Annotated in this window: 47 protein-coding genes and 2 pseudogenes; 29 read left to right on the top strand and 20 right to left on the bottom strand. The window is 72.8% G+C overall.

From position 1 onward, the window contains the following. Nucleotides 1-20: 20 nt before the first annotated feature. Nucleotides 21-272, bottom strand: coding sequence for a hypothetical protein (locus tag ABZZ20_RS18410; protein WP_356870658.1), 252 nt, complete (start codon nucleotides 270-272; stop codon nucleotides 21-23). A gap of 188 nt (nucleotides 273-460) precedes the next feature. Between ABZZ20_RS18410 and ABZZ20_RS18405 the strand changes: the two genes are divergently transcribed. Then, on the top strand, nucleotides 461-844 hold the full coding sequence (locus ABZZ20_RS18405) for a cold-shock protein (RefSeq protein WP_125548056.1): 384 nt from the start codon (nucleotides 461-463) through the stop codon (nucleotides 842-844). Nucleotides 845-914: 70 nt separating this feature from the next. Here the strand turns inward: ABZZ20_RS18405 and ABZZ20_RS18400 are convergent, their stop codons facing one another. The 4 genes from ABZZ20_RS18400 to ABZZ20_RS18385 form a co-directional block, all read right to left on the bottom strand. Beyond that, nucleotides 915-1,772 carry a 1,4-dihydroxy-6-naphthoate synthase gene (locus ABZZ20_RS18400; RefSeq protein WP_356870655.1) on the bottom strand — a complete coding sequence of 286 codons (858 nt, stop codon included), beginning with the start codon at nucleotides 1,770-1,772 and terminating at the stop codon, nucleotides 915-917. Next, nucleotides 1,762-2,514, bottom strand: coding sequence for a futalosine hydrolase (locus ABZZ20_RS18395; RefSeq protein WP_356870653.1), 753 nt, complete (start codon nucleotides 2,512-2,514; stop codon nucleotides 1,762-1,764). The genes ABZZ20_RS18400 and ABZZ20_RS18395 overlap by 11 nt, the downstream gene beginning before the upstream one ends. A gap of 13 nt (nucleotides 2,515-2,527) precedes the next feature. Next, nucleotides 2,528-3,013, bottom strand: a complete 486-nt coding sequence (locus ABZZ20_RS18390; protein WP_356870651.1) for a DUF2771 domain-containing protein — start codon at nucleotides 3,011-3,013, stop codon at nucleotides 2,528-2,530. A 188-nt stretch (nucleotides 3,014-3,201) separates the two neighbouring features. Continuing rightward, nucleotides 3,202-4,575 carry an MFS transporter gene (locus tag ABZZ20_RS18385; protein ID WP_356870649.1) on the bottom strand — a complete coding sequence of 458 codons (1,374 nt, stop codon included), beginning with the start codon at nucleotides 4,573-4,575 and terminating at the stop codon, nucleotides 3,202-3,204. Between the two features lie 379 nt (nucleotides 4,576-4,954). On the opposite strand from ABZZ20_RS18385, the gene ABZZ20_RS18380 reads away from it, so the two are divergent. The 4 genes from ABZZ20_RS18380 to thpR all read left to right on the top strand — a co-directional run bounded on the left by ABZZ20_RS18380 (nucleotide 4,955) and on the right by thpR (nucleotide 8,453). Beyond that, nucleotides 4,955-5,863 carry a DUF3027 domain-containing protein gene (locus ABZZ20_RS18380; protein WP_356870647.1) on the top strand — a complete coding sequence of 303 codons (909 nt, stop codon included), beginning with the start codon at nucleotides 4,955-4,957 and terminating at the stop codon, nucleotides 5,861-5,863. Between the two features lie 116 nt (nucleotides 5,864-5,979). Beyond that, the gene (locus ABZZ20_RS18375) at nucleotides 5,980-6,204 is read left to right on the top strand and encodes a hypothetical protein (RefSeq protein ID WP_356870645.1); all 225 of its coding nucleotides are present in this window, start codon (nucleotides 5,980-5,982) and stop codon (nucleotides 6,202-6,204) included. A gap of 138 nt (nucleotides 6,205-6,342) precedes the next feature. Then, nucleotides 6,343-7,824 (top strand): SPFH domain-containing protein, encoded by a 1,482-nt coding sequence (locus ABZZ20_RS18370; protein ID WP_356870643.1) that lies wholly within the window; start codon nucleotides 6,343-6,345, stop codon nucleotides 7,822-7,824. A 77-nt stretch (nucleotides 7,825-7,901) separates the two neighbouring features. Further along, nucleotides 7,902-8,453, top strand: coding sequence for an RNA 2',3'-cyclic phosphodiesterase (gene thpR, locus ABZZ20_RS18365; RefSeq protein ID WP_356870641.1), 552 nt, complete (start codon nucleotides 7,902-7,904; stop codon nucleotides 8,451-8,453). A 169-nt stretch (nucleotides 8,454-8,622) separates the two neighbouring features. On the opposite strand, the pseudogene ABZZ20_RS18360 reads toward thpR, so the two are convergent. Continuing rightward, nucleotides 8,623-8,709, bottom strand: a pseudogene (locus tag ABZZ20_RS18360) (aldo/keto reductase); the annotation flags it as partial. Between the two features lie 98 nt (nucleotides 8,710-8,807). Here ABZZ20_RS18360 and ABZZ20_RS18355 point away from each other — a divergent pair. Beyond that, nucleotides 8,808-9,797 (top strand): aldo/keto reductase, encoded by a 990-nt coding sequence (locus tag ABZZ20_RS18355; protein WP_356870639.1) that lies wholly within the window; start codon nucleotides 8,808-8,810, stop codon nucleotides 9,795-9,797. A gap of 119 nt (nucleotides 9,798-9,916) precedes the next feature. Here ABZZ20_RS18355 and ABZZ20_RS18350 read toward each other — a convergent pair whose 3' ends face one another. Continuing rightward, nucleotides 9,917-10,609 carry a GDSL-type esterase/lipase family protein gene (locus ABZZ20_RS18350; RefSeq protein WP_356870637.1) on the bottom strand — a complete coding sequence of 231 codons (693 nt, stop codon included), beginning with the start codon at nucleotides 10,607-10,609 and terminating at the stop codon, nucleotides 9,917-9,919. A gap of 76 nt (nucleotides 10,610-10,685) precedes the next feature. Between ABZZ20_RS18350 and ABZZ20_RS18345 the strand changes: the two genes are divergently transcribed. Beyond that, nucleotides 10,686-11,720, top strand: coding sequence for a WD40 repeat domain-containing protein (locus ABZZ20_RS18345; RefSeq protein WP_356870635.1), 1,035 nt, complete (start codon nucleotides 10,686-10,688; stop codon nucleotides 11,718-11,720). A 51-nt stretch (nucleotides 11,721-11,771) separates the two neighbouring features. Here ABZZ20_RS18345 and ABZZ20_RS18340 read toward each other — a convergent pair whose 3' ends face one another. Further along, on the bottom strand, nucleotides 11,772-13,064 hold the full coding sequence (locus ABZZ20_RS18340) for an MFS transporter (protein WP_356870908.1): 1,293 nt from the start codon (nucleotides 13,062-13,064) through the stop codon (nucleotides 11,772-11,774). Between the two features lie 97 nt (nucleotides 13,065-13,161). Then, nucleotides 13,162-13,599: a MarR family transcriptional regulator gene (locus ABZZ20_RS18335; RefSeq protein ID WP_356870633.1), complete on the bottom strand. Its 438-nt coding sequence runs from the start codon at nucleotides 13,597-13,599 to the stop codon at nucleotides 13,162-13,164. 118 nt (nucleotides 13,600-13,717) lie between these two features. On the opposite strand from ABZZ20_RS18335, the gene ABZZ20_RS18330 reads away from it, so the two are divergent. Further along, nucleotides 13,718-13,900, top strand: a complete 183-nt coding sequence (locus ABZZ20_RS18330) for a BrnA antitoxin family protein (protein WP_229338494.1) — start codon at nucleotides 13,718-13,720, stop codon at nucleotides 13,898-13,900. A gap of 34 nt (nucleotides 13,901-13,934) precedes the next feature. Here ABZZ20_RS18330 and ABZZ20_RS18325 read toward each other — a convergent pair whose 3' ends face one another. Then, nucleotides 13,935-15,389: an NCS2 family permease gene (locus ABZZ20_RS18325; protein WP_356870630.1), complete on the bottom strand. Its 1,455-nt coding sequence runs from the start codon at nucleotides 15,387-15,389 to the stop codon at nucleotides 13,935-13,937. A 216-nt stretch (nucleotides 15,390-15,605) separates the two neighbouring features. On the opposite strand from ABZZ20_RS18325, the gene ABZZ20_RS18320 reads away from it, so the two are divergent. Both ABZZ20_RS18320 and ABZZ20_RS18315 read left to right on the top strand, forming a co-directional pair. After that, the gene (locus ABZZ20_RS18320) at nucleotides 15,606-15,902 is read left to right on the top strand and encodes a DUF2530 domain-containing protein (protein ID WP_356870628.1); all 297 of its coding nucleotides are present in this window, start codon (nucleotides 15,606-15,608) and stop codon (nucleotides 15,900-15,902) included. Nucleotides 15,903-16,092: 190 nt separating this feature from the next. Further along, on the top strand, nucleotides 16,093-18,588 hold the full coding sequence (locus ABZZ20_RS18315) for an HAD-IC family P-type ATPase (RefSeq protein ID WP_356870626.1): 2,496 nt from the start codon (nucleotides 16,093-16,095) through the stop codon (nucleotides 18,586-18,588). A gap of 74 nt (nucleotides 18,589-18,662) precedes the next feature. Here the strand turns inward: ABZZ20_RS18315 and ABZZ20_RS18310 are convergent, their stop codons facing one another. Further along, the gene (locus ABZZ20_RS18310; RefSeq protein ID WP_356870624.1) at nucleotides 18,663-19,316 is read right to left on the bottom strand and encodes a response regulator transcription factor; all 654 of its coding nucleotides are present in this window, start codon (nucleotides 19,314-19,316) and stop codon (nucleotides 18,663-18,665) included. Between the two features lie 509 nt (nucleotides 19,317-19,825). On the opposite strand from ABZZ20_RS18310, the gene ABZZ20_RS18305 reads away from it, so the two are divergent. The 4 genes from ABZZ20_RS18305 (at nucleotide 19,826) to ABZZ20_RS18290 (ending at nucleotide 23,727) form a co-directional block, all read left to right on the top strand. Beyond that, the gene (locus tag ABZZ20_RS18305; RefSeq protein ID WP_356870906.1) at nucleotides 19,826-20,758 is read left to right on the top strand and encodes a lytic polysaccharide monooxygenase; all 933 of its coding nucleotides are present in this window, start codon (nucleotides 19,826-19,828) and stop codon (nucleotides 20,756-20,758) included. A 105-nt stretch (nucleotides 20,759-20,863) separates the two neighbouring features. Beyond that, complete coding sequence (locus ABZZ20_RS18300; RefSeq protein ID WP_356870622.1) at nucleotides 20,864-21,982, top strand: hypothetical protein; 1,119 nt, start codon at nucleotides 20,864-20,866, stop codon at nucleotides 21,980-21,982. Between the two features lie 39 nt (nucleotides 21,983-22,021). Then, nucleotides 22,022-23,533 carry a ferredoxin reductase family protein gene (locus ABZZ20_RS18295; protein ID WP_356870620.1) on the top strand — a complete coding sequence of 504 codons (1,512 nt, stop codon included), beginning with the start codon at nucleotides 22,022-22,024 and terminating at the stop codon, nucleotides 23,531-23,533. Beyond that, on the top strand, nucleotides 23,533-23,727 hold the full coding sequence (locus ABZZ20_RS18290) for a hypothetical protein (RefSeq protein ID WP_356870618.1): 195 nt from the start codon (nucleotides 23,533-23,535) through the stop codon (nucleotides 23,725-23,727). The genes ABZZ20_RS18295 and ABZZ20_RS18290 overlap by 1 nt, the downstream gene beginning before the upstream one ends. Before the next feature lie 170 nt (nucleotides 23,728-23,897). On the opposite strand, the gene ABZZ20_RS18285 is transcribed toward ABZZ20_RS18290, so the two are convergent. After that, on the bottom strand, nucleotides 23,898-27,044 hold the full coding sequence (locus tag ABZZ20_RS18285; RefSeq protein ID WP_356870904.1) for a molecular chaperone Hsp90: 3,147 nt from the start codon (nucleotides 27,042-27,044) through the stop codon (nucleotides 23,898-23,900). A 230-nt stretch (nucleotides 27,045-27,274) separates the two neighbouring features. Continuing rightward, nucleotides 27,275-28,393, bottom strand: a complete 1,119-nt coding sequence (gene serC, locus ABZZ20_RS18280) for a phosphoserine transaminase (protein ID WP_356870616.1) — start codon at nucleotides 28,391-28,393, stop codon at nucleotides 27,275-27,277. A gap of 198 nt (nucleotides 28,394-28,591) precedes the next feature. On the opposite strand from serC, the gene ABZZ20_RS18275 reads away from it, so the two are divergent. Beyond that, on the top strand, nucleotides 28,592-31,468 hold the full coding sequence (locus ABZZ20_RS18275) for an FAD-binding and (Fe-S)-binding domain-containing protein (RefSeq protein ID WP_356870902.1): 2,877 nt from the start codon (nucleotides 28,592-28,594) through the stop codon (nucleotides 31,466-31,468). A gap of 46 nt (nucleotides 31,469-31,514) precedes the next feature. Continuing rightward, entirely contained in the window at nucleotides 31,515-32,447 is a 933-nt protein-coding gene (locus tag ABZZ20_RS18270; protein WP_356870614.1) for an EamA family transporter, read from the top strand. Between the two features lie 107 nt (nucleotides 32,448-32,554). Here the strand turns inward: ABZZ20_RS18270 and ABZZ20_RS18265 are convergent, their stop codons facing one another. Beyond that, nucleotides 32,555-34,168, bottom strand: a complete 1,614-nt coding sequence (locus ABZZ20_RS18265; RefSeq protein ID WP_356870612.1) for an alpha/beta fold hydrolase — start codon at nucleotides 34,166-34,168, stop codon at nucleotides 32,555-32,557. Nucleotides 34,169-34,494: 326 nt separating this feature from the next. Between ABZZ20_RS18265 and ABZZ20_RS18260 the strand changes: the two genes are divergently transcribed. From ABZZ20_RS18260 to ABZZ20_RS18230, 7 genes are all read left to right on the top strand, one after another. Next, nucleotides 34,495-35,295: a TIGR03084 family metal-binding protein gene (locus ABZZ20_RS18260; RefSeq protein WP_356870610.1), complete on the top strand. Its 801-nt coding sequence runs from the start codon at nucleotides 34,495-34,497 to the stop codon at nucleotides 35,293-35,295. Further along, nucleotides 35,292-37,052, top strand: a complete 1,761-nt coding sequence (locus ABZZ20_RS18255; RefSeq protein ID WP_356870608.1) for an acyclic terpene utilization AtuA family protein — start codon at nucleotides 35,292-35,294, stop codon at nucleotides 37,050-37,052. The genes ABZZ20_RS18260 and ABZZ20_RS18255 overlap by 4 nt, the downstream gene beginning before the upstream one ends. Next, nucleotides 37,049-38,647 (top strand): carboxyl transferase domain-containing protein, encoded by a 1,599-nt coding sequence (locus ABZZ20_RS18250; protein ID WP_356870606.1) that lies wholly within the window; start codon nucleotides 37,049-37,051, stop codon nucleotides 38,645-38,647. The genes ABZZ20_RS18255 and ABZZ20_RS18250 overlap by 4 nt, the downstream gene beginning before the upstream one ends. Nucleotides 38,648-38,655: 8 nt before the next feature. After that, complete coding sequence (locus ABZZ20_RS18245; RefSeq protein WP_356870604.1) at nucleotides 38,656-40,608, top strand: biotin carboxylase N-terminal domain-containing protein; 1,953 nt, start codon at nucleotides 38,656-38,658, stop codon at nucleotides 40,606-40,608. Further along, nucleotides 40,605-41,777 carry an acyl-CoA dehydrogenase family protein gene (locus ABZZ20_RS18240; protein WP_356870602.1) on the top strand — a complete coding sequence of 391 codons (1,173 nt, stop codon included), beginning with the start codon at nucleotides 40,605-40,607 and terminating at the stop codon, nucleotides 41,775-41,777. The genes ABZZ20_RS18245 and ABZZ20_RS18240 overlap by 4 nt, the downstream gene beginning before the upstream one ends. Before the next feature lie 144 nt (nucleotides 41,778-41,921). After that, nucleotides 41,922-42,659, top strand: coding sequence for an enoyl-CoA hydratase family protein (locus ABZZ20_RS18235; RefSeq protein ID WP_356870600.1), 738 nt, complete (start codon nucleotides 41,922-41,924; stop codon nucleotides 42,657-42,659). After that, nucleotides 42,647-43,270, top strand: coding sequence for a TetR/AcrR family transcriptional regulator (locus tag ABZZ20_RS18230; RefSeq protein WP_356870598.1), 624 nt, complete (start codon nucleotides 42,647-42,649; stop codon nucleotides 43,268-43,270). Before ABZZ20_RS18235 ends, ABZZ20_RS18230 begins: the two co-directional genes overlap by 13 nt. A 31-nt stretch (nucleotides 43,271-43,301) precedes the next feature. On the opposite strand, the gene ABZZ20_RS18225 is transcribed toward ABZZ20_RS18230, so the two are convergent. Beyond that, the gene (locus ABZZ20_RS18225) at nucleotides 43,302-43,688 is read right to left on the bottom strand and encodes a DUF3592 domain-containing protein (RefSeq protein ID WP_356870596.1); all 387 of its coding nucleotides are present in this window, start codon (nucleotides 43,686-43,688) and stop codon (nucleotides 43,302-43,304) included. Nucleotides 43,689-43,753: 65 nt separating this feature from the next. After that, nucleotides 43,754-44,860 (bottom strand): citrate synthase 2, encoded by a 1,107-nt coding sequence (locus tag ABZZ20_RS18220; protein WP_356870594.1) that lies wholly within the window; start codon nucleotides 44,858-44,860, stop codon nucleotides 43,754-43,756. A 200-nt stretch (nucleotides 44,861-45,060) separates the two neighbouring features. Here ABZZ20_RS18220 and pdxH point away from each other — a divergent pair, with 200 nt between their 5' ends. Both pdxH and ABZZ20_RS18210 read left to right on the top strand, forming a co-directional pair. Further along, nucleotides 45,061-45,723: a pyridoxamine 5'-phosphate oxidase gene (gene pdxH / locus ABZZ20_RS18215; RefSeq protein ID WP_356870592.1), complete on the top strand. Its 663-nt coding sequence runs from the start codon at nucleotides 45,061-45,063 to the stop codon at nucleotides 45,721-45,723. Nucleotides 45,724-46,228: 505 nt separating this feature from the next. Further along, entirely contained in the window at nucleotides 46,229-47,530 is a 1,302-nt protein-coding gene (locus tag ABZZ20_RS18210) for a PAS domain-containing protein (protein ID WP_356870590.1), read from the top strand. 48 nt (nucleotides 47,531-47,578) lie between these two features. Here ABZZ20_RS18210 and ABZZ20_RS18205 read toward each other — a convergent pair whose 3' ends face one another. Then, entirely contained in the window at nucleotides 47,579-48,334 is a 756-nt protein-coding gene (locus tag ABZZ20_RS18205) for an SIS domain-containing protein (RefSeq protein ID WP_356870588.1), read from the bottom strand. A 244-nt stretch (nucleotides 48,335-48,578) separates the two neighbouring features. Between ABZZ20_RS18205 and ABZZ20_RS18200 the strand changes: the two genes are divergently transcribed. Beyond that, nucleotides 48,579-49,271: a metal-dependent transcriptional regulator gene (locus tag ABZZ20_RS18200; protein WP_356870586.1), complete on the top strand. Its 693-nt coding sequence runs from the start codon at nucleotides 48,579-48,581 to the stop codon at nucleotides 49,269-49,271. Between the two features lie 403 nt (nucleotides 49,272-49,674). Continuing rightward, entirely contained in the window at nucleotides 49,675-50,556 is an 882-nt protein-coding gene (locus tag ABZZ20_RS18195; RefSeq protein ID WP_356870900.1) for an alpha/beta hydrolase, read from the top strand. A 221-nt stretch (nucleotides 50,557-50,777) separates the two neighbouring features. Here ABZZ20_RS18195 and ABZZ20_RS18190 read toward each other — a convergent pair whose 3' ends face one another. From ABZZ20_RS18190 to ABZZ20_RS18180, 3 genes are all read right to left on the bottom strand, one after another. Beyond that, entirely contained in the window at nucleotides 50,778-52,436 is a 1,659-nt protein-coding gene (locus ABZZ20_RS18190) for a transporter (RefSeq protein WP_356870584.1), read from the bottom strand. After that, nucleotides 52,433-53,278, bottom strand: coding sequence for an ABC transporter ATP-binding protein (locus tag ABZZ20_RS18185; RefSeq protein ID WP_356870582.1), 846 nt, complete (start codon nucleotides 53,276-53,278; stop codon nucleotides 52,433-52,435). Before ABZZ20_RS18185 ends, ABZZ20_RS18190 begins: the two co-directional genes overlap by 4 nt. A gap of 139 nt (nucleotides 53,279-53,417) precedes the next feature. Next, a complete protein-coding gene (locus tag ABZZ20_RS18180; RefSeq protein ID WP_356870580.1) occupies nucleotides 53,418-54,086 on the bottom strand; it encodes a bifunctional DNA primase/polymerase in 669 nt (222 codons plus the stop codon). A 232-nt stretch (nucleotides 54,087-54,318) separates the two neighbouring features. Here ABZZ20_RS18180 and ABZZ20_RS18175 point away from each other — a divergent pair, with 232 nt between their 5' ends. Continuing rightward, nucleotides 54,319-55,698 carry a transcriptional regulator gene (locus tag ABZZ20_RS18175; protein ID WP_356870578.1) on the top strand — a complete coding sequence of 460 codons (1,380 nt, stop codon included), beginning with the start codon at nucleotides 54,319-54,321 and terminating at the stop codon, nucleotides 55,696-55,698. Nucleotides 55,699-55,983: 285 nt separating this feature from the next. Further along, nucleotides 55,984-56,392: pseudogene (locus ABZZ20_RS18170) on the top strand (hypothetical protein); the annotation flags it as partial.

The raw sequence follows: 56,392 nt of genomic DNA, 5'->3' as shown, positions 1-56,392 counted from the left end.
CCGGCCCCGTGCGGACCGCCCTACGCCTGGGAGGCGCGGGCCGCCCTGCGCTGGGCCGCCGCCGAGCGCAGCACGCCGGCGGCCGAGACGGCGAAGCCGACACCCATCAGCATGCACACGGCCCATGCGTACGACGGGAACGGGTCGATGTGCAGGAACAGGGGGGCCATCGTCACGAGGGTGGCCACGGCGCCGACGATGAACACGATGCCGCCGGCCCGTACCAGGCCGTCGCCGGGCCGTGCTTCGTCGCAATGAGGAGTAACAGTCACCCCACCAGGGTAGTTCCCTGGCCTGAGCAGCCGACAGCGAAGCGCCGGCGAAGGACCGGGGAACGTCTTGTCACCTGCCCATCGCCCACTAGCCTGGAGACGGCGGGTCGCCACGACCCGCTGCGCTGTTGTCCGGAGCCGCTGCGCGGCGTACCGGACCCCGACGAGCACAAGGACAGAGGACGGACGTGCCTACCGGCAAGGTCAAGTGGTTCAACAGTGAGAAGGGCTTCGGCTTTCTCTCCCGCGACGACGGCGGTGACGTCTTCGTCCACTCGTCGGTGCTCCCGGCCGGGGTCGACGCACTCAAGCCCGGCCAGCGCGTCGAGTTCGGCGTCGTCGCGGGCCAGCGTGGTGACCAGGCACTTTCGGTGACGGTGCTGGACCCGGCGCCGTCGGTCGCAGCCGCGCAGCGCCGCAAGCCCGACGAACTCGCCTCGATCGTGCAGGACCTCACGACCCTGCTGGAGAACATCACTCCGATGCTGGAGCGCGGTCGCTACCCCGACAAGGGACACGGCACGAAGATCGCCGGCCTGCTGCGCGCGGTCGCCGACCAGCTCGACGTCTGAGCCCTCCTACGACGGTGCCCCGGCCCTTTCGAAAGGGCCGGGGCACCGTCGCACGGACGGGCAGGAGGCGCTACGGGAAGGTCAGCGCGTCCGGGGCGATGGCTGGTACCAGACCCTCCGCCGCGGCCCGCGTCAACAACCCGCGCACCGCCGCGTACCCGGCGTCGCCGAGGTCCGCGGTGAACTCGTTGACGTACAGCCCGATGTGCTGGTCGGCTACGGCCGGGTCCAGTTCCTGCGCGTGGGCGCGGACGTACGGACGGGAGGCCTGCGGGTCGTCCCAGGCCATCCGGACCGACGTACGGGCCGACTCGGCCAGCGCACGCAGGGTCTCGGCGCCCAGCGAGCGCTTGGCGATGATCGCGCCGAGCGGGATCGGCAGGCCGGTCGTGGACTCCCAGTGCTCACCCATGTCGGCAAGGCGGTGCAGCCCGTAGTCCTGATAGGTGAACCGGGCCTCGTGGATGACCAGTCCGGCGTCCACCCGGCCGTCGCGGACGGCCGGCATGATCTCGTGGAACGGCAGCACGACGACCTTGCCCACGTCGCCCGCCAGCACGTCGGCCGCCCACAGCCGGAACAGCAGGTAGGCGGTGGACCGCTCGCTCGGCACGGCGACCGTCCTGCCGACCAGGTCGACACCGGGCTCGCGGGTGAGCACCAACGGCCCGCAGCCGCGCCCGAGCGCCCCGCCGCAGGGCAACAGCGCGTACTCCTCCAACACCCAGGGCAGGACGGCGTACGACACCTTCAGCACGTCCAGCTCGCCGCGCTCGGCCATCCCGTTGGTGACGTCGATGTCGGCGAAGGTGACGTCGAGGGCGGGTGCGCCCGGGACCCGCCCGTGGGCCCAGGCGTCGAAGACGAACGTGTCGTTCGGACAGGGCGAATAGGCGATCTTGAACGCCTGATCCGGGTCACGACTCATGTCGGTGCTCTCCCCAGTGGACGAGTACGGGCCCCAGGGCGCGGAATCCGGCGGTGAGCGCGGCCAGCGCGTCCCCGATCCGCCAGGCGTCGCGGTCGCGGGGGCCGACGGCGTTGGACACGGCGCGGATCTCCAGGACCGGCAGCCCGTGCGCGGCGGCTGCCTCCGCGACGCCGAAGCCCTCCATGGCCTCGGCCCCGGCGAGCGGGTGCCGGGCGGCGAGCTCGGCGGCGCGGGCGGCGGTACCGGTGACGGTGGAGACGGTCAGCACGGGCGCGAGCAGCGCCCCGGTCGCCTCGGCGGCGCGGGCGGCGAGCTCGGCCGGCGGCAGGTGCACGCTCCGCCCGAAGCCGAGTTCCCCTACGTCGAGGAAGCCGTCGGGGGTCTGCGCCCCGAGATCGGCGGCGACGACGGCATCCGCGACGACGAGGGAGCCGACCGGGGCGGCGGGCTGGAACCCGCCGCCGATGCCGGCACTGACGACGAGTGAGTAGTCGGCCAGCGCCAGGGCGGTGGCCGTGGCGGCAGCGGCGGCGGCCGGCCCCACGCCGCCGACGAGGACGTCGGCGGCGAGGCCGGGCAGATCGCGCCGGGAGACGGGGTATCCACCCCCGGACCCGGTCCGGGGGTACCCCCACGGCAGGGCGCGCGGCTCCGGTGTCACGGGGTCCGGATGAGGGGTGAGACCAGCGGCGACGGAGTCTGCCTCCGCCGCCACCGCGGTCACGATGAGCGCGCGCACCGTCGGTACGTGGCTACTTGAGCTTGACGTTGAAGGCCCAGACGGCGAGCGGCTTGCCGTCCTCGCCGACCTGGACGATGTTCAGCTTCTTGGAGGACGGGGCCTCGCCCTGGCCGCCGGTGGCGAAGATGTCGGCGCCGGGGAAGCTGCGGTAGGTGTTGGCGGAGGGCTCGGTGATCGGCTGGCCGTCCAGGACCGCCTGCCACCGCTTGCCGTCCTCGACGACTTCGGGCTCGACACCCAGGCGCAGGGTGTCCCCGCGGCCGTAGTCGATGGTCTTGGCGTCCTTCATGTCGGCGAAGCACTCCTGGACCTTGTCCATGGAGAGCTCCGTGCCGTCGGAGCAGGCGGCCTCGGTGGACACCGACGAGGTGCCGACCGTCACGGTCGCCAGCGGCGTCGGCTTGTCGCAGGCGGAGAGAAGGAGGAGGCCGGCGGACACGGCTCCGAGGGCCGCGACGCTGCGGCGGCCCCTACCCGAGAAAAGCTGTGCGGTCATGAGCCGAAGGCTATCGGGCCACCCGGCTCCCCCGCCGCACGGGGTCCCGCCACGCCGCTGCCGGTCCCGGGACGAGGCCAGGTGGGCGCCCGACCCGCACCGGGCGACGCCCCCGCGCCGCTGCCGGCGCGCCCCGCCCACCGCCGCCGGAACCGTTGCGCGGGCCGGGCCCACACCGGGTCGTGCAACTAGGCCACTCGGGGGCGTGGGGAACCCGGGTGGCGGTGGCGGGGGGAGCTGAGGAGGCCGCGGTAGGCCATCGTCGTGCCCCCCGCCACCAGGGCCGCGGCCACGGACATCCCCAGTACCCCGTTCAGCGGCAGCGCGATGCCGATCGCCCCGCCCAGCACCCACGCCACCTGGAGCACCGTCTCGGACCGGGCGAACGCCGAGGTCCGCACCGCCTCCGGCACGTCCCGCTGGATCATCGCGTCCAGCGACAGCTTCGCCAGCGCCTGGCAGAACCCCGCGGTCGCCCCCAGCACGGCCATGAACAGCCCGCTGAAGAACACCGCCGCCAAGATCGCCACCGCCAGGGTCAGCGACAGCACCGCCGCGACGATGCCCTCGGGGGCCCGCGCGCGCAGCCACGCCCCCACCGCCGTCCCGCACGCGTTCCCGACGCCCGCCGCGACGCCCACGATCCCCAGCGACACCGCTGCGCTCTGCCCCGGCAGCGGTTGCTCCCGCAGCAGGAACGCCAGGAAGAAGATCAGGAACCCGGACAGTGCGCGCATCGACGCGTTCGCCAGCAGACCGCACAGCACCGAGGGACTGACCGTGCGCAGCCCCGGCTTGCGCGAGTGCGGCTCGTGCGTGGACAGCCGGGCCCGCCGCTCGCCCCTCGCCTCGTCCACCTTGTGCGGCAGCGTGAGCGCCGCCCCGGTGCCCCAGATGAAGATGGCGCAGGCGCCGTACAGCGGCCAGGGCGGTCCGATCGCGTGCAGCCCCGCCGCGACCGGCGCCGCCGCCCCGGTGGCCAGCAGGCCCGCCAGCGTGACCCGCGAGTTCGCCTTGACGAGTGAGAACTTCGGTGGGAGCAGCCGCGGCACCACCGCGCTGCGCACCACCCCGTACGCCTTGGACGCGACCAGCACGCCCAGTGCCGCCGGGTAGAGCTCCAGCCCGCCGCTGGCCACCGCGCCCGACATCATCACGGCGAGCAGGGCCCGTGCCAGCATCGCGCTCGCCATCGCGGCCCGCCGCCCGTGCGGCAGCCGGTCCAGCACCGGGCCGATCACCGGGGCAAGCAGGGTGAACGGCAACATCGTGATGCCCAGGTAGAGGGCGACGCGACCGCGCGCCTCGTCCGTGGGGACGGAGAAGAACACCGTCGAGGCCAGCGCCACCGTGATCATCACGTCACCGGCGCCGTTGATGGCGTGCAGTTCGATCAGTTTGCCGAGGCCCGATTCGCCGGCCCCGTGCGCGTGCGTGGCCCGTCGGATGCCGCGTGCCGTACCGGTGATGGGGAGGTGCAAGGCACGCCCGATGGCCCGGCCGGCCCGCCTGGCCGGTCCCGAGCCGTCACGGGACGACCGAACGGGTGCCACACTCGACATAGTGCCCCACGGAGCCCTCGGGGTGCCGTCCCGGCGCGTTCGGGGCGCCCGTCGGGTCCTGGTCGGGCCACGGTCGGGCCCCGTCGGGCCGCGGTCGGTTCGCGGGCTTGTCCGCGAATCGGACCTTGCATGTGGGCCCAAGGCGTCGGAGGAGGTAGCGTGCGTAGCGCGCCACCGGCGGTTGCTCTCGGCCGCGCGCCTCTTCGCCATCCCGCAGAATGGATAGCAGGTAGGTGCGCCCGAGGCCGATCGGGTGCGGACGTCGACGCGGCCCTCTGGTCCGCTCCGCCCGCGCCACGTACGGACAGGACCGACGGGTCGTTGTGGACGACAGTACGGACGGCGCACTCGTGAGACGGCGTAGGAGAGAACGAGACCTGTGAGTGCTGCGACGACGCGAAGCCGTACCCCCGACCGCCTGTGCGCCGAGGCGGTAGACCTCGCCCGCGCGGCGGCCGAGGAAGCCGCCGCTCCCTCAGTGGTGGGCGAGCACGTCTCGGTCATCTCGGAAGGTGACCGGGTCGTCACGCACTTCTTCGAGTGCAAGGACCCCGGCTACCGGGGCTGGCGGTGGGCCGTCACCGTGACGCGCGCCTCCCGCGCCAAGAACGTCACCCTCGACGAAACGGTGCTGCTCCCCGGCTCCGACGCGCTCCTCGCCCCCGAGTGGGTCCCGTGGAGCGAGCGGCTGCGCCCGGGCGACATGGGCCCCGGCGACCTGCTGCCCACCGACGCCGAGGACCTGCGGCTGGAGCCGGGCTGGTCGGGCGAGGACGCCCCGCCGCCGAACTCGGCCGTGTCCGCCGAGATGGCCGAGCTCGTGGAGGCCGAGGACGCCGACGTCACCGACCGCGCGGTGGTGCCCGTACGGGGCTCCATCACCTCGGTCGCCGAAGAACTCGGCATGCGGCGCGCCCGCGTCCTGTCGCGCTACGGGCTGCACACCGCCGCCGACCGCTGGGACGAGTCCTTCGGGTCCAAGACCCCGATGGCCCAGGCGGCGCCCGCCTCCTGCGTCTCCTGCGGGTTCCTGGTCGCGATCGGCGGCTCGCTGGGCCAGGCGTTCGGTGTGTGCGCCAACGAGTTCGGCCCGGCCGACGGGCGCCTGGTGTCCCTGTCGTACGGCTGCGGCGGCCACTCGGAGGCCGCGGTCATGCCGAAGCCGCTGCGCCCCGCGCCGCCCGTGCTCGACTCCATGGCCTCCGACGAGTTCCCGCTGCGCCCGACCCCCGACACGGGCTCGGTCCCCTCGACGGACCTCCCGGCCGCGGACCTGGGCCACTCGTAGCCCGCACTGCACGCGTAGCCCGCGCGGCCACTGGTCACCACGGCGGCCGTGCCGACCCCGGCGGGCCGTGCCGCCTCCGGGGTTACGGGCCCCGCGCGGCGGCGTACCCTCGGCCCATGGGGGAAGCGGACATCGAGATGGTGGGACTGATCGGCCGGGTGACCGGGACGGTCGGGCCGGGGCTGGTGGGCGAGGTGATCGTCCGCATCCGCGGCGGCGCGGAACACTTCCTCGCCCATCCGGCGCCGGGGACGGGCCGACTGCCGGTCGGGACGGTGGTGACGGTCGTGGAACACCTGCCGCCGCGCACGGTGTACGTGATGGCGGCTTACGACAACTGAGCCCCTGCGCCACCTGCGTGGACGCCATCCGTATCAAGATGGCGACAAGAATGCGCCAGCGTCTTCTGAACGGCGCGGCACAGGAGCACACTCGCCCTCGTCAGTGTCGAACGGCACTGCGATAAGGGGGCGTTGCCGATGGCTATCGGCGTCGTGGCGGGAATCGTTCTCGCCGCATTCATTGTCTTGATCGGCCTGTTCAAGCTCATGTGGCGGGTGGCCGAACCGAACGAGGCCCTCGTCATCTCCGGTTCCACGCACAAGACCGAGGGTCTCGGCGAGGGCATGGGGTTCCGGATCGTCACCGGGCGCGGAACCCTCGTGGTCCCCGGCGTCCAGGCGGTACGGAAGCTGTCGCTGGACCTCAACGAGACCCAGCTCAACGTGGATTGCGTCACCCACCAGGGCATTCCGCTGCGGGTGAAGGGCGTGGTGATCTTCAAGATCGGTGACGACCTCGTGTCGATCGCGAACGCCGCACGCCGCTTCCTGGACCAGCAGAAGATGATGCCGGAGCGGGTGCACATCGTCTTCGCCGGCCATCTGCGTTCCATCGTGGGCGGGTTGACGGTCGAGGACATGATCCGAGACCGGGAGAAGCTCACCGGCCAGACCCGGGCGGCCTGCGGCACCGAGATGGAGAAGCTCGGCCTGATCGTCGACTCGCTGCAGATCCACGAGATCGAGGACCCGACCGGCTACATCAAGAACCTGGCCATGCCGCACGCCGCAGCCGTCCAGCGCGACGCGCGCATCGCGCAGGCCGAGGCGAACCGGCTGGCCACCGAGGCCGAGCAGACCGCCTTCGCGCGGATGGCGGAGGCCACCCGCGACAGCGAGATCCTCCAGGCCGGCTACCAGGCCGAACGCGACAAGGCCGCGGCGACCGCGCGACAGGCGGGCCCGCTGTCCGAGGCCGCCGCCCGGCAGGAGGTCGTCGTCCAGGAGACGCGGGTCGCGGAGCTGGAGGCGCACCGGCGCGAGCAGCAGCTCCAGGCGGACGTGCGCAAGCCCGCGGACGCGGCGGCGTACGAGACGCGCACCAGGGCCGAGGCCGAGCGCGACGCCCGGATCTCGGCGGCGCAGGCCAAGGCGAAGGAGACCGAGCTGGCGGCTGCGGCCGAGGCGACCCGCGTGACGACCGCGGCGACCGCGGACGCGGCGGCGACCGAAGCACGCGGCCTGGCGGCGGCGAAGGCGACCCGGGCGACCGGTGAGGCCGAGGCGGCGGCCACCCAGGCGAAGGGCCTCGCGGTGGCGGCCTCGGCGCAGGCGAAGGGCCTCGCCGAGGCGGAGGCGATCAAGGCGCGGGCCGCCGCCCTGGCGGAGAACCAGGAAGCGGTCGTCGCGCAGCAGCTCGCCGAGAACTGGCCGGCGATCGTGGAGGCGGGCGCCGGGGCTTTCGGGAACGTGGAGCACATGGTGCTGCTCAACGGCGCCGAGGGCATGTCGGAGATGTTCGCGAAGGCGCTGACCATGGGCGGCACGGGCCTGGGCCTGGCCCGCCAGCTGCTCGCGTCGATGTCCCAGCCGGCCGGCGCGGGCACCACCGCGGGCACCGCCCCGGTCAACGGCAACGCGGCGTCCTCGTCCCACCAGATCCCGATCGTGGACGCCTAACCCGGCCCGGCCCGGCGCGGCCCGGGTGGGTCGGGGGCTCTCCCCCGACCCACCCGGGCGCGTTAGGCTCCCGCACCATGAGGCTGTTTGCTGCGGTGGTGCCGCCCCAAGGGGCCGTGGACGAGCTGCGCCGAGCCGTGCGGGCCGTGCAGGACGACCGGCTGCGCTGGGCCGCTGAAGAGGGCTGGCACTTCACGCTCGCCTTCATGGGCGAGGTGGACGACTCCGTCCTGCCGGACCTGTACGCCCGCCTGGCGCGCGCCGCCCACCGGACGGAGCCGTTCTCCCTCCGCATCCACGGTTCCGGACACTTCGGCGACCACGCCCTGTGGGTCGGCGCCGCGGGCGGGCTCGACGCCATGCGGATGCTCGCCGAGCGTGCGGACGCCGCCGCCCGCCGGGCCGGAGTACCGATGGAGCAGCACCGCCGCTACACCCCGCACCTCACCCTGGCCCGCAGCCAGGGCGGCATCCACCTGCACCCGTACCTCGAAGCCCTGGCGGGCTTCGAGGGCACGTCCTGGCAGGTCCGGGAGCTCAGCCTGGTCCGCAGCAACCTGCCCACCGGCCGGATGCCCGGGGAACAGCCCCGCTACGAGATCGTCGAGGCCTGGCCGCTGGGCGGCTGACCACGCGGCCCGCGCCCCTCGGTGCGGAGAGCACGGCAAGCCGCGTTACGCTCGACGGGTGGATCCCAAGACCCGAAACCGTGTGATGGCCGGTGTGCTCGTGCTGATGTTCGTCGTCGTGGCCGTGGCGGCTGCCGTCGGACAGTAGGCGGCGGCCACCCGGGCACGTCTACCAGGCGAAGGCCTCCGGCGAGGGCCCGGGCCCCCGGAACACCCCGTCGAGCCCGTCCAGCACCTCCTGCGAAAGCTCCGGCTCCGATCAGGGCCAGCGACCACGCGTGAGTCATGGCATGAATCGGTCGCTTCGCGGGGCGCCCTTGCATGGAGTGGACTCGAAGCAGTTGGCTGGGGCTCATGAAGTACACGCAGCTCGGACGCACCGGACTCAAGGTCAGCCGACTCGTGCTCGGCACGATGAACTTCGGTCCGCAGACAGACGAACCCACCAGTCACGGCATCCTGGACAGTGCGCTTGACGCAGGTCTGAATTTCGTTGACACCGCCAATGTCTACGGGTGGGGCGAGAACAAGGGTCGCACCGAGGAGATCATCGGCACCTGGTTCGCCCAGGGTGGCCGCCGACGCGAGAAGACCGTCCTCGCCACCAAGGGCTACGCCAGCATGGCCCCCGAGGGCGAGCCCTGGCCCAACTACGACCGACTGTCGGCGCTGAACATCCGGCGGGCCGTCGACGCCAGTCTCAAGCGGCTCCAGACCGACTACATCGACCTCTACCAGTTCCACCACGTGGACCGGCGGACCCCGTTCGAGGAGATCTGGCAGGCCGTGGAGGTCCTGATCCAGCAGGGCAAGATCCTCTACGCGGGCTCCTCCAACTTCCCCGGCTACAAGATCGCCCAGGCCAACGAGACGGCCGCCCGCCGCGGGATGGTCGGCCTGGTCAGCGAGCAGTGCCTCTACAACCTCGCCGAACGGCGCGCGGAGATGGAGGTCATCCCGGCCGCCGAGGCGTACGGGCTCGGCGTCATCCCGTGGTCCCCGCTCCACGGCGGCCTGCTGGGCGGCGTCATCAAGAAGGAGGTCGCGGGCGGTCGCCGCGCCTCCGGACGGTCCGCGGACGCGCTGGCCAACAGCACCGTACGCGCGCAGGTGCAGGCGTACGAGGACCTGTTGGACAAGCACGGTCTGGAGCCGGGGGAGGCGGCGTTGGCCTGGCTGCTCACCCGGCCGGGCGTGACGGGCCCCATCGTCGGCCCGCGCACCGCCGAGCAGCTGGAGAGCGCGCTGCGCGCACTGGAACTGGAGCTGCCGCAGGAGGTGCTGGACGGGCTGGAGGAGATCTTCCCCGGACCGGGACCCTCCCCGGAGGCCTTCGCCTGGTGAACAGGTAGCCGTACGTACGGTGGCCGTCGTCCCCTCGTCCTGGGCGGCGGTCACCGGCGTTGGCGCGCCAGCCAACCGGGGGAGTGCACGCGAAGCAAGTGCCCCGGGCGGACGGTGCGTTACGTGTCCCGGGCGGGCCGGTAGGGGGCGCCGATGCCCCACGCCTGGTGCAGGACCGCGGCGAACTCCCCGGCCAGGCGGTGCTCGCCCGAGGCGTTGGGGTGGGTGCCGTCGTAGGTGTCGTGGTGGATCTCGTACGCGTCCGGGCGCGCGGCCAGCAGGATCGGCGAGGCGTCGGTCGACAGGTCGGCGACGGCCTTCGCCAGGAGTTCGTTGAACCGGGCGACCTCGGCTGCGAAGGGTGCGTCGGACTCGGCCCGGACGTTCGGGATCACCGGGAGCAGGACCATCCGGACGTTCGGGCGGGCGGCGCGCGCCTCCGCGATGAAACGGCGGGCGTTGGCGGCCGTCTCGGTGGAGTCCGTATAGAAGCCGAGGTCTATCAGGCCGAGGGAGACGAGCAGTACGTCGGCCTTGCCGACGCGGACCGCGGAGCCGATGAGGGGGGCCATGTGCTGCCAGCCCTCGCCCCAGCCGGCGAGGTGGCGGCGGGCGTGCTCCGGGAAGCCGGGGTCGGCGTACGCGTGGCTGGTCGGCGCGTTCGCGAAGGTGTCGTAGACCTCGCTGCGCGGACCGACGATCTGGTACGGACCGCCGAAGGTGGCATTGAGGTGCTGCCACATCCGGTAGCGCCAGGTGTAGTCGCCGGCGCGTCCGATGGTCATGGAGTCGCCGACGAACATGAAACGCATCCGGTCATCATCGCGGATCACGCGCCGGCAGCCCCTGTGATGCCGGACACGCGTGCGGGGCTGGCAGGCTTGGGGCATGCGCTTGCTGCCCTTGACCGCTGTCATCGCCCTTGTCGTGCTGCCGGGTTCGGCGGCCTCCGCCGCCGGGACCCCCGTACCCGCCGCCGGCGCGCAGGGGTTCACGATCACCGATCCGCGGATCAAGGAGTCGAGCGGGTTGGCGGCGAGTCGGATCCACCCGGGCGTGTACTGGACGCACAACGACAGCGACGACGGCCCGTACGTGTACGCCGTCGACTCGGCGACCGGCAGGACCGTGGCCCGGGTGACGCTCAGCGGGATCGGCACCCCGCGCGACGTCGAGGCGATCTCGCTCGGGCCGGATGGGCAGCTGTACGTCGGAGACATCGGCGACAACCGGAACGGGACCTGGGACCACGTCTGGATCTACCGCTTCCCGGAGCCGAAGCAGCTGGCCGACGCCACGGTGAAGGCCGAGCAGTTCACGGTGCGGTACGAGGACGGCGCGCGCAACGCAGAGGCGCTGATGGTGCATCCGGTGACGGGCCGCGTGTACGTCGCGAGCAAGAGCGAGGACAAGGGCGGGCTGTACGAGGGGCCGGAGCGGCTGTCCGCGACGGGGACGAACGTGTTCCGGCGGGTGGCCGACCTGCCGTGGGTCACCGACGGGGCGTTCTCGCCGGACGGCACCCGGCTGACGCTGCGCGGCTACTTCTTCGCGCGGACGTACCCGTGGAAGGCGGGGCGGCCGGAGGGGGAGGGCGAGCGGGTCGATGCACCGTGGCAGGGGCAAGCGGAGTCCGTGACGTACTCGGCGGACGGATCGACGCTCATGTTCGGCTCGGAGGGGGAGTCGAGCCGGGTGGTGGCGGTGCCCGTGAATCCGGCCGCCGCTGCCTCGGGTGCTCCGGCAAAGCCGGGTTCGGGCCCGGGTTCGGGGCCGGGCTCGACCCCGCCGGCCGCCGCGGGCCCCGGCCCGGCGGGCCAGGGCGGCGGGAGCTTCACCAAGGGCGCGGCGGTCCTGGCCGTGGGCACGGCGCTGGTCCTCGGGGCCAAGCGGCTCCTGCGGCGCCGCCCCCGCGACTCCTGACCCACGCCGCCGGCCCTCCGGCCCTGCCGGTCGGGGCCCTGCGGTCCGCGCTTAGGCCGCCGGGACCAGGTCGCGACCTTGGGGGGACGGGACGAACATGACCCCGTGGCGGCTCACGCTCAGCCGCAGGTTGCCCACCCGCGACAGGACCACCGCGATCGTCGCGGCGGCGGCCAGTGAGACGACGCCGCCCGCGGCCATGCCGATCCGTGCCCCGTAGGTGTCCGTCACCCAGCCGACGACCGGTGCACCGATCGGGGTGCCGCCGGTGAACACCATCATGAACAGGGCCATCACCCGTCCCCGCATCTCGGGGTCGGTGGCCATCTGGACGCTCGCGTTCGCGGTGACGTTGACCGTCAGCCCGAACATCCCGATGGGGACGAGCAGCGCCGCGAACAGCCAGAAGTCGGGGGCGAAGGCCGTCACGATCTCCAGGGCGGAGAACAGCAGGGCCGCCGCGACCAGCAGCCGCAGTCGCGAGTGGCCGCGGCGAGCCGCCAGCAGCGCACCCGCCAGGGAGCCCACGGCGATCAGGGTGTTGAAGAGCCCGTACGTCCCCGCGTCCCCGTGGAACACGTCGCTGACGAACGCGGACAGCCAGATCGGGAAGTTGAACCCGAAGGTGCCGATGAAGCCCACCAGCACGATCGGCCAGATCAGCTCCGGGCGGCCGGCGACGTAGCGCAGGCCCTCCCGCAGCTGCCCCTTGGCCCGCGGCTGCGGCTCGACCCGGTGCAGTTCGTACGTCCGCATCAGCAGCAGGCCGGCGACGGGCGCGGCGAAGGACAGCCCGTTCAGCAGGAAGGCCCAGCCGGAGCCGACCGCGGTGATCAGCACACCGGCGAGCGCCGGGCCGACCAGCCGTGCGGACTGGAAGTTCGCCGAGTTCAGACTGACGGCGTTGGCGACCTGGTCCGGTCCGACCATCTCGGATACGAACGTCTGCCGCGCGGGGTTGTCCACGACGGTGACGAGGCCGAGCAGGAAGGCAGCGAGGTACACGTGCCAGACCTGGACGTGTCCGGCCAGGGTGAGCGCGGCCAGGGCGACGCCGGTCAGGCCCATCAGGGTCTGGGTGGCGATCAGCAGCTGCCGCTTGGGGAGCCGGTCGGCGAGTACGCCTCCGTAGAGGCCGAACATCAGCATCGGCAGGAACTGCAACGCGATGGTGATGCCGACGGCGGAAGCCGAGCCGGTGAGGGACAGGACCAGCCAGTCCTGTGCGATGCGCTGCATCCAGGTGCCGGTGTTCGAGACGGCCTGTCCCAGGGCGAAGAGCCGGTAGTTACGGATCTTCAGCGAGCTGAACGTCCCCCGGCCACCGCCGGGCGGTGCCTCCAGGTTCTCGCCCGCGGAGTGCGTAGTGGTGGATGTATGGCCGGGTGCGGAGTCTGCTCCGTTTCCCGTACTCAAAAAGTTCGCCTCCTGGCGTCGTTTCCTACAAGTGCGCGAGCTTCTCCAGGACGGGCGCGGCCTCGCGCAGCTTGGCCCATTCGTCCTCGGTGAGCTCGGCCGCGAGCCCGGCCAGGAAGGCGTTGCGCTTGCGACGGCTCTCTTCGAGCATCGCTTCGGCCTCCTCGGTCTGGCTGACCACCTTCTGGCGGCGGTCGTCGGGGTGCGGCTCCAGCTTGACCAGTCCCTTGGCCTCCAGCAGCGCCACGATGCGCGTCATCGACGGCGGCTGGACGTGCTCGCGCCGGGCCAGCTCACCGGGGGTGGCCTGGCCGCACCGGGCGAGGGTGCCCAGGACCGACATCTCGGTCGGGCTGAGCGATTCGTCGACGCGCTGGTGCTTGAGGCGCCGGCCCAGCCGCATGACGGCGGAGCGGAGGTCGTTCACGGCGGCTGCGTCGTCGCCATGGGTGAGGTCGAGCATGTCTTTAGAGTAACTCATTACTCTCTCTAAGGAACGCCGTTAAACCGAGTCACTCGTACGGGTGAGTCGGCCGGGGAAAGTGACACGCGTCCATGCCGTGTGCCACGACTCTTTCGGCATGGGGACACATGTGCTGAGCATGCGCATAGACGGGGAGCTGCTCGACCGCCTCCGGACTCATGCCGCCAAACGCGGAATGAGCGTCCAGGACTATGTGGTCCGGACGCTCATTCGCGACGACTTCGACGAACGTTTCAAGGCGGCGGTCGACGAGACGGACAAGTTCTACGGGCTCACGTGAGCCCGAGCCCGAGTCCGAGCCCGATGCGCAGCCCTTACGTGAGGCCGAGGGCCGGCATCGCGTAGTAGAAGACGAACACCGCCGACACGGCGTACATGGCCACCGGGACCTCGCGGCCACGGCCCGTCGCCAGGCGCAGCACGCAGAAGCTGATGAAGCCGAAGCCGATGCCGTTGGTGATCGAGTAGGTGAAGGGCATCATCACCATGGCCAGGAAGGCCGGGACGGCGATGGTGAAGTCGCTCCAGTCGATGTCCCTGACCGAGCCCGCCAGGATCAGGAAGCCGACCGCCACGAGGGCGGGCGTGGCGGCCTGGGACGGAACCATGGTGGCGAGCGGGGTGAGGAACAGCGCCACCGCGAAGAGGCCGCCGGTCACGACGTTCGCCAGGCCGGTACGGGCGCCCTCGCCGACCCCGGCCGTGGACTCCACGAAGCAGGTGGTGGCCGAGGACGAGGTCGCTCCGCCGGACGCGACGGCCAGGCCGTCGATCAGCAGGACCTTGTTGATGCCGGGGAAGTTGCCGTCCGCGTCGATCAGCTTGGCCTCGTCACCGACGCCGAGGATCGTGCCCATCGCGTCGAAGAAGCAGGACAGCAGCACGGTGAAGACGAAGAGGATGCCGGTCAGAAGCCCGACCTTATCGAAGCCGCCGAACAGGCTGACCTGGCCGACGAGCCCGAAGTCGGGCGCCGCGAGCGGGTTGCCCGGCCACTCGGGAACGGTCAGGCCCCAGCCCGAGTCGGGCAGCCCGACGATCAGCTGGACGGCGACGGCGACCGCGGTCATGGCCACGATGGAGATCAGGATCGCGCCGGGCGTCTTGCGGATCAGCAGGGCGAGCGTCAGCAGCACGCCGACGACGAAGATCAGCACCGGCCAGCCGTGCAGGTGGCCGTTGGTGCCGAGCTGGAGCGGCACGGTCGTGTGCGCGGCGTCCGGGATGCGGGAGACGAAGCCCGAGTCGACCAGACCGATCAGCATGATGAAGAGGCCGATGCCGATCGCGATGCCCTTGCGCAGGCCGAGCGGGACGGCGTTCATGACCCGCTCGCGCAGGCCGGTCGCGACCAAGAGCATCACGACGAAGCCGGCCAGCACCACCATGCCCATGGCGTCGGGCCAGCTCATGCGCGGGGCGAGCTGGAGGGCGACGACCGTGTTGACGCCGAGGCCGGCGGCGAGCGCGATCGGGACGTTGCCGATCACGCCCATGAGGAGCGTGGTGAAGGCCGCGGTCAGGACGGTGGCGGTGACGAGCTGGCCGCTGTCGAGCTGGTGCCCGTACATGTCCTTGGCGCTGCCGAGGATGATCGGGTTCAGCACGATGATGTAGGCCATCGCGAAGAAGGTGGCGAAGCCGCCGCGGATCTCGCGGGCGATCGTGGAACCGCGCTCGGAGATCTTGAAGTGGCGGTCCAGGCCTGACGTGCCCTGGGTCGGGGAGGTCGGAGGGGTGTCCGCGGGAGCGGGGGCCGACGTACTCATACGGTCCTCATTGCGGTGGGGCATTGGGTGATTCATACGAAGAAAATGGGCCAAGCCCACACGGTTTCAGTATGAACACATGAACGAAAGTCAGTCCATCTCCGCGCGTAGACCGCCCGGCGCCGAGCCGAGCCGGAGCCAGCGCCGGAGCCGGCGCCCAGACCGCTGCCCCACCGCCGGTGGGGGCCCACCCCGGGCGCACCTAGACTTGAGGGCATGGCGAAATGGATTGCGAAGCACGAGGCGCCCGCGCCCCTTGAGGGCCCGATCGTCGCGACCGTCACCGGCGGCACGATCCTCTGGTTCGCCATGTTCCTCGTCCAGCTCCCCTTCTACGGGTGGTTCGCCGACCGGGACCTGCTGTGGTGGGTCTGGTGCTGCGCGGCCGGCGGCTTCCTCGGCCTGATCGGCCTCTGGTACGTACGGGGCCGCGACGCGGCGATCAAGCGCCACGAGGCCGATGCGCTGGCCGCTCGGGACAGGGTGGGCGGCCCGACGCCGCACACCGGCTGACACCCACCCCTGGGCTGCGCCCGCCCCCGGGGCTGTGCCTGTTCCTCGGGCTGGGGCCGCGCCACGCTGCGGCCGTTCCCGGGGAAGGGCGGCGTCGAGGGCTACCAGGGGACCATTTCGCTCATCCCGAAGTCGGATCTTCGTTCTGCTCGGCGGGTGAAGCGCAAGAACCCCCTTTACCGTCGAAAGCATGACGCAGCGGGCGAAGATCGAATCCGACGGTCCCGAGCCGGGCGGTGGTGGCCCCGGCGGGGGCCCCGGCGGCCCCGGCCCCGGCGGCACCGCCATCGACGCGGGCTCCGAGCTGGACCCGGTGCACCCGGTCCGCCTGCCCGCGCCCCGGTTCAAGCCCGCCGGCCTGACCACCGCCGAGGTCGCCGAACGGCTCGCACGCGGAGCCGTCAACGACGTCCCGGTCCGCTCCTCGCGCTCCACCGTCGACATCGTCCGCGCCAACGTCTTCACCCGCTTCAACGCCATCATCGGCGTGCTCTGGGTGGTGATGCTCCTGGTCGCGCCGCTCCAGGACAGCCTCTTCGGCTACGTGATCATCGCCAACACCGGCATCGGCATCATCCAGGAGCTGCGCGCCAAGAAGACCCTGGACAGCCTCGCCGTCATCGGCGAGGCGAAACCGTCCGTCCGCCGCGACGGACGGACGGCGGAGATCTCCACCTCCGAGATCGTCCTCGACGACGTCATCGAACTCGGCCCCGGCGACAAGGTCGTCGTCGACGGGGCCGTCGGTGAGGCCGACGGCCTGGAGATCGACGAATCCCTGCTCACCGGTGAGGCCGACCCCGTTCTGAAGAAGCCCGGCGACCCCGTCATGTCCGGTTCCTTCGTGGTCGCCGGCGGCGGCGCGTACACCGCCACCAAGGTCGGTCGCGAGGCCTACGCCGCCCAGTTGGCCGAAGAGGCCACCCGCTTCACGCTCGTCCACTCCGAGCTGCGCTCCGGCATCTCCACCATCCTCAAGTACGTCACCTGGATGATGATCCCGACCTCCATCGGCTTGATCATCAGCCAGCTCGTGGTGAAGGACGACAACTTCAAGGACGCCATCGCCCGCACCGTCGGCGGCATCGTCCCGATGATCCCCGAGGGCCTGGTCCTGCTGACTTCCGTGGCCTTCGCGATCGGCGTCATCCGGCTCGGCCGCAAGCAGTGCCTCGTGCAGGAACTACCGGCCATCGAGGGCCTCGCCCGCGTCGACGTGGTCTGTCTCGACAAGACCGGCACCCTCACCGAGGGCGGTATGGACGTCGCCGAGCTGCGCCCGCTCAACGGCGCGCAGACCACGTACGTCACGAAGGTGCTCGGCGCGCTCGGCGAGTCCGACCCGCGCCCCAACGCCAGCCTCCAGGCCATCATCGACGCCTACCCGGTCAGCGCGGAGTGGCGCTGCACGGAATCGCTGCCCTTCTCCTCCGCCCGCAAGTACAGCGGTGCCAGCTTCAGCGAGGGCGACGGCGAGAACTCCACCTGGCTGCTCGGCGCCCCCGACGTCCTCCTTCCGGGCGGCGACCCCGCCCTCGACGAGATCAACGCGCTCAACGAGCAGGGCCTTCGCGTACTGCTGCTGGCCAGGGCCGCACGGGAGCTCGACGATCATGCCGTCGCGGCCGGGGCCAGGCCGACCGCCCTGATCGTCCTGGAGCAGCGGCTGCGCCCCGACGCCGCCGACACCCTGCGCTACTTCGACGACCAGAACGTCCACGCGAAGGTCATCTCCGGCGACAACGCGGTCTCCGTCGCAGCGGTGGCCGCCCAGCTCGGTCTGCCGGGCGCCGAGAACACGGTCGACGCGCGCAAGCTGCCGAACGAGCGGGCCGCCATGGCCGCGGTCCTCGACGAGAACGCGGTGTTCGGCCGGGTCACCCCGCAGCAGAAGCGGGACATGGTCGGCGCGCTGCAGTCCAACGGCCACACGGTCGCGATGACGGGGGACGGTGTCAACGACGTGCTCGCCCTCAAGGACGCCGACATCGGCGTGAGCATGGGCTCCGGCTCGGAGGCCACGCGGGCCGTGGCCCAGATCGTCCTCCTCAACAACAGCTTCTCCACCCTGCCCTCGGTGGTCGCCGAGGGCCGCCGGGTCATCGGCAACATCACCCGGGTCGCCACCCTGTTCCTGACGAAGACGGTCTACTCGGTGCTGCTGGCCATCCTCGTGGTCTGCTCGCAGGTGGAATACCCGTTCCTGCCGCGCCACCTGACGCTGCTGTCCACCCTCACCATCGGCATCCCGGCCTTCTTCCTCGCCCTGGCCCCGAACAAGGAGCGTGCGAAGCCGCACTTCGTGAGGCGGGTCATGCGGTACGCGATCCCGGGTGGGGTGATCGCGGCGGTCGCCACCTTCGTGACGTACCTGCTCGCCCGTCACCACTACGCGGGCCCGGACGCCCTGAACGCCGAAACCAGCGCGGCGACGCTGACGCTGTTCCTGACCTCGATGTGGGTGCTGGCGATCATCGCCCGCCCGTACACGTGGTGGCGGATCTGCCTGGTCGCCGCGATGGGCGGCGCCTTCCTGGTCGTGCTGGTCGTGCCGTGGCTCCAGGACTTCTTCCAGCTCAAGCTGGAGGGCGTGACGATGCCGTGGATCGCGGTGGCCGTCGCCGCGGGCGCCGCGACCCTGATCGAGTTCACCTTCAGGTGGGTGGACCGCAGGTTCCCCGCGTAGCGGGCGGAGGCCGGCTTTCCGGCGATGAGCGCCCTTCCCCGCTCGCCGGCCGAGACGTGCGGACGGTATCCCTCTCAGAGCCGGTAGCCGACTCTGGGCACGGTTTCGATCAGCCGTGGCGTGCCCAGCTTGGCGCGGAGCTTGGACATGGTGACGCGTACAGCGCTGGTGAACGGGTTGGTGTTCTCGTCCCAGGCACGCTCCAGGAGTTCCTCGGCGCTGACCGTCGCGCCGCGGGCGCGCAGCAGGACCTCCAGTACGGCGAACTCCTTGCGGGACAGCGGGAGGTACCGTCCGTCCCGGTGGGCCTGGAGGCGCGCGGTGTCCAGGGTGATCCCCCCGTGCTGCAGAACCGGGGGCAGGGCGGGCTGGGTGCGGCGGCCCAGCGCCTCCACCCGGGCCAGCAGCTCCTCGTACTCGAAGGGCTTGGGCAGGTAGTCGTCGGCGCCGAGGCGCAGGCCCTCCACGCGTTCGTGCACGGTTCCGGCGGCGGAGAGCATCAGGATGCGGGTGCGGGTTCCGGCGTCCGCCAGTTCCCGGCAGATCTGGTCCCCGCGCATGTCGGGCAGGTCGCGGTCGAGCAGCAGTACGTCGTAGTCGTTGACCAGGAGCCGCTCCCGGGCGCTTTCGCCGTCGTAAGCGACGTCCACGGCCATCGTCTGCCTCCGCAGCCCGTCGGCCACGTGATCGGCGAGGACGGGTTGGTCCACCACCACCAGCACCCTCATGTGTCGGTCCTTTCCCTGGGCGCCTGAGCGCTGTGATGCTGAGCGGGACGGTGCCCGGAGCGTCCTCCGGACGTGCCGGCAACACCAGGCTAATGAGGCGAACGTGCTGGTCAGCGCCATGATGCCGGTTTTAAGGCGCGCTTAAGTACGTCCTCAGCGGGGGATAAGACGTCCCGGGTCTCGGGGATGGACGCCGGGCGGGCTCCGGGTGCGGACCGGCACGCCGCCCGCGTGCCGGGCGCAAGGCCGGCCCGCCGGTCAGGCGAGGCGCGGTGTTTCGTCGTTGTTTCCGAAGACGGATACGTCCCCGCAACACGGTGACCGGTACCTGTTGTCCGCAGCGGCCGACCGGCTGCGGGAACGAGAGGTCATCTCAGGTGGATATCACGGCGCCCGAACAGAACGGGCGGGCCGGTGACGCCCGGACGCCCGGGCAGGCGGACCGGAAGCCGCGCGGCACGGGCGTGCGGCGGACGGCGGCCACGGCGGCTCTCGGCATCACCCCGCTGATGCTCACGGGCCTGACGGCGGGCACGGCATCCGCCCACGGCGCGGCCGGCAATCCGGTGGACCGCCAGTACGCGTGCTACCAAGAAGGCCCCGAGAGCCCCAAGTCCGCGGCGTGCAAGGCGGCCATCGCGGCCAGCGGAACCCAGGCGTTCTACGACTGGAACGCGGTTCGCCGGGGCGACGCCGCCGGCCGGAGCCGGCAGCTGGTCCCGGACGGCAAGCTGTGCAGCGGGGGCGACCCCAAGTACCAGGGGCTCGACCTGGCGCGGGCCGACTGGCCCGCGACCAAGCTCCCATCCGGCAGCTCGTACACCTTCACCTACAAGGCCACCGCCCCGCACAAGGGCGGCTTCGAGTACTACATCACCAAGGACGGCTACGACCCGGCCAAGCCCCTGAAGTGGTCGGACCTTGAGGACAAACCGTTCCTCACCGGCAGCCCGGCTCTCTCGAACGGCTCCTACTCCCTCACCGGCAACCTGCCGAAGCGGTCAGGCCGCCACCTGATCTACCTGGTTTGGCAGCGTTCGGACAGCCCGGAGGCCTTCTACTCCTGCTCCGACGTGGTCTTCGGCGGCAGCGGATCGGCCCCCGCACCGGCCCAGGACACCGGCGACCACGGAACCGGCTCCGCTCCCCCCGGACAGGCACCGCACGGGCACGACCACGGTGGGACGGCCGGTGTCGGGCAGATCGGTACGGCTGACCAGGGCAGCTCGGAGCACGCCGCCGCCCCGAATTCCGTCGCGGGCGCGCCGGTCGCTCCGGCCCCGACCGACGGCGCCGACACCCACACCGCCACCGCGGCAAGCCACCACCTGGCGGAGACCGGTGGCAGCTCCAGCACTTGGGTGATCGGTGCGGCCGGCGCACTCGCCGCCATCGCGGGTGGCGGCCTGCTGTTCGCGCGTCGCCGCAAGTCCGCCCTCTGAACCCATCCCCGACCCTGACCCGACGGACGGCACCCCTTTGAGCACCTCCTGGACAGGAACCATCGTGCAGAGCGACGACGCCAAGCAAGGACCACGGAGCCGCGGGTGACCAGGGACGTCGTCAGGTCCGTACCACTGGAGAAGAGGACCAGGCCGTGCGCCGCGTGCGGACGGCCGGTGCCGCAGCCGGGTGAGGGAACGGGAACGGTCCTGTACTGCCAGGACAACGAAGGGGCGTGTGCGCTGTTGGCACGGCGACGCCGGCAGCGCACGCAGTCGACCCCCGGGCTCGCCGGCCAGGTGGCGACGGCCTGGCGGATCGTCGAGGAACTCAATCAGGCCACCACCGAACTCGCCGACTCCCTCGCGGCCGAACTGAGTGCGGCCGGGGTGGAGCGGCGCATTGCGCAGGTGCGTTCCGAGGCCGCCGCGCACATCGCCGCCGCGCAGTCCGAGTGGGAGGAGTGCAGCGAGCAGGCCGAACGGGCCTGGCGGGAGGCGATGCAGTCACGCACCCGGGCCGAACGGGCGGAACGCCAACTGGAGGAAGCCGAGGCCCGCGTCCGCCGGGCCGAGGAAGAGGCCGCGGCGGCGAAGGCGGCCCAGGGCCGCGCCCAGCACGAGTCCACCGAGGCCCTCGCAGTCCGCAAGTCCGCCGAGGCCGAGCGGGAACAGGGAACGGCTCAACTGCACCAGACCGTCCGCGCGCTGGAGGCCGCTCGGGAGGAGTCGGTCCACTTGCGCGTCGCCCTCGCCGAGGCCAGGACAGAGGCGAACACCGGCCAGGCCGCGGTCGCCGACGCCATCCGGCAGATGCACGAGCTGCGCCAGGAGCTCCACATCGCGGAGGGTGCCCGTCAGCAGGCGCTGCACGCCGCCGAGGTGGCCGAGAAGGCACGCAGCGAGGCCGAGCGGGCCCGGGTGGCCGCCGAGAACCAGGCCGCCCAGGACCGGGAACACGCCGAAGCGGCGAAGGAGGAACGCCGCCTGGCCCTGGCGGAGGCGCGACAGGGGGCCGCCGCCCGCGACCAGGCCCAGGCCGAAGCCGTCGGCGCCCAGCACAACATCGCCGCGATGAGCCGCACCATCGACGAACTGCGCGCCGCCGTGGCGGCGCTCAGGAACGACCGCGACGCCGCACGCGCCGAGGCCGAACGCGCCCGGAGCCAGGTCGACCAGTGGGCCGCCCAGGCCCTGGAGACCAGCGCCACCGCAGACGCGTAGCCCCGTTCCCCCGCCCACCGCCCGCACCGTCAGGTTCCGATGTCCACACCCGCACCTCCCGCCCGGCACGCCCGCCGGGACACCACCGCGCCGGACCGCCGACGCTCCCGCCGACGCGCACCGAGGGCCGGCTCCCCACCGTCCGTTCCAGCCTCCGTCCCCCACCCCTTCCTCACCTCCGTTCCCGACGCTCCCGCCCCCGGGACCCGCTCCCGCAGGAGTCCGGCTCCTTCCTCCCGCACGACGGCGCAGGTCAGCCAGCGCACCCTCACGCGTGTCCTGGGCGGGGGCAGCGGCACGGTCGTCGTCCTGTGGGCGGTGCAGGCGGTGCCGACCACGCGGCTGGACGGGCTGTTCGCCACCGGCGCGCACCTGGCCGGTCTGCTGGCCGGCTACGGCATGCTCGTCATGCTGCTGCTGATGGCCAGAGTGCCGGCGATCGAACACGGCGTCGGCGCTGACACGCTGGCGCGCCTGCACGCCCGCGTCGGCCGCCACGTCCTGATCTGCACCGGAGCCCACCTGCTGCTCGCCCTGCTGGGGTTCGCCGCGTACACGAACACCACGGTCAGTGACTCCTGGCAGAGCCTGCTCGGCTACCCCGCGCTGCTGCTTGCCGCGATCGGGACCCTGTTCCTCGCTGCGGTGGGCGTGCTGTCGGTGCCGAAGCTGCGTCGCCGACTGCAATACGAGACCTGGCGGGGCGTCCACCAACTGGCCTACGCCGGAGCGGCGCTGGGCATGGTGCACGAACTGTCCGGCCCCGACCTCCTCGCGTTCCCCGTGGTGCGGTGGCTGTGGGTCCTGCTCCACACCCAGGTGGCGGTGCTGGTGGTGTGGTACCGGTGCGTGGTCCCGGTCCGGCAGGCTCTGCGCCACTCCCTTGAGGTGATCGAGGTCCGCCCCGAGGGACCCGGCGTGGTGTCCGTGCTGATGGCGGGCAGCGAACTGCAGGCGCTCCGCGCCGAGGCGGGTCAGTTCTTCCGCTGGCGGTTCCTCACCCCGCGGCTGTGGCGCACCGCCTTGCCGTTCTCCCTCTCCGCCCCCGTACACGGAGACATCCTGCGCATCACCGTGAAGGCATCCGGGGACCACACGCGCCGTATCCGCCGCCTCCAGCCCGGGGTGCGCGTCATGGCCACCGGGCCGTTCGGCGCGATGACCGCCCACCGGCGCACCCAGGCCAAGGTCCTGCTTCTCGCGGGCGGCGTGGGCATCACCCCGATGCGCGCCCTCTTCGAGACCCTTCCGGGTGGCCCGGGCGACATCACGCTGCTCTACCGCGCCAACGGAGCCGACAACCTGGTGCTGCGCAGCGAACTGGAGATGATCGCGGCCCGCCGGGAGGCCGGTCTCCACTACCTGCTCGGTTCCTCCCGTAGCGGCATGGACCCGCTGGCCCCGGATCAGTTGCGCCGGCTGGTACCCGACGTGGCCGAACGGGATGTCTATCTGTGCGGCCCGCCCGGCATGACCGAGGCCACACTCCGCTCCCTGGCACAGGCCGGCGTCCCGAAGAACCGCATCCACCTGGAACTCTTCAGCTTCTGATGACATCACCTCACTTCGCCCGGGCGGCCCGCGACGACGCGGGCACCACATGGCGGCGGCGCCGCGCCGCGCTCGCACTGGTCGGTGCCGCTCTGGTCACCAGCATCCCGCTGGCCATGATCAGGCCGGCGGCCCCGGCTGCGCCGGACCGCCAGCCCACGGTGCCGGCCAGCAGCAGTCCGTCCACCGGATGAGCCGCCCCGGTCGTACGGCCGGGGGCCCGGAAGGCGCGGAGCCGGACCTGCTCGCCGCCACCGCACCACCATGCCCCCGGACGGCCGGCGCAGTCCTGGGCGGCCTCGGCACGTGGGGCACGTCCCCGCGCCGTACGGCGTGGAAACGCACCCCACTTGCCCGGGCCCGCTCAGTCGAACCAGCGGTCGCGGGCCAGTTCCGCCGTGCGGGAGGGGTCCTCCAGGAGGGCCGCCACCTCGAAGCGGCGCGGCCACTGGCCCGCCGACCAGGCCAGGCCCGCCGCCACGCCCTCCAGGGTGGCGGCGTGGAGGGTGCCGTCCGGGGTGCGGCGCCAGTCGAGTTCCACGCCGCCCGCGATCAGCTCCTCGTGCTCGACGTACGAACGGGGGGTGGCCGGGCCGAGCAGGAGCAGGACCGGTTCCGGGACCTCGTGCTCCTCGCCCGGGGTGGTGACCTCCGCCGGGACCGTCTCCGACAGCCGGCGGACCTGGAGGAGTTCCGCCAGGTCGGCCGCCCGGGACGGGGCCACCGGCAGCAGGGGCAGGCCCTGTGTCAGCGGCAGCAGGTCCGGGGCGTCCGCGATCAGTGCGTCGGCCGCGTCGACCACGCGTACCTCGCCGTCCACCACCGCGCGCAACTCGTCGGGGAGCGTCACCTGCTCGGGGTCCAGATCGGCCAGGGCCCCGTACAGGGCGTGCAATTGGCGGTCCGACACCTCGCGGTCCGGGTCGGCGAGCCGGCCCAGCAGCTCGGCGGCCCCGCCGGGTTCCTCCAGCAGGGCGGACACGGTCGTGCGGACGCCGAGGGCCCGCAGGACCTGCTCGTCCTCGAAGCCGGTGGCGTCCGCCGAGGCGTAGAGGCCCGCCAGCAGCGGGTCGCCGCCCGCCGCGCGCAGGCCCGCCGGGCGGCGGCCGTCGAGCACCGGGTGGTCGCGCAGCCACCAGGCGGTGTACGGGCGCACGGACTGCGTGGTGCCGTCCGGCAGCAGGATCCGTACGGGCTGGGTCAGGGCGTCGCGCAGCGGGGGCAGGGCGAGCATCGCCAGGGCCTGGGGCCAGCAGTCGTCGTCGACCAGGTCGAGGTCGCGCACCGCCACGAGTTCGGTCGCCACCGGCGGCAGTGGGGTCTGCGGGAGCTGGTCGAGCACGTCCTCGCACCACACGTCGACCGCGTCGAGCAGGCCCGCGTCGTCGGGTTCGGCGAAGTCCCCGTCGCGGGGCTCCAGTTCGTCCGGATCGAGGACCACGTCGGTGGCGCGGACCAGCTGGAACGTGGCCAGCACCCCGCAGGCCGTCAGCGGCTGGGCGCCCCACTTGGCGGCCAGTTCGGCGTCCACGTACGGGACTTCGTCCTCGCGGATCACCGAAGCCAGCAGGGAGCCGGGCAGCAGGAGCTCGCCCGCCGGGGTCAGTTCGCCGTCCTCGTCCGGGAGGGCCAGGGCGCCCAGCCACGGTTCGTCGCCCGGCGCCAGGTCGGCGTCCCGGACCAGGCCCAGGACCACCTCGGCCAGCTCGTCGGCGTCGAGGGCGTCCTCGTCCCAGATCTCGCCGGCATCGAGGGAGGCGGCCACCGCGGCCCGCACCTGCGGGGTCGTCAGGACCGCGCGGGGCGTCGCCGGGAGTGCGCCCAGCCTCTCCAGCAGGGGGTGCGCCGCGTCCGGATGGGCCACCTTCAGCCCGATCCGGGCCAGGTCCTTCGGGGTGTCCGCGTCGGGGAGCAGGACGTGGCGCGGGCCGATCGTGGTCCGGCCGTCGGCCAGTGGTACCGGCAGGCCGGAGAGCCGGTCCGGATCCACCCCGGCCAGGGTGTCGTACAGCCGGTGCCACCAGTCGGGGGTGCGCTCGATGCCCGCGATCCGCTCGATGGCGTCGCCGAGCGGGAGCCGGCCCACACCGAGGGTGCGCAGCTCGGGCCGACGCTCCAGCCCGGCGGGGAGCAGGGTCGGCAGGACCTCGGCGAGGACCCGTACGGTGTCGGCGCCCGCGCCCTCCACCACCTCGGCCTCGAAGGGGCGCAGCGCGGCCCGCTCCTGAGGGTCCTCGGGCGGGGCGGCCGGGGAGAGGAAGGCCGTGCGCGGCAGGCGCTGGAGCACGGCCGCGCGCAGGGTCCCGTCCAGTGCGCCCTTGCCGAGCGGTCCGGGTACGAGGTCCACCAGCGCAGGGGTCACCGGCTCCCAGGAGGCGAGCAGTTCGGTGTACGCGTCGGCCGCCCGCTCCACCAGGAAGTCGGTCAGCGGGCCCGGCGCGGGGTGCCGGCGGGCGGTGTCCAGCGGCAGGGTCGCGATGAGCAGGGCGGGGATGCCCAGTGGTTCGTCGGTCGGGGTCGGGGCGTGCACCACGGGCGCGGTGGCCGGTCGCAGCGGAGCGCCCTCGGCGTCGACGGGCACGGCCCAGGACACCGTCCAGGTGGGCCGGAGCCGCTCCTCCACGGGCCGGTCGGCGAGCAACGCCCGCTCGATGGGGCCGCTGTGGCGGACGGTGCGCCAGCGGCGGGTTTCTCCGAGGGAGCCCCCGGCCGGGCCCCCTGCCGTGTCCTCGATGACGGTGTACGGGCCCTCGGAGCGGCGGTGCAGCGTCCGGGTGCCCGCAGCCGGGGTTTCCACGATGACCTCGGCCAGCCCGGGGAGGGTCAGCAGCAGCGCGTCGTCGATGCCGGCCAGCAGCCGCTGCACCAGGTCCTCGGCGGCGGCGTCGCGCAGCGGGAGGACGACCACGGTGTCGTAACCGTCGGGGGCGGTGCCCTCGGCGGGCAGCGGCAGCCGCAGCAGCGGGACGTGCCCGTCGCGGCGGCGCAGTTCGTCGCCGAGGCCGGGGCTGCCGCCCGCGGCGTCGCGGGCCAGTTCACGGGCCTCGGCCAGGGACCAGCGCACGCCCCCGTGGCGGCCGAGCACGGCGGGCTCGTCACAGACCGCGAGGACGGCTGCGAAGCCGACGCCGAAACGGCCCACGGTGTCGCCCGAGCCGGTCGGGCCGTTCGGGCCGGTGGGGCCTGCGGGCTCCCGCTTCGCGGAGGCCCGCAGGGTGCTCAGCGACTCCACGCCCGTCGCGTCCAGCGGGGCGCCGGTGTTGGCGACGGCCAGCACCGCCTGCCCGTGCCCGCCCTCGCCGGAGTGCAGGGTGAGCCGCATCCGGCCCGGCACCCCGGCCCGGGCCGCGGCGTCGGCGGCGTTCTGCGCCAGCTCGACGACGAGCCGGTCGCGGTAGCCGCCGAGGGCCAGGTCCTCCTCCGCATTGGCGTCCTCGCGGAAGCGGGCCGGGCCCGCGCCCCAGGCGTCGAGCACCCCGCGCCGCAGCCGGGCCGTGCCGAAGGGGTCCATGCCGCCCTGGGCCGCCGTCACTCGCACGCTCACGCCGCTGCCTCCAAGCTGTACTGCATTCACCGAATGCCGAGGCCCTGAAGGTATCGCGTACGGGCCCCGGCCCCGCCCGGCCGCCCCCCGGTCCCGCCCCGATCCCGGGGACCGGGGCCCCACGGGCCGCGGGCGGGGGCGGGGAACGACGCAGCCCCCGGTGACGCGAGGTCACCGGGGGCTGGATACGTACGCCGTTAGAGCTTCTCGATCACGTAGTCGATGCAGGCGGTCAGCGCCTGTACGTCGGCCGGGTCGATCGCCGGGAACATGGCGATGCGCAGCTGGTTGCGGCCGAGCTTGCGGTACGGCTCGGTGTCCACGATGCCGTTGGCGCGCAGCACCTTGGCGACGGCCGCCGCGTCGATCTCGTCCGAGAAGTCGATCGTGCCGATGACGGCGGAGCGCTTGTCGGAGTCCGTGACGAACGGGGTCGCGTACTTCGACGCCTCGGCCCAGCCGTACAGGTTGCGCGCGCTGGCCGCCGAACGGCCGGTCGAGAACTCCAGTCCGCCCTGGCCGTTCAGCCACTCCAGCTGCTGGTCCAGCAGGAAGAGGGTGGACAGCGCCGGGGTGTTGTACGTCTGGTTCTTCAGCGAGTTGTCGATCGCCGTCGGCAGCGAGAAGAACTCCGGGATGTGCCGGCCGGACGCGTGGACGCGTGCCGCGCGCTCCAGGGCCGCCGGGGAGAACGCCGCCAGCCACAGGCCGCCCTCGGAGGCAAAGGACTTCTGCGGCGCGAAGTAGTAGACGTCGGTCTCGGTGATGTCCACCGGCAGACCGCCGGCACCCGAAGTCGCATCCACCAGAACGAGGGAACCGGCGTCGGCGCCCGCGACGCGCTCGATCGGCGCCGCCACACCCGTCGAGGTCTCGTTGTGCGTGTACGCGTACACGTCGATGCCCGCCTCGGCCACCGGATCGGGGTGCGTGCCCGGCTCGGAGGAGATCACGGACGGCTCGTCCAGCCACGGCGCGAGCTTCGCGGCCTTGGCGAACTTGGAGGAGAACTCGCCGAACGTGAGGTGCTGGGACTTCTGCTCGATGAGCCCGGCCGTCGCGATGTCCCAGAAGGCGGTGGAGCCGCCGTTGCCCAGGATCACCTCGTACCCCTCGGGCAGGGAGAAGAGGTCCCGGATGCCCTGGCGCACCGAGCCGACCAGGTTCTTGACCGGGGCCTGGCGGTGCGAGGTTCCGAGCAGGGAGGTACCGGTGGCGGCGAGGGCGTCCAGCGCCTCGATCCGCACCTTGGAGGGGCCCGCGCCGAAGCGACCGTCGGCGGGCTTGATGTCAGCGGGAATCTGGATCTCAGCCACGGGCGGAGCGTATCGGGTCCCGGTCCGGGGTTCCGAGGCGCGTCCACCGGATGAGACGAACGTCGCCGGTGGGAAGGTGTGCGCGTGACGCTTTCCGGGGAATTTCGGCGTGATCTTCGGCGTGAACTCGAACGGGCCTTGCGGACCGGGCTGCGCGGGGAGGTGGACTTCGGAGCCGCGGCGCGCGCCCTCGCGACCATGGACGCCTCGAACTACCGGCGCGTCCCGGTCGGCGTGGTCGCCCCGCGGGACGCCGAGGACGTGGCGGTCGCGCTGCGGATCTGTGCGGAGGCCGGTGTCCCCGTGGTGGCGCGCGGCGGCGGCACCTCCATCGCGGGCCAGGCCACCGGGGTCGGCGTGGTGCTGGACCTGACCCGGCACATGAACGCCCTGGTCTCGCTGGACCCGGCGGCCCGCACCGCCGTGGTCCAACCGGGCCTGGTGCTCGACCGGCTGCGCGAAGCGGCCCGCCCGCACGGGCTGACGTTCGGCCCGGACCCCTCCACCCACTCCCGCTGCACGCTCGGCGGCATGATCGGCAACAACGCGTGCGGGGCCCACTCGGTGGCCTGGGGCACCACCGCGGACAACGTGACGGCGCTGGACGTCACGGCGTACGGGGGCGCCTCGTACCGGCTCGGCACGGGCTGGACGGGAGCCCCGCCCGGTCTGCGTGACCTGGTGTCGGCGAACCTGGCGGTCCTGCGCACGGGCCTGGCCGGGGGCTTCTCCCGCCGCATCTCCGGCTACGGGGGACTGGACGCACTGCTGCCCGAGCGGGGCGTGCAGACGGCCCGCGCCTTCTGCGGGAGCGAGGGCACGCTCGGGGTGGTGACCGAGGCGGTCGTACGCCTGGTGGAGGCGCCGCGCGCGCCGGTGCTCGCGGTCCTCGGCTACCCGGACGAGAGCGCGGCGGCGGACGCGGCGGCGGGGCTGCTGCCTTACGGTCCGCTGACGGTGGAGGGCATGGCGCACGACCTGGTCCGCGACGCGGCGGGACTGCCCCGCGGCGGCGCCTGGCTGTTCGTGGAGATGCGGGACGAGGCCGCGGCACGGTCCCTCGTCCGGGCCGCCGACACCCTGGACTCCCTGCTGGTCACGGACCCGGCGGGGCAACGGGCACTGTGGCGCGTCCGCGAGGACGCGGCGGGCACGGCGACCCGGATGCCGGACGGGGGGATGGCCTGGCCGGGATGGGAGGACTGCGCGGTACCGCCGGCCCGGCTGGGGGCGTACCTGAGGGAGTTCCGCGCCCTCCTGGCGGCCCACGGGCTGCGCGGAACCCCGTACGGGCACTTCGGGGAGGGCTGCGTCCACGTACGGATCGACTTCGACCTGGCGTCCGCGGCCGGGGTGGGCCGCTTCCGCCTCTTCTCGGAGGAACTGGCCGACCTGGTCGTGTCCCACGGCGGCTCGCTGTCGGGGGAACACGGCGACGGTCAGGCGCGGGCGGAACTGCTGCCGAAGATGTACGGGCCCGAGGTCATCCGGCTCTTCGGCGCGTACAAGGACCTGTGGGACCCCGCGGGCGGGATGAACCCCGGGACGCTGGTCCGTCCGGCCAGGCTGGACGAGAACCTCCGCTTCACGGTGCTGCCCGCGACGCCCCTCGCCGCAGGGGTCGCCCGCTGCGTCGGCGTCGCGAAATGCCGGTCGACGGAGGTGGGCGGCCCGGCGGTGATGTGCCCGTCGTACCGGGTTACGGGGGAGGAGCAGCACTCCACGCGCGGTCGGGCCAGGCTGCTGCACGAGATGCTGGCCGGGGAGATCGTGACCGACGGCTGGCGCTCTACGGAGGTCGCTGAGGCGCTGGACCTGTGCCTGGCCTGCAAGGGCTGCCTCAGCGACTGCCCGGTGGGCGTGGACATGGCCTCGTACAAGGCGGAGTTCCTCCACCGCCACTGGGCCGGCCGCATCCGGCCCCTGGCCCACTACGCGCTGGGCGGGCTACCGAGCTGGCTCCGCACGATCGCCCTGCTCCGGGCGGCGGCGCCGGTGAACGCGGCGGCCCGCCTCCTGCCCGTGCCGGGCCTGAACCGGGAGCGCCCGCTGCCCCTGCTGGCGCGGGAACCGTTCACCCGTTGGTGGCGCCGCGGTACCGCGGGACCGAAGCCCCCGGCCGCCCGCCGACGCAAGGCCCCCACCCCCAAGCCACCTGCCGACCCCACTGCCGGGGTCGGCCCTGCCGGCTCCGCTGCTGCCCCCGCCGCCGGCCCCGCTACCTCCGCTGCTGGCCCAGATATCGGGGTCGGCCCCACTGCCGGGGTCGGTGCTGCCGTCACCCTCTGGCCGGACACGTTCACCGAGTACCTCGCCCCCGAGGTCGGCAGGGCTGCCGTCCGGGTCCTCCGGGCGGCGGGCCTCGACGTGTCCGTCGCCCCGACGGGAGTCTGTTGTGGCCTGACCTACGTCTCCACCGGCCGGCTGGACCGCGCCCGCAGGGTCCTGCGCCGCACCCTCGATGCCGTGGGCGACGTCCGGACCCCCGTCCTGGTCCTCGAACCGAGCTGCGCCGCAGCCCTGCGCACCGACCTCCCCGCCCTCCTCCCCGACGACCCCCGCGCGGAGCACCTCGCGCGCGCCGTGCGGACCTTCGCGGAGACCCTCGAAGAGTGCGCCCCGCACTGGCAGCCGCCCCGTCTGGACCGCCCTGTGGTCGGCCAGACCCACTGCCACCAGCACGCGGTCCTCGGGGACGCGGCGGACCGGCGGCTGCGCGAGCGGGCCGGACTGAACGGGGAGCTCAGCGGCGGCTGCTGCGGCCTCGCCGGGAACTTCGGCTTCGAGCCGGGCCACCACGAGGTGTCCGTGGCCTGCGCGGAGGAACAATTGCTTCCGGCCCTGCGCCGGGCTCCGGCCGGGGCCGCGGTCCTGGCGGACGGGTTCTCCTGCCGGACCCAGGTCGCCCAGCTCGGCGGGGGACGCCGCGCCCACCACCTGGCAGAGCTCCTGGCACAGGGCCTGGCACAGGGAATGGCGGGCGTCCGTGACGACGGCCCGGCCGAGGGCCTGGAGGGCGACTTGAACACCAGCCCGGAAACCAGCCCGGGTGCCGGCCCGGAAGGCGACATGTAAGGCAACACACGCAGCGACGGCCCTTACCTGCCCTTAGTCTGGATCCATGCCCGCACCTTCCCCCGCCCCCACCCCGACGGCCGCTGCCGTCTCGACTCCGGCCACCGTGACCTCCGGCGGTTCGTCCCGCTTCGGTCCGGTCGCGCTGGTGATCTCGGCGGGGATCTCGGTGCAGTTTGGCGCCGCCCTCGCGGTCATGATCATGCCGCGGGCGGGCGCGGCGGGCGTGGTCACGCTGCGGCTGGCCGCCGCAGCGCTGGTGCTGCTCGTCCTGTGCCGCCCGAAGCTGCGCGGCTACACGCGCGCCGACTGGGGCACCGTCGTCGCCTTCGGCGTGGCGATGGCCGGCATGAACGGGCTCTTCTACCAGTCCATCGACCGGATCCCGCTCGGCCCTGCCGTGACCCTCGAAGTGCTCGGCCCCCTCGTCCTCTCCGTCGTCGTCTCACGCCGTCTGGTGAACCTGCTGTGGGCGGGGTTGGCCCTGGCCGGTGTGGCCCTCCTGGCCGGGCACGGCGGAGGCAGCGGCTTCGGCGGCCTCGACCTCCTGGGCGCGGCCTTCGCGCTCGCAGCGGGCGGGATGTGGGCGGCGTACATCGTCTTCAGCGCGCGCACGGGCCGCCGGTTCCCGCAGGCCGACGGGCTGGCCCTCGCGATGGCGGTGGCAGCCGTACTGTCGCTCCCGCTGGGCGCGGTCCAGGCGGGCTCCGACCTACTGGTGCCGAGCACGCTGGCGCTGGGCGTCGGGGTCGCCGTCCTGTCCTCCGTCCTGCCGTACACCCTGGAACTCCTCGCCCTGCGCCGGCTCCCGGCGCCGACGTTCGCGATCCTGATGAGCCTGGAGCCGGCGATCGCGGCCACGGCGGGGTTCCTGATCCTCGACCAGGCGATGTCGGCGCTGGACGCGCTGGCGATCGCGCTGGTCATCGCGGCGAGCATGGGAGCGGTCCGCTCCCAGACGGCCAAGCCCGGCACCTGACGCCCATCCCTCCCGGCCCAGCCCGCTCACCCTGCCCCGGTCCGCCCCGCCCCGCCCCGCCCCGCCCCGGCAGGGCGGGGCGGGGCGGGTGCGTCATCGGCGGGGCGTCAGCCCAGTGGCAGGTCCAGGTACGACGGCGTCGCCTCCGGGGAGGTGAAGGCCAGCGTCGCGCGCGGCAGGTTGGCGTCCCCGTAGAACGGGTCGCGGGCGTCGATCACCAGCATCAGCCGGTGCTCGCGCGGGACGTCGTACGCGGTCGCCTGGAGGTCGATGTCGGCGCTGACCAGGCTGTCGGGCGGCGAGTCGAGGTCGGTGTACGGGGCGTGCGTGATGAGACGGGCCGTCCCGTCGGGCGCGACGGAGAGCAGGTACGCGACGAACGAGGACTTGGAGTTCGCCGCCCGGTACGTGACCCGCAGCCTCGGTACGCCGCGCAAGCGGGTGACCTCCGCCTCCGGGTCCGCGGTCCAGACCGCGGCGACGGTGCGGTCGATGTCGCCGGTCCGGTAGGCCTTCGGGCGGCCCGCGATCTCGTCGTACCCGGACCGTACGATCTCGTCGGCGACGGCCGCCGGGGTGTCCACCCCGCACAGGACGCTCGCGCTCCAACCGGCCTCGGGCTCCTCGGCCAGCTCCCCGCCGCCCACCAGGTACAGCCGGTGGACCTGTTCGGTGACGGAATGCCAGGTGGGGCGGGGTTCCAGGGTCTGGCCCCACATGACCTCGTTGAGGAGCTGACCTTCGGCGGTGATGCCGTTGTCGATGCCCTTGAGATGGCGGTCGAACCAGCGGTGGGCGTTCGTCCAGATCCGGTTGGGCAGGCCGATCATGCCCGTCATCTCGGGACCCGAATGGTCGCCGATGGAGAGGTCGAGCCGCTTGGGGCCGGTGAGCTCGTTGAACATCTTCAGGGTCTGGTTGCCGGGGAAGAGCGTTTCGTGCCAGGCGTGCGAGAAGTAGATCGGCACCTGGCGGCGGTTGAGTTCCTTGATGTGACTGAACGGTGAGCGGGGCTCGGCCCAGCGCAGGACGCCCCGGATGTCGCGGTCGGCGATGACGTTCTCGAAGACGCTCTGCGTCTGCGGGCTCAGCCGCGCCTTAGAGGCCGCTTTCAGCAGGGCTTCCACGGCGGCCACGTGGCGGGTCCTGTTCTCGTAGAAGGCCTCGCCGAGGTCCCCCCAGGTGCTGAGCGCGACCACCGCGTCGACCCGGGTGTCGTGCGCGGCGACGAGCTGGCTGATGCCCGAGCCGTACGAGTCCCCCAGGAAGCCGATCTTCGTCACCGGGCCGGCGCTGCGCTCGATGAGGTGGTCCAGGGCCCGACTGCCGTCGGCGACGTCCAGCGGGCCCGCCACGTCGACCTGGCCCTCGGAGCCGGCGAAGCCGCGGGTGCTGTAGGCGAGGACGTTGTAGCCGCGGGCCGCGAAGACGCTGGCCTGGACGGCGTACGGGAGCCAGCCGTGGTTCGTCCACGGTGAGGGCATCACGATCACGGGCCGCGGCAGGCTTCCGTTGTGCCGCCACAGTGCGGCGTCGAGCAGGTCCCCGTCGGCGCCGGCGACCTTGACGTGGCTGAAGGAGGCGACGGCCCGGACGTCGGAGACCTCGGCGGCGCGGGCCGGGGCGAGTCCGGTGACGTCACCGCTTTCGAGGGCGGCGACGAAGGCGCTGAGGGTGGTCGCGTCGAGTTCGGGATAGAGGGAGAAAGCGGCTGGGATCACGTCGGTTCATCCTCTTCGTCGAGTGACATGAACGTTGGTGTGCGCGCTCTGGGCCCGGAGCGGGAGGCGAAGCGTTCAGTATCGGTGCGACGTCCGGTGATGTTGTGCAGGTTTGCGACGTACGGCCGAAATCGCCCCAGCGTCATCGCCGGCTCGGGCGCATCCAGACCTGCCCGGGATGCTCGCAGGCGCCAAATCCCTGCTGGTGAGCACCAGTTGGCGGCGATGGCGCGAAGGCGGTGCTCGGTGAAGAAATCATGCAAGCATGCTTGATTGTTTTGTTCGCGGCTGCCAGTCTTCCCCTCACGCCGAAAGGGGAGCCCGCCGTGCTCGATCCGTCAGCTGTCGCCGTCTTCGCCGATCTGCGCGAGGAAGGCCTCCAACTCGAAACCCTGGTAAGGGATCTGCCCGACGGGGGCTGGGCCGAGCCCACCCCCGCGCCCGGCTGGACCGTCGCCCACCAGATCGCCCACCTGCACTGGACCGACCGGGCCGCCCTGGTCTCCCTCACCGACGCCGCCGGCTTCGCCCACCTGGTGAAGGAGGCCCTGGCCGCCCCCGACTCCTTCGTGGACGAGGGTGCGGCGCAGGGCGCGGCGCTCCCGCCCGCCGAACTGCTGGCCCGCTGGCGGGCCGGCCGCGCAGCCCTCGACGAGGCGCTCGCCGCGGCCTCGCCCGATGCCCGGTTCCCCTGGTACGGGCCCCCGATGAAGGCCGCGTCCATGGCGAGCGCCCGCCTGATGGAGACCTGGGCGCACGGCCAGGACGTCGCGGACGCCCTCGGCGTGCACCGCGTCCCGACCGCGCGACTACGGCACGTGGCCCGGATCGGCGTACGGGCCCGGGACTACGCGTTCGCCGTACGGGGACTGCCCGCACCCGCTGGGGAGTTCAGGGTGGAACTGGTCCCCCCGGACGGCGGGGAGCCCTGGTCGTACGGCCCGCAGGACGCGGCCGACCGGATCACCGGGCCGGCACTCGACTTCTGCCTCCTGGTGACCCAGCGGGCCCACCGCGCCGACCTGGCCCTGACCGCGACCGGCGCCGAAGCCGACCGCTGGTTGGACATCGCCCAGGCCTTCGCCGGTCCGGCGGGGCCGGGCCGCGCACCGGGTGCCGGGCGATGACCGGCCACCGCCCGCTGCGGATCGGCAACGCCTCCGGGTTCTACGGCGACCGCTTCAGCGCCTTCGACGAGATGCTGACCGGCGGCCCGCTGGACGTGCTGACCGGCGACTACCTCGCCGAGTTGACCATGCTGATCCTCGGTCGCGACCGCCTGAAGAACCCGGACCTCGGCTACGCCAAGACCTTCCTGCGCCAGTTGGAGGAGGGCCTCGGCCTCGCGCACGAGCGCGGTGTGCGGATCGTCGCCAACGCGGGCGGCCTGAACCCGGCGGGACTGGCCGGCGCGATCCGTGAGCTCGCCCGCAAGGTCGGCGTCCCGGTGTCGGTCGCCCACGTCGAGGGCGACGACCTGATGCCGTTCGCGCAGGGGGCGCTGACCGCGAACGCCTACCTCGGTGGGGCCGGGATCACGGCCTGCCTGAAAGCGGGCGCGGACGTGGTCGTCACCGGCCGGGTCACCGACGCGGCCCTGGTCAGCGGGCCGGCGGCCTGGTGGTTCGACTGGGCGCACGACGACTACGACCGGCTGGCGGGTGCGGTGGTCGCGGGCCACGTGCTGGAGTGCGGAACCCAGGCCACCGGCGGCAACTACGCCTTCTTCACGGCGCACGACGTCCGCCGCCCCGGGTTCCCGCTGGCGGAGATCTCCGAGGACGGCTCGTCGGTGATCACGAAGCATCCCGGGACGGGCGGAGTCGTCTCGGTGGGCACGGTCACGGCCCAACTCCTCTACGAAACCCAGGGCGCCCGCTACCTCGGCCCCGACGTCACCGCCCGGCTGGACACCGTCCGGCTGGCCGACGCGGGGGCCGACCGGGTCGCCGTGACGGGCGTCGTGGGCGAGGCCCCGCCGTCGACCCTCAAGGTGGGCGTGACCCGCATCGGCGGCTGGCGCAACGAGGTGGTGTTCGTCCTCACGGGTCTGGACATCGAGGCGAAGGCGGCCCTGGTCCAGGCCCAGTTGGCCGAGGCCCTGACCGACGTGGCCACCGCGGACTGGACCCTGGCCCGCACGGACCACGAGGACGCCCCGACGGAGGAGACGGCGAGCGCACTCCTGCGCCTGGTGGTACGCGATCCGTCGCCGGACCGGGTGGGCCGCGCACTGACCTCGGAGGCCATCGAACTGGCCCTTTCCAGCTACCCGGGCTTCCACGTGACCGCCCCGCCGGGCCCCGCCCAGCCGTACGGCGTCTTCACCTCGGCCCTGGTCCCGGCGGAGACGGTCCCCCACGCGGCGATCCTCCCGGACGGCTCCCGCCACATCCAGGCCCCGCAGGCCGGGGCGCAGCCACCAGATCCGGGCAGATCGGACGGGGACACCCTCACGGGCCCCGCCCTCACGGACCCGGCCCTCACGGACCCCACCTCCGCCGCGCCGCCGCAGGCACCGGCCGGACCCACGACCCGCGCCCCCCTCGGCACCCTCGTCGGTGCCCGCAGCGGCGACAAGGGCGGCGACGCCAACATCGGCGTCTGGGTCGAACGCGACGACGCCTGGGACTGGCTCCACGGCACCCTCACCGTCGAGACGCTCCAGAGGCTGCTCCCCGAGACCGCAGGTCTCCGCGTCGTCCGCCACGCCCTGCCCCAGCTCCGGGCCCTCAACTTCACGATCAGTGGCATCCTCGGCGCCGGCGTCGCCTCCGCCCACCGCTTCGACCCCCAGGCCAAAGCACTGGGGGAATGGCTCCGCGCCCGCCACGTCGACATCCCGACCCGCCTCCTGTCCGTCCCGGAGGGGACCGCCTCATGACCCGCCTCACCAGCACCGTCGATCCCCACGCCCCCGATCACCTCGCCCACCGTGCGGCGGCCACGGCCCGCCTCGCCGAACTCGACGCGGAGCACGCCAAGGCGCTGCTCGGCGGCGGCGAGAAGTACACGGCCCGCCACAAGGGCCGCGGCAAGCTCCTTGCCCGCGAGCGCATCGAACTGCTCCTCGATCCGGACACCCCCTTCCTGGAGCTGTCCCCGCTCGCCGCCTGGGGCAGCGACTACCCCGTCGGCGCCTCCATCGTCACCGGCGTCGGAACCGTCGAGGGCGTCGAGTGCCTGGTGACCGCCAACGACCCCACGGTCCGCGGCGGCGCGTCCAACCCCTGGACTCTGAAGAAGGCCCTGCGGGCCAACGAGATCGCCCGGCAGAACAACCTGCCCTGCATCAGCCTCGTCGAGTCCGGCGGCGCGGATCTCCCCTCCCAGAAGGAGATCTTCATCCCGGGCGGCGCGATCTTCCGCGACCTCACCCGGCTCTCGGCCGCCGGCATTCCGACCATCGCCGTCGTCTTCGGCAACTCCACCGCCGGAGGCGCGTACATCCCCGGGATGTCCGACCACTCCATCATGATCAAGGACCGCTCCAAGGTGTTCCTCGGCGGTCCGCCGCTCGTCAAGATGGCCACCGGCGAGGAGAGCGACGACGAGTCCCTCGGCGGGGCCGACATGCACGCCCGGACCTCCGGTCTCGCCGACTACTACGCCGTCGACGAGCAGGACGCCATCCGCCAGGCCCGCCGGGTCGTGGCCCGGCTGAACCACCGCAGGGCCCACCCCGTGCCGCCCCGGGCCGAGGAGCCGAAGTACGACCCGGAGGAGCTCCTCGGCATCGTCCCCGCGGACCTCAAGACCCCCTTCGACCCCCGCGAGGTCATCGCCCGCATCGTCGACGGCTCCGACTTCGACGAGTTCAAGCCCCTCTACGGCACCAGCCTGGTCACCGGCTGGGCCACGCTCCACGGCTACCCGGTGGGCATCCTCGCCAACGCCCAGGGCGTGCTGTTCAGCGCCGAGTCGCAGAAGGCCGCCCAGTTCATCCAGCTCGCCAACCAGCGCGACGTCCCGCTCCTCTTCCTCCACAACACCACCGGCTACATGGTCGGCAAGGAGTACGAGCAGGGCGGCATCATCAAACACGGCTCGATGATGATCAACGCGGTCTCCAATTCGCGCGTCCCCCACCTCTCCGTCCTCATCGGTGCCAGCTATGGAGCCGGGCACTACGGCATGTGCGGCCGGGCCTACGAGCCGCGGTTCCTCTTCGCCTGGCCCAGCGCCAAATCCGCCGTCATGGGCCCCCAGCAGCTGGCCGGCGTCCTGTCCATCGTGGCCCGCCAGTCCGCCGCCGCCAAGGGACAGCCCTACGACGACGAGGCCGACGCCGGGATGCGCGCCTTCGTGGAGGCGCAGATCGAGTCCGAGTCGCTGCCGATGTTCTTGTCCGGACGGCTGTACGACGACGGCGTCATCGACCCGCGCGACACCCGTACCGTCCTCGGCCTGTGCCTGTCGGCCGTCCACAACGCCCCCGTCGAGGGCGCCCGCGGCGGCTTCGGCGTCTTCCGGATGTGAGAGCGCACATGAGTCAGCAACAGCCCCTGCACTCCGTACTGGTCGCCAACCGCGGCGAGATCGCGGTCCGCGTCTTCCGCACCGCGCGGGCCCTCGGCCTCGCCACCGTTGCCGTCCACTCCGACCCCGACGCCGACGCGCTGCACGTACGGCAGGCCGACGCGGCCGTACGGCTGCCCGGAGCCGCCCCCGCCGACACCTACCTGCGCGGCGACCTGCTCATCGGGGCCGCCCTCGCCGCGGGCGCGGACGCCGTCCATCCCGGCTACGGGTTCCTCTCCGAGAACGCCGACTTCGCCCGGGAGGTCATCGCCGCAGGACTGACGTGGATCGGCCCGCCGCCCGAGGCCATCGAGGCCATGGCCTCCAAGACCCGGGCCAAGGAACTGATGCGCGCCGCCGGGGTTCCGCTCCTCGACCCCGTCGATCCGGCGACGGCCACCGCCGCCGACCTGCCCCTCCTGCTCAAGGCCGCCGCGGGCGGCGGCGGCCGTGGGATGCGCGTGGTCCGCGACCTCCACGAGCTGAAGGCCGAACTGGACGCCGCGGCGGCCGAAGCCCGCTCCGCCTTCGGTGACGGGGAGGTCTTCGCCGAGCCCTACGTCGAGCGGGCCCGCCACGTCGAGGTCCAGATCCTGGCCGACTCCCACGGCACCGTCTGGGCGCTCGGCACCCGCGACTGCTCCCTCCAGCGGCGCCACCAGAAGGTCATCGAGGAGGCCCCGGCGCCGGCCCTCCCCGAGTCCCTGCGCACCACCCTCCACGAAGCCGCCGTGGCCGCCGCCCGAGCGGTCTCCTACCGGGGGGCGGGCACGGTCGAGTTCCTCGTCACGGCCGAGGGGCGCCCGTACTTCCTGGAGATGAACACCCGCCTCCAGGTGGAACACCCGGTCACCGAAGCCGTCTTCGGCCTCGACCTCGTCGCCCTGCAACTGCGCATCGCGGAGGGCGCGGCCCTGCCCCTGACGCCCCCGGACCCGGTCGGGCACGCCGTCGAGGCCCGCCTGTACGCGGAGGACCCCGCCCGGGACTGGCGTCCCCAGACCGGTGTCCTGCACACCCTGGCCGTCCCGGGTGACGTCCGCGTCGACACCGGCTTCGCCGACGGCGACACCGTCGGCGTCCACTACGACCCCATGCTGGCCAAGGTCATCGCCCACGCGCCCACCCGGGTCGAGGCCGTCCGCGTTCTCGCCCACGCCCTGGCCGGAGCCCGCATCCACGGGCTCACCACCAATCGGGAGCTCCTCGTACGCTCCCTGCGGCACCCGGAGTTCACTGCCGCCCAGCTCGACACGGGGTTCTACGAGCGCCACCTCGGGTCACTCACCGAAGGCACCCCCGATGCCACCCTGGCCGCGGTCGCCGCCGCCCTCGCCGATGCCGCCCCGGTCCCGGACGCCCCGCTCGCCGTGCGCCTCGGGGGCTGGCGCAACCTCCGCTCGCAGCCGCAGCTCCGCAGCTACCGGGCGGCGGGCACCACGTACGAGGTGCGCTACCAGCCCACCCGCAGCGGCCCCCCGAGCCTCGTGGACCAGCCCGGTGTTCGAGTCCTGGCCGCAGAGCCCGGTCTGGTCACCCTCGAAGTGGATGGCGTCCGGCGGATGTTCCACGTGAAACACAAATCGAACACCGGGGGTGTCCGGGAGATCTACGTCGACTCCGCACTCGGCGCCCACACCCTCAGCCCCGTCCCCCGGTTCGCCGATCCCGAGGACCGCACCGAACCAGGCTCCCTGCTCGCCCCCATGCCCGGCACCGTCGTCCGCGTCGCCGAGGGCCTCGGCCCCGGAGCCGCCGTCACCGCCGGGCAGCCCCTGCTCTGGCTGGAGGCCATGAAGATGGAGCACCGCATCGTCTCGCCCGCCTCCGGCACGCTCACCGCGCTCCACGCCACCCTCGGCCACCAGGTCGAGTTCGGCGCCCTGCTCGCCGTAGTCCAGGAGGAACTGCCAGCATGAGCCCCGCCACCAGCGCTGTCGTGGAATCCGAAGAACACAAGGCCCTGCGCGCCGCCGTCGCCGCCCTCGGGCAACGCTACGGCCGTGACTACCTGGCCCGCCTCGCCCGGGAAGGCGGCCACCCCGACGAGCTGTGGGCCGATGCGGCCAAGCTCGGCTACCTCGGGGTCAACCTCCCCGAGGAGTACGGCGGCGGAGGCGGCGGCATCGCCGAACTCTCTATCGTGCTGGAGGAACTGGGAGCAGCGGGCTGTCCCCTCCTGATGATGGTCGTCTCGCCCGCCATCTGCGGGACCGTCATCTCCCGTTTCGGTACCGAGGCCCAGAAGCGGGCCTGGCTCCCCGGGCTCGCCGACGGCAGCCGCGCCATGGCCTTCGGCATCACCGAGCCGGACGCCGGATCGAACTCCCACCGCATCACCACCACCGCACGCCGCGACGGCGAGGAGTGGGTGCTGACCGGGCGCAAGGTCTTCATCTCCGGCGTGGACATCGCCGACGCCACGCTCATCGTGGGCCGTACCGAGGACGCCCGGACGGGCCGCCTCAAGCCCTGCCTGTTCATCGTGCCGCGCGAGACCCCCGGCTTCTCCCGATCCGTCATCGACATGGAACTCCAGGCGGCGGAGAAGCAGTTCGAGCTGGTCCTGGACGAGGTGCGGCTGCCGGCCGAGGCACTCGTCGGCGACGAGGACGCCGGCTTGCTCCAGCTCTTCGCCGGACTCAACCCCGAACGCATCATGACCGCCGCCTTCGCCATCGGCATGGGCCGCCACGCCCTCGCGAAGGCCGTCGAATACGCGAGGACCCGCCAGGTGTGGAAGGAGGCGATCGGCGCCCACCAGGCGATCGCCCACCCCCTCGCGGCAGCCCACATCGACCTCGAACTCGCCCGCCTGATGATGCAGAAGGCCGCCCACCTGTACGACGCCGGCGACGACACGGGCGCCGGCGAGGCCGCGAACATGGCCAAGTACGCTGCCGCCGAGGCCTGCGTGAAGGCGGTGGACCAGTCCGTCCACACCCTGGGCGGCAACGGTCTCACCCGGGAGTACGGACTGGCGTCCCTCATCACTGCCTCCCGGGTGTCCCGCATCGCCCCCGTCAGCCGCGAGATGATCCTCAACTTCGTCTCGCACCAGACCCTGGGCCTGCCCAAGTCCTACTAGGGCAGGCCGCCCCGGGCCGTGCGCCGCCGGCGGGCGCCCGGCACGACGGCCGTCCCGGGCCCGGCGGTCCGGTACGACCGACCGCCGGGCCCACCGGCGCCGCACCGCCCGCACCATCCGTACGACCCTCCGGAGGAGAACGGCATGACCCGCCCAGTCGGCGCCGCGCGAGCACACGGCATCACCACCCTCACGCTCGACGCCCCGGCCAACCGCAACGCGCTCTCCGCGGAGCTCGTCGGCGAGCTGCGCGTGGCCCTCGCCCTGGCGGCGGCGGACCCCGAGACCCGGGCCGTCGTCCTCACCCACACCGGCACCACGTTCTGCGCCGGCGCCGACCTGAAGTCCCCGTGCGAACCGGCCGACTTCCTCGCCCTGCTCCGCGAGATCGCCGAACACCCCAAGCCCGTCGTCGCCCGCGTCACCGGACACGTCCGGGCGGGCGGCCTCGGCCTGCTCGGGGTCTGCGACGTCGCCGCCGCCGGACCGCAGTCCACGTACGCCTTCACCGAAACCCACCTGGGTGTGGTCCCGGCCGTCATCTCCGCACCCCTGCTGCCGCGCATGGACCCGCGCGCCGCAGCCCGCTACTTCCTCACCGCCGAGACCTTCGACGCGGCAGAAGCCACCCGCATCGGCCTGATCACCCTGCACGGCCCGGACGTCGACGAGACGCTCGCACCCGTCCTCGCCGGGCTGCGCAAGGCGGGCCCCCAAGCCCTCGCCGCGACCAAACGGCTGCTGACCGCGCCGCTGCGGGCCGTCCTGGACCAGGACGGCAGCGCCCTCACCGAACTGTCCGCGCGCCACTTCGGCTCCGAAGAGGCCCGCGAGGGCATCACCGCCCGCTTCGAGCGCCGGGACCCGTCATGGGCCCTGTGACCGAATCAGGGGACCTCGCCGACTCCAAGCCCGCGAGCGGCCCCAAGCAGGCCCGCAGTCGCGTCACCCGCCGCCACCTCCTGGAGGCGGCGGTCTCCTGCCTCGCCGAACAGGGCTGGGCCGGCTCCACCGTCGCCGTTGTCGCCGAACGCGCCGGGGTCTCCCGCGGCGCGGCCCAGTACCACTTCCCGACCCGCGAGGCCCTGTTCACCGCGGCGGTCGCCCATGTCGCCGAGGAACGCTCCGCCGCCCTGATCGACCTCTTCCACTCCAGGCCCGCCGCGCGCCCCGCCGTGGTCGAAGCCCTCGTCGACCTCTACACCGGAGCCCTCTTCCGAGCCGCCCTGCAACTCTGGGTCGCCGCCTCCAACGAGGAACAGCTGCGCCCCCAGGTCACCGAGCTGGAGGCCCGCGTCGGACGCGAAACGCACCGCATCGCCGTCGAGCTCCTGGGCGCCGACGAATCCGTACCGGGCGTACGGGAGACCGTGCAGGGCCTCCTCGACATGGCCCGCGGCCTCGGCCTGGCCAACGTACTGACCGACGACGGCGCCCGCCGGGCCCGCGTCGTCGCCCAGTGGAGCCGCATCCTGGACGCGGCCCTCGGCTGAGGCACCGCAGCCCCGCCCCGGCCGGCCGGCGCTACACGTAGGGGGAGGTCACCGCCAGGGTGACGGCGAGCAGCGAGAGCCCGCACAGGTCGAGGTGCCGCCACGCCCGCCTTCCCGCGCGGCACACCGTCTCGGAGCGTTCCGGCGTGCGGGGGTCGTACAGCAGCGGGACCTCGGACCCCACCCCCGTGCCGGGCGGGCAGTCGCGCGGGCGCGCGATGCGCACCCGGCCCCGGCCGTCCGCCGGTACGTAGCGCAGGTACAAGCGGGCGGAGCGCCGCTTCCCGGGCTGGAGGTGCCGGAAGCAGACCGCCGGGACCTCGACGCCGCGCCGGCGCAGCGTGATGCGCCGGCGCAGCTGCACCGCCACGAACACCAGGAGCGCGAAGGCTTTGATGCAGGCACTGATCTGTCTCACGTGCACGTCCAGGATGGTGACGGGCGCCGCACCCGGTCGGATGCGGCGCCCGTGGGCACTAGGGGTCAGGCCGTCTCGGCGATGTCGGCGTAACCCTCGATCTCGCGCGGGTTGCGCTGTCCGGGCCCGATGTAGCGGGCGGACGGGCGCACCAGGCGGCCCGTGCGCTTCTGCTCCAGGATGTGGGCCGACCAGCCGGCGGTCCGGGCGCAGGTGAACATCGAGGTGAACATGTGCGCCGGGACCTCCGCGAAGTCCAGCATGATCGCGGCCCAGAACTCCACGTTCGTCGCGAGCACCCGGTCGGGGCGGCGTGCGTGCAGCTCCTCCAGCGCGGCCTTCTCCAGGGCGGCGGCCACCTCGTAGCGCGGCGCGTCCAGCTCTTTCGCGGTGCGCCGCAGGACGCGGGCGCGCGGGTCCTCGGCCCGGTAGACCCGGTGCCCGAAGCCCATCAGCCGCTCGCCCTTGTCCAGGGCCTTCTTCACGTACGCCACCGCGTCGCCGGAACGCTCGATCTCCTCGATCATGCCGAGGACGCGGGACGGCGCGCCGCCGTGCAGCGGTCCGGACATGGCGCCGACGGCACCCGACAGCGCCGCGGCGACGTCCGCACCGGTGGACGCGATCACCCGCGCCGTGAACGTCGAGGCGTTCATCCCGTGCTCGGCGGCGGAGGTCCAGTACGCGTCGACGGCCTTGACGTGCTTCGGGTCCGGCTCGCCCCGCCAGCGGATCATGAACCGCTCCACGACCGACTCGGCCTTGTCGATCTCGCTCTGCGGGACCATCGGCAGGCCCTGCCCGCGGGCGGACTGGGCGACGTACGACAGCGCCATGACGGCGGCGCGCGCGAGGTCGTCACGGGCGGTCTGCTCGTCGATGTCGAGCAGCGGCTTCAGACCCCACACGGGGGCGAGCATGGCGAGTGCCGACTGCACGTCGACACGGATGTCACCGGAGTGCACCGGGATGGGGAAGGGCTCGGCGGCGGGCAGGCCGGGGTTGAACGCCCCGTCGACCAGCAGGCCCCAGACGTTCCCGAAGGAGACGTGGCCCACCAGGTCCTCGATGTCGACGCCCCGGTAGCGGAGGGCTCCGCCTTCCTTGTCCGGTTCGGCGATCTCCGTTTCGAACGCGACGACCCCTTCGAGCCCGGGTACGAAGTCGGACATCAGGCGGCTCCTCAGATAGTGCGAACACGCGCGGCTCCCGGCGTGACTCGCGGTCCGGCGCGGTCATCCCCGTTGATGCCCGGCACGGCCGTCGGTCACCCGCGTGGGGACCTCCGGACCGGCCCCAAGATTTTGGCGGTTCCGGATGGCAGGCGGAAGCGTGACATACGGCACACTGTCGCAAGCACTCCTGCGGCAGGATGGCGCACGTGACCGACCAGGACATTGACCCCGCCACGATGCGCAAGCAGTACCGCTCGGAGATCGTCCACGCGGAGAGCCTCGCCGAGGACCCCATGAGGCAGTTCGCCGAGTGGTTCCAGCAGGCCGCCGACTCCCACCTCTTCGAACCGAACGCGATGGTCGTTTCCACCGCGACCCCCGACGGCCGCCCCAGCTCCCGCACGGTGCTGCTCAAACAGTTCGACGAGCGCGGCTTCGTCTTCTACACCAACTACGGATCGCGCAAGGGCCGCGAACTCGACGCCAACCGCTACGTCGCCCTGCTCTTCCCCTGGCACCCGATCGCCCGCCAGGTCATCATCACCGGCACGGCCTCCCGGATCGGCCGCGACGAGACGGCGGCGTACTTCCGCTCCCGCCCCCACGGCTCCCAGCTGGGCGCCTGGGCGAGCGAGCAGTCCCGGGTGGTCGGCTCCCGCGCCGAGCTGGACCGCCGCTACGCCGAACTCGCGGAGCGCTACCCGGAGGGGGAACAGGTCCCCGTCCCGCCGGAATGGGGTGGCATCCGGATCGTGCCCGAGGCGATGGAGTTCTGGCAGGGCCACGAGAACCGGCTCCACGACCGGCTGCGCTACGTCCTGGAGGGGGACGAGTGGCGCATCGAGCGCCTGTGCCCGTAGCTCCGCGGCGCCGGGCGGGGGCTGGGCCGGGCCGGGCCGGCCCCGTGCATCCCTGACGGGAGCCGGAACGGCGGACGAGAACAGCAGACGACCCGCGGGCTCGGGTTTCTCTCCTGCAGTGAGAGAAGCCGGCCGGACGTACCGGCGAGCCCGCGGGTCGGGTGACTGCTTGGGATTGGCGCCTGGCGATCCCGCCGGGCACCGCACTGGGTGCGTGCGACGACGGGCCCTTAGCCCGCAGCCACCTCACGCGTCCGGTTTCCGTACATTTCGGGAACCACCTCCCTTCTCGTGTACCGCCGAGCCTAGGCATCCACCCCCGCCGCCACAACCATTTATTTCCGCGGACCGTGCGAGACGCTCCGCGCCGCCCTCCGCCCGCCCACCGCCGCCCTCCGGATTCGATTCGTTCGGGGGTATTCGGGGGAATGCGGTGTGGGCTGGGTCACGTTCCAGTTGAATGATCTGACGTGCCGCACACGCGAACACCTGCAGGGGGTGCCAGGTGAGTGCTTCCGGACGGAGTGAGACCACCGACGATCTGCTCGCAGCGCTGCTGGACGGGATGGACGCGGCCTTGTGCGCGTTCGACGCCGACGGCGTGATCACGCACTGGAACCGCGAGGCCGAGCGGATCCTCGGCTGGACCGCCGCCGAGGCGGTGGGGCGCAAGGGGTTCGCCGGCTGGGCCGTGCGCGCCGCCGACGCCCAGGACGTGGAGGAGCGGCTGATGGCCGCCCAGGACGTCCCCGGACGCCAGGTGCACGAGTTCGCCCTGCTGACCAAGGAGGGCGGGCGGGTGCTCGTACGGACCCAGTCCGCCGGGGTGCCCGGGGCGGACGGGAAGCCCGCCGGGGTCTACTGCGCCTTCAGCGAGGTCCACGCACAGATCGACCTGGAACGGTCCATCGCGCTCAGCGAGGCGCTCATGGACGACGCCTCGTGGGGCGTGGTCCTCGTCGACGTGGACCTGCGCCCGGCCGTGGTCAACGCCCATGCCGCCCGCGCCTTCGGTTCGGGGCGCACCGCCCTGCTCGGCCGGCCGCTCGGGGAGCTGCTGGCCCAGGGCGTCGAGGAGCTGGAGGGCACCCTCCAACACGTGCTCGCCGAGGGGGCCCCGCCGGAGCCCGTCGAGCTGTGGGTGTCCGTGCGCACCCCGGAAGGGGTGCGGCGACGGTGCTGGCGCTCGGGCTTCCTGCGCCTGGGCTCCCCGCTGGCGGAGGAGCCGGTGCCGCTCGGCGTCGGCTGGCTCTTCCAGGACATCACCGAGGCCCGACAGGCCGCGCTGGACACGGCGCAGCTGCGGTTCCGCTCCAGCCAGCTGCACCGCTCGGGCCGGGCCGCCGCCGAGTGCGAGGACCCGGCCGAGGCAGCCGCCGTACGACTGGACTTCGCGCTCGCCGGCTTCGCGGAGCACGCGCTGCTCGACGTACTGGAGCAGTCGGCCGATCCGGACCGGCAACGGCTCGTACGGGTGGCCGCGTCGCCACCGCTGCTGCCTGGGGCGGGCGCGCTCCCGGCCCGGTACGACGCCGGGCACCCGGCGCTACAGGCGCTGGACCGGATCGGCTCGGTGCGCACCAGCGCCCCGCGCGGGCAGGCGGCCGAGGCCTGGGCGCGGGACCGGCAGTGGCCGCAGGGCGCGGCGCACGTCCTGTGCACGGTGCTGCGCAGCCGCGGGCGGACCCTGGGGGTGCTGACCTTCGTACGGGGAGCCTCACGGGCTGCGTTCGAGCAGGCGGACGCGGTGTACGCGGAGGAGGTGGCGGCCCGGGTCGCGGCCGATCTCGACCTGACCGGGGCCTGAGCGGGTCCGGGTAGGTCCGGGCGGCGGGCTGGTGCCGGAAGCGGCGGGCTAGTGGCGGAAGAAGATGCGGTCCCCGTACTCCTGGAGGACGCGACCGTTCCATTCGTGGCCGCCGTCGACGTTGCCCGAGCGCAGCAGCGGCGGCTCCATCCCGCGAGCGGCTAGTTCGCCGGCCGCCGCCGCCATCACGGCCTGCATGATCGCGCTGGTCACGACGGTGGAGGCGGGTGCGAAGGGTGCGTCGATGCCGTCGAGGCTCAGCTCGGCGTCACCGACCGCGATCTTGCTGTCGAGGACGATGTCGCAGTGGTCCTTGAGGAAGGTGCCGGATACGTGCCGCGACTTGGTCTCCGTCGCGTACGCCACCGAGGTCACACCGATGACCTTCAGGCCGATGGCGCGGGCGTTCATGGCCATCTCGACCGGCAGGGCGTTGCGCCCGGAGAGGGAGATGATCACGAGGACGTCGCCCTCGGCGGCCGGGCTGCTGTCCAGGACGGCCCCGGCGAGCCCGTCGACCCGCTCCAGGGCGCTGCCGAGGGTGGCCGGCATGACGTCGATGCCCACGGTGCCGGGGACGGCGAGGAAGTTCATCAGTGCGAGCCCGCCGGCCCGGTAGACCACGTCCTGGGCGGGCAGCGAGGAGTGCCCGGCGCCGAAGGCGAAGAGCCGGTTCCCGGCGGCGACGGCGTCGGCGATGACGGCTGCGGCTGCGCCGATGTGCGCCGCCTCCTCGTTCCGCACCCGCTCCAGGAGGCCGATCGCGGCGTCGAGGAACTGACCGGCCAGCTTGCTCTCGCTCATGCGCCGAAGGCCCTTCCAGAGGTGGGGTGCGTCCGTGTCCGCCGCTCACCGTGCGGTCTGGACCAAGGGCGTGTCAATACGAACGTCAATCCCGGGGCGAAAGGTGCCGGGGGATGTCCGGCCGATACCGTCGCGCTGCCCGCGGGGCCTCAAGGGCAGGGCTTGATGTCAGGCACGGGACGGTTGTCGGTGCGATGCGTCAGAATTGGGGGCAGGGCCAGCGCACGCTATCCGAGGGGCACGAATGTCCGGACTGATCGATACCACGGAGATGTATCTCCGCACCATCCTCGAACTTGAAGAGGAAGGCGTGGTCCCCATGCGCGCCCGTATCGCGGAGAGGCTCGACCAGAGCGGCCCGACGGTGAGCCAGACGGTGGCGCGCATGGAGCGGGACGGCCTGGTGGCCGTGGCGAGCGACCGGCACCTGGAGCTGACGGAGGAGGGGCGGCGGCTGGCCACGCGCGTGATGCGCAAGCACCGGCTCGCGGAATGCCTGCTCGTCGACGTCATCGGCCTGGAGTGGGAGCAGGTGCACGCCGAGGCCTGTCGCTGGGAGCACGTGATGAGCGAGGCGGTGGAGCGGCGAGTGCTGGAGCTGCTGCGCCACCCGACCGAGTCGCCGTACGGGAACCCGATCCCGGGGCTGGAGGAGCTGGGCGAGAAGGCCGAGGCGGACCCCTTCCTGGAGGACGGCATGGTGAGCTTGTCGGAGTTGGCCCCGGGCCCGGACGGCAAGACGGTGGTCGTGCGCCGGATCGGCGAGCCGATCCAGACGGACGCCCAGTTGATGTACACGCTGCGGCGGGCGGGCGTGCAGCCCGGCTCGGTGGTCAGCGTGACCGAGTCCCCGGGCGGTGTGCTGGTCGGCAGCGGTGGCGAGGCTGCCGAGCTGGACTCGGAGGTCGCCTCGCACGTGTTCGTGGCCAAGCGCTGACCACACGCGGCGCAGCGCGGTGAAGGGTCGTGAGATCACCCGTCCTGGGGTACCCCGGGCGGGTCGCGTCGCGTAGGCGCCACGTGTGCCGGGTTCGCGAGGTGCGAGTGCACGATCCGTGCGGAGGTGGGGGCGGTGAAGTGGGCGGTGATGTGGGCGGTCCCGGCGCCTTGCGGCGCCGGGACCGGTCCTCCCCTGTGCTGACCTGGAGCCCCGAGCTCTCAAGGTCATCCCCGCGGACCGTCTTCCCCGAGCGGCCCGCCTCCCTGTTGAAAGGATCTCCCTCGGCCGTGGCGGTCAATCCTTGAGGAAGGTCACTCGAAAGAGCGGTGTTGGAGGCGAGAACCCTGTTTTCGAATACGGGTTCGATACTCTGGCCGTGAGCGAAGGGGGTGCATCTGCGGTGGTACAGCGCATCGATGTAACAGGAGCCGACGGCGTACGCCTGGCCGCATGGGAGTTCCGGGAAGCCGCCGCCACCGCACCCCCGGATCCCGAAGCGCCCCGGGTGCTGTTACTCCACGGCCTGATGGGCCGTGCCTTCCACTGGGCCGGCACCGCCCGCTGGCTCGCCGGGAACCGTCGCGTCGTGGCCCTCGACCAGCGCGGCCACGGCCTCAGCGCCCGCCCGCCGGCCGGCCCGTGCCTTTCGACCTCCCTGGGCCGCGAGGCCTTCGTGGCCGATGCCGAGGCCGTCATCGAACAACTCGACCTGGCTCCCGTGACCCTGATCGGCCATTCCATGGGCGCCCTCACCGGTTGGCAACTGGCCGCCCGCCGACCGGACCTGGTCGAAGCCCTGGTGATCTGCGACATGCGCGCCTCCGCCCTCGGCGAGGCCTCCCAGCAGGAATGGGAGGAATGGTTCCACTGCTGGCCCCTGCCCTTCCCCACCCAGGACGCGGCCCGCCGCTGGTTCGGCGAGGACGATCCCCGGGTGGACCGTCCCGACCCCGGCCGCGGAGCCTTCTTCGCCGAGGTGATGCACCGGGCTCCGGACGGCTGGCGCCCCCTGTTCTCCCGCCGCCAGATGCTGACGGCCCGTGAGACCTGGGTCCACGACGCGCACTGGGAGGAACTGGCCCAGGTCCGCTGCCCGACCCTGGTCGTCCGGGGCCTCGACGGCGAGCTGGGCCGCGCGGAGGCCCAGGAGATGGTCCGTGTCCTCCCGGCCGGCCAGTACGCCGAGATCCCCGATGCGGGCCACTACCTCCACTACGACCAACCGGCGGCCTGGCGCGCCGTCCTCGAACCCTTCCTGGAGGGCGTCCGGGCGGTGTCGTGACCCCGGGCGGTGTCATGACTCCGGGCGGTGTCATGACTCCGGCCGCGCCGTCCGCCCCGGGCCGTCCCCCCGCCCCCGCCGTCCCGGCCGTCCCCCCGCCCGGCTCGTCTCCTCCGCCCCGGGACGTCCCCTCCGCCCCGGCCGTCCCCTCCGTACGACGACGAGGAGGGGACGGCGGGCCGTCGCCCCCCGCCCCCTCCCGTACGGGGATGGGTTCCCGCTCAGCCCTTGCTGACCGCCAGCAGGATCTCCGGCAGCTTCCGGGCCACCGTCGGCGCCGCCAGGCGCAGGCCCGACCAGGCCGCCAGGGTGCCCCAGGCCACGCCCAGCGGGAGCACGATCCAGGTGAGGGACGTGTGGTCCGCCACGTTGAGGTAGATCGTCAGGACGATCACCGGGGCGCAGATCACCGCCGATGCCAGCATGCCGCCGAAGATGCCCGCCCAGGCGAGGCCGCCCTGGCCCGGGACGACGTTCTTGAAGGCGCCGTCCGTCGGGATCGAGTACGGGAAGCGGGCCGAGGCCAGCGCGCCTGTGCACAGCATCGAGCCCAGCAGGGCCAGGGCCAGCCCGAGTGCCGCCGGGAAGCCACCCCAGTTGTGCACGAGCGCTGCCGTGACCGTCGTGACCAGGAGCGTGTACGGGACCGTGATCAGGGCCAAGGCGTATGCGCGGGCCCGCAGCTCCGCGTACGCCTCCCGCGGGGTCGAGATGGTCTGCGCGACCATCCAGAACGCCGAGGTGTCCTGCCCGAACTGGTTGTACATCTGCATGCCGAGCATGCCCGCGCCGAAGCAGGCCAGGTACACCGAGCCCGTGCCCTGAAGGGCGTTGAAGACCGGCACGATCAGACCGACCGCCAGGGCCGTCACCCAGGCCGACTTCGTCTTCGGGTCGCGGACCACGTACCGCAGCGTGCGCTGCACGACCGCGCCCGTACGCCCGGCCGGCAGGAACGACCAGGCGCCGCCGCCCGCCGACTCCCGCCGCGCCGAAGGCTTCGCCGCCGCGATCGTCGAACCGTCCGGGGTGACCATCAGCTTGGTCAGGCTCCGCTCCCAGAACCACAGCAGGAGGGCCACGGCGATGACGGTCAGGGCCAGTTGGGCCGCCGCCACGGCGTACGACCCCTTGCTCGCCGAGTCCACCATGCCGACGGCCGTCGCGGGCGGCAGCCACCGCACCACGGCCTCGACCGGCTCCAGCCGGTCCAGGCCGCCGGCCTCGAACAGGCGCTGACTGGCGAAGTTCGCCACCTGTGCGCCCACGCCGATCAGCAGGCCGCTGAGCAGCGCGAGGTCACGCCCCTTGCGGCTGGTCAGCAGCCGCACGTTGGCCGTGGCCACCGCGCGGGCCAGGGTGACGCAGCCCAGCAGGAGGAGGGGGGCGGCCACGACGGCGGCCACCGCACCCGCCGTGCCCCGCGCGACGGCCACCACCGAGCCGATGGCCAGGCACAGCGTGAACAGTGGACCGATGCCGACCAGCGAGGACGCCAACAGGGCCCGGACGAGCGGACGCGGGCGCAGCGGGAGCATGACCAGCCGGCTCGGGTCGAGCGTTTCGTCCCCGGTGGGGAAGAACAGCGGCATGAACGTCCAGCCGAGCGCCAGGATCGCGGCCAGCAGGACGACGGCCGTGCCCGCGTGCGCGTTCCCGTGCAGCATCGCGAGGCCGAGCATGGCGAAGCAGGCGACCACCAGCGCGAACGCCAGCGAGCCGAAGTAGGCGGCCTTGCGCTTCGACGAGCCCTTGAGGCCGTTGCGCAGCAGCGAGAGCTTGAGGCGGACGAAGATCCGGGTCGGATCGACGGCAGGAGCCGGGGCCGGGAGCGGAGTCGGAGCCGGGGAGGCCGTGGCGGCGGAGGCGACGGCGCTCATCGGGCGGCCTGCCCGCCGCCGAGCCAGTCCAGGGACCGGCCCGCGTCGCGCCCACCCGCGCCGACCAGCTCCAGGAACGCGGCCTGGAGCGAGGGCGCGTCGCCCCGTACGTCGGCCAGCGGGCCCGCAGCGCGGATCCGACCGGCGGCCATGACGGCGACCCAGTCGCACAGAGACTCGACCAGTTCCATGACGTGGGAGGAGAAGACGACCGTGGCTCCGGACGAGGTGTAGCGTTCCAGCACCCCGCGGATGGTCTGCGCCGACACCGGGTCCACGCCCTCGAACGGCTCGTCGAGGAACAGCACTTCGGGGTTGTGCAGCAGGGCGGCAGCCAGGCCGATCTTCTTCCGCATGCCCGTCGAGTAGTCCACGACCAGCTTGTGCTGCGAGCCCGCGAGGTCGAGGACCTCCAGCAGCTGCGTCGCCCGCTTGTCGGTCTCCTCGCCCGGCAGCCCGCGCAACCGGCCCATGTAGCCGAGCAGTTCGCGCCCCGACAGCCGCTCGAACAACCGCAGCCCCTCCGGCAGCACGCCGATTCGCGACTTCACCTCGACCGGGTCGCTCCACACGTCGTGCCCGGCGACGAAGACCCGCCCCATGTCGGGACGGAGCAGCCCGGTCACCATCGACAGCGTCGTCGTTTTGCCCGCCCCGTTCGGGCCGACCAGGCCGATGAACTGTCCTGCGGGCAGCTCCAGGTCGATCCCCGCGACCGCGACCTGCTCACCGAAGCGCTTCCACAGCCCCTCGACCCGTACCGCTGCCCGTCCGGTGGACGGCGCCGGTCGCGCGCCGCCCGTTCCGTCCGCCCCGCCCGTCGCATGTGCCTGGTCCGGCATGCGCCTGCCTCTCGTTACGTCCCCGTGGTCCTACGTTCCTCACGATAGGAGGAGGGGGAGAGGCCGGGCAGTTACTTATGTCATGAGTTTCGGGTCAGGAATGTCCCTCTCCTGACCTGCGGTGTTCCACGGCTACGCGTCACGGGGTGCGGCGGTCCCGGTCGGACGCGGCCTCGCGCCCGCACGCGTACGCCAGCGCGGCGATCAGCTCCTCGGTGTCCGGCAGCCACCGGTTCGCCGGCGTGGGACGGCGCGCCCACTGGACCGCGCCCCGGCCGCCGAAGCGGGTGGGCGGGGCGGCCACGTACTCGCCCTCGCCCCGGGCGACCAGGTCGAGGGAGGCGGGCGACCAGCCGAGCTTGCGCACCAGGTCCGGAACCTTCGCCCCGGCGCCCGGCAGGACGAAGAACAGCATCCGGTGTTCGGGTGTCAGGGCGACCGGCCCGATGGTGTGCTCCATCCGCTCCAGCCGTGCCAGCGCCAGGAATCCGGCGGAGTCCGGCACGTCGAGCGCGTCGAACGTCCGGCCCGTCGGCAGCAGGATCGAGGCCCCGGGATGCTTCGCCCAGATCCGCCGCACCTGGACCGCGCTGCCCGTGGCCTGCGCCGCCCAGTCCTTCACCGCGGGGTGCGCGCCCGGCGCCGCGCAGTCCTCCGCCCCGCAGGAACAGACCTCCCGCCCGTTCCCGGACTCCAGCCAGGTGCCGGCGAAGACGTCCCAGTGCCGTTCTTCCGCGTACCGCACGGCATGGTCGAGCAGCTGCTCGCTGCGCTGCTTGGGGATGGGTGCGGTCTCCGTGACTCCCATGGTCTCTTCCACGCCCATCACAACTCTCGGGGTCACCCGGGGTTACGGGCGTCAACCGGCTGGTGGGCGGAGCATCGATCCTGCATACGGGGCGCACTGGTGCATGGGTGGGGGCGCGTAGGAGGTCGGGGCGCTGGAGTTGGGTAGCGACACGACGCAGAGCGGATGATTCTCCGCACATCAGGCGGGAAGTGATCATTCCAACGCTCACCCGCGGTTACTGGGGGTTTTCATGGCAGCCAGGCCTCTCGTCGCGCGCCAGCCGAATGAACGGCTACAGGCGCTCATCCAGGAAGCCGGGTGCTCGAACGCCGGGCTCGCCCGGCGCGTCAACATGTGCGGGGCCGAACACGGCCTCGATCTCCGTTACGACAAGACCTCCGTGGCCCGCTGGCTGCGAGGCCAGCAGCCGCGCGGTCGGGCCCCCGGCATCATCGCCGAGGCCATCGGACGCAAACTCGGCCGGACCGTCACCATCGACGAGATCGGCATGGCCAACGGGAAGAACCTCGCCTCCGGCATCGGCCTCCAGTTCTCCCCGACCGTCCTCGGCGCCATCGAGCAGGTCAGCGAGCTGTGGAGGAGCGACGTCGGCCGCCGCGACTTCCTGTCCGGGTCGAGCGTGGCCGCCTCGGCACTCGTCGAACCGAGTCGCGACTGGCTGATCACCGGCGCCGACGTGCAGGTGGCGCGCAGCGGTGGCGCCCGTGTCGGGATGCCGGACGTGGAGGCGGTGCGGGCGACCACCGAAGCGCTCAAGGACCTCGACCACCGCTTCGGCAGCGGGCACGTCCGGCCCGTCGTCGTGCACTACCTCAACTCCGTGGTGTCCGGGCTGCTCGGGGGCTCGTACCGGGAGCCGGTGGGCCGGGCCCTGTTCGCGGCGGTGGCCCGGCTGACGGAGCTGGCCGGCTACATGGCGGTGGACACCGGCCAGCCGGGCCTGGCGCAGCGCTACTACATCCAGGCGCTACGGCTGGCGCAGGCGGCCGGGGACAGGGCGTACGGGGGCTACGTCCTCGCGGCGTCCATGAGCCACCTCGCCGCCGAGCTCGGCAACCCGCGGGAGATCGCACAGCTTGCGCGGGCCGCGCAGGAAGGGACGCGCGGGCAGGTCACCCCGCGGGTAGAGGCGATGTTCTACGCCGCGGAGGCGCGCGGGCACGCGCTGTTGGGCGACACCCGGGCCACGGCGGTGCTGTCCTCGCGGGCGGTGACCGCACTGGAGCGGGCGGAGCCGGAGTCGGGGGACGACCCCGTGTGGATCCGGCACTTCGACCGGGCGTACCTCGCGGACGAACTGGCCCACTGTCACCGGGACCTGGGCCAGGCCGACGCAGCGGCCAGGCAGGCGGAGGAGGCGCTGCGGGGCCTCCCGGAGGGCAAGGCCCGCCGCCGGGCGATCGGGCTGCTGCTGTTGGCGGCGGCACAGGTGCAGCAGCGGGAGGTGGAGCAGGCGTGCCAGAGCGCCACGCAGGCGGCAGAGCTGCTGTCGGGGCTGCGCTCGAACCGGGGGTCGGAGTACCTGGACGACTTCCGGGCGCGCCTGGACCCCTACCGGGACGAGCCGGCGGCCCGCGAATTCACCGCCCGCCTGGAGGTGGTGGCCTGAGGCGTGTCTCGTGGATCACGGCCTCGCCCACGGGACACGTCCTGGTCCACGCCAGGTTCCAGGTGTAGACCAGGATCCCGGCCGGGCCCGTATCGCCAATGCGGCACCGAACACGGCTGCCGCGTCTGTCCTGTTCTCGGACCGTCTGCGTGGCACTGCACCGAGCTCGGGTCACAGTGGTGTGCGCCGGTGCGGGGACAGGTGGGCCTGACGGGAACGGGGCGGGACCGGGTAGCGTGAGCCGACGGTTTCCGTAGTTTCGGAGTAGTCGGCGAAGGAGTCCCGGTGACGGAGAGCGGACAGGGGAGCGGCAAGCACGCGGCCCCACAGGCCGGTGCGCCGTGGGGGCCCGATCCGGCGTACCCGCAGCCCGCCCAGCCCCCGCAGCCCCCGCAGGACCCGGGGCAGCCCGCATGGGGGCCGACGCCCGGCCACGTGCTGGGCCCCGGGTACGAGGGGCCGGGCGAGCCGCACGGGTACGGCTATCCGCCGCTGCCCGAGGCGGCGACGCAGTACATTCCGCCGGTTCCGGCTGGGCCCGCGCATGACGAGGCGGCGACGCAGTACATTCCGCCGGTTCCGGCTGGGCCCGCGCATGGCGAGGCGGCGACGCAGTACATTCCGCCGGTTCCGGCTGGGCCCGCGCATGACGAGGCGGCGACGCAGTACATTCCGCCGGTTCCGGCTGGGCCCG

Origin of the sequence: Streptomyces sp. NPDC006430, from assembly GCF_040612395.1 — a bacterium.
Taxonomy (GTDB): domain Bacteria; phylum Actinomycetota; class Actinomycetes; order Streptomycetales; family Streptomycetaceae; genus Streptomyces.
Note: the sequence above shows the minus strand (reverse complement) of the source record. Positions and strands in the feature narration are given on the sequence as shown.

Coding starts and splice junctions, on each gene's coding strand:
- ABZZ20_RS18220 (WP_356870594.1), bottom strand. CDS start 44,860: ATGTCCGACTTCGTACCCGGGCTCGAAGGGGTCGTCGCGTTCGAAACG.
- ABZZ20_RS18370 (WP_356870643.1), top strand. CDS start 6,343: ATGGCTATCGGCGTCGTGGCGGGAATCGTTCTCGCCGCATTCATTGTC.
- ABZZ20_RS18335 (WP_356870633.1), bottom strand. CDS start 13,599: ATGCTCGACCTCACCCATGGCGACGACGCAGCCGCCGTGAACGACCTC.
- ABZZ20_RS18180 (WP_356870580.1), bottom strand. CDS start 54,086: ATGGGAGTCACGGAGACCGCACCCATCCCCAAGCAGCGCAGCGAGCAG.
- ABZZ20_RS18390 (WP_356870651.1), bottom strand. CDS start 3,013: ATGACCGCACAGCTTTTCTCGGGTAGGGGCCGCCGCAGCGTCGCGGCC.
- ABZZ20_RS18385 (WP_356870649.1), bottom strand. CDS start 4,575: ATGTCGAGTGTGGCACCCGTTCGGTCGTCCCGTGACGGCTCGGGACCG.
- ABZZ20_RS18285 (WP_356870904.1), bottom strand. CDS start 27,044: ATGGACCCCTTCGGCACGGCCCGGCTGCGGCGCGGGGTGCTCGACGCC.
- pdxH (WP_356870592.1), top strand. CDS start 45,061: ATGGCGCACGTGACCGACCAGGACATTGACCCCGCCACGATGCGCAAG.
- ABZZ20_RS18235 (WP_356870600.1), top strand. CDS start 41,922: ATGACCCGCCCAGTCGGCGCCGCGCGAGCACACGGCATCACCACCCTC.
- ABZZ20_RS18355 (WP_356870639.1), top strand. CDS start 8,808: ATGAAGTACACGCAGCTCGGACGCACCGGACTCAAGGTCAGCCGACTC.
- ABZZ20_RS18325 (WP_356870630.1), bottom strand. CDS start 15,389: ATGAGTACGTCGGCCCCCGCTCCCGCGGACACCCCTCCGACCTCCCCG.
- ABZZ20_RS18185 (WP_356870582.1), bottom strand. CDS start 53,278: ATGCCGGACCAGGCACATGCGACGGGCGGGGCGGACGGAACGGGCGGC.
- ABZZ20_RS18200 (WP_356870586.1), top strand. CDS start 48,579: ATGTCCGGACTGATCGATACCACGGAGATGTATCTCCGCACCATCCTC.
- ABZZ20_RS18350 (WP_356870637.1), bottom strand. CDS start 10,609: ATGCGTTTCATGTTCGTCGGCGACTCCATGACCATCGGACGCGCCGGC.
- ABZZ20_RS18330 (WP_229338494.1), top strand. CDS start 13,718: ATGGGGACACATGTGCTGAGCATGCGCATAGACGGGGAGCTGCTCGAC.
- thpR (WP_356870641.1), top strand. CDS start 7,902: ATGAGGCTGTTTGCTGCGGTGGTGCCGCCCCAAGGGGCCGTGGACGAG.
- ABZZ20_RS18310 (WP_356870624.1), bottom strand. CDS start 19,316: ATGAGGGTGCTGGTGGTGGTGGACCAACCCGTCCTCGCCGATCACGTG.
- ABZZ20_RS18345 (WP_356870635.1), top strand. CDS start 10,686: ATGCGCTTGCTGCCCTTGACCGCTGTCATCGCCCTTGTCGTGCTGCCG.
- ABZZ20_RS18270 (WP_356870614.1), top strand. CDS start 31,515: ATGCCCGCACCTTCCCCCGCCCCCACCCCGACGGCCGCTGCCGTCTCG.
- ABZZ20_RS18400 (WP_356870655.1), bottom strand. CDS start 1,772: ATGAGTCGTGACCCGGATCAGGCGTTCAAGATCGCCTATTCGCCCTGT.
- ABZZ20_RS18230 (WP_356870598.1), top strand. CDS start 42,647: ATGGGCCCTGTGACCGAATCAGGGGACCTCGCCGACTCCAAGCCCGCG.
- ABZZ20_RS18320 (WP_356870628.1), top strand. CDS start 15,606: ATGGCGAAATGGATTGCGAAGCACGAGGCGCCCGCGCCCCTTGAGGGC.
- ABZZ20_RS18250 (WP_356870606.1), top strand. CDS start 37,049: ATGACCCGCCTCACCAGCACCGTCGATCCCCACGCCCCCGATCACCTC.
- ABZZ20_RS18255 (WP_356870608.1), top strand. CDS start 35,292: ATGACCGGCCACCGCCCGCTGCGGATCGGCAACGCCTCCGGGTTCTAC.
- ABZZ20_RS18305 (WP_356870906.1), top strand. CDS start 19,826: ATGCTCACGGGCCTGACGGCGGGCACGGCATCCGCCCACGGCGCGGCC.
- ABZZ20_RS18295 (WP_356870620.1), top strand. CDS start 22,022: ATGTCCACACCCGCACCTCCCGCCCGGCACGCCCGCCGGGACACCACC.
- ABZZ20_RS18175 (WP_356870578.1), top strand. CDS start 54,319: ATGGCAGCCAGGCCTCTCGTCGCGCGCCAGCCGAATGAACGGCTACAG.
- ABZZ20_RS18315 (WP_356870626.1), top strand. CDS start 16,093: ATGACGCAGCGGGCGAAGATCGAATCCGACGGTCCCGAGCCGGGCGGT.
- ABZZ20_RS18290 (WP_356870618.1), top strand. CDS start 23,533: ATGACATCACCTCACTTCGCCCGGGCGGCCCGCGACGACGCGGGCACC.
- ABZZ20_RS18190 (WP_356870584.1), bottom strand. CDS start 52,436: ATGAGCGCCGTCGCCTCCGCCGCCACGGCCTCCCCGGCTCCGACTCCG.
- ABZZ20_RS18240 (WP_356870602.1), top strand. CDS start 40,605: ATGAGCCCCGCCACCAGCGCTGTCGTGGAATCCGAAGAACACAAGGCC.
- ABZZ20_RS18375 (WP_356870645.1), top strand. CDS start 5,980: ATGGGGGAAGCGGACATCGAGATGGTGGGACTGATCGGCCGGGTGACC.
- ABZZ20_RS18275 (WP_356870902.1), top strand. CDS start 28,592: ATGGACGCCTCGAACTACCGGCGCGTCCCGGTCGGCGTGGTCGCCCCG.
- ABZZ20_RS18245 (WP_356870604.1), top strand. CDS start 38,656: ATGAGTCAGCAACAGCCCCTGCACTCCGTACTGGTCGCCAACCGCGGC.
- ABZZ20_RS18205 (WP_356870588.1), bottom strand. CDS start 48,334: ATGAGCGAGAGCAAGCTGGCCGGTCAGTTCCTCGACGCCGCGATCGGC.